Below are 57,671 nucleotides of genomic sequence, written 5' to 3'. Positions count from 1 at the left end.
CGGCCGCTTTTGAGGCTGGCATGGGTTTTTTGAGTATGGAGTGTGCTATGCGCAATCGATTAATGGCTGCGGAGACGGTGAAAGCCATCGATTGGCGAGATGACGCTCTGTATCTACTGGATCAGCGTGTGTTGCCATTCACCCAGACCTGGCTCGCCTATACCCACGTCACTGACGTCGCCGAAGCGATCCGGACCATGGTGGTTCGCGGTGCTCCGGCCATCGGCATCACCGCCGCCTATGGTGTGGTGTTGGCCGCTCGGACCCGAATCGCCGCCGGCGGTGACTGGGTCGCGGCGCTGGAGCAGGACTTCCAGTTGCTGGCCGACTCGCGCCCGACCGCTGTCAATCTGTTCTGGGCCCTGAACCGCATGCGCAAACGCCTGCGCCGCGCAAGACACACCGATCAGCCTCTGGCGGCGCTGGAGGCCGAGGCGGTGGAAATCCATCTCAGTGATCGCGAAGCCAACCTGACCATGGCGCAGCTGGGCGCTGACCTGATTCGCCGCCATCAAGGCAATTTGCAGACGGTATTGACCCATTGCAACGCCGGAGCACTGGCGACCGGTGGCTTCGGCACGGCGCTGGGGGTGATCCGCGCTGCACATATGGAAGGCATGATCGAACGGGTCTATGCCGATGAAACCCGCCCGTGGCTGCAGGGTTCAAGGCTCACGGCCTGGGAACTGGCCAGCGATGGTATCCCGGTGACCATCAATGCTGATTCGGCGGCCGCGCACCTGATGCGCACCAAAGGCATTACCTGGGTCATTGTCGGTGCGGATCGAATCGCGGCCAACGGCGACGTGGCGAACAAGATCGGCACCTATCACCTGGCGGTTGCGGCCATGCATCACGGCGTGCGCTTCATGGTGGTTGCGCCCAGCTCGACCATCGACCTGGACACCGCCAGCGGCGATGACATCTTCATTGAAGAGCGCGATCCACGTGAACTGCTTGAAGTGGGCGGCCAGCGGGTGGGCGCTGAGGTCGATGCGGTCAACCCGGTATTCGACGTGACCCCGGCAGACCTGATCGACGTTATCGTGACTGAAAAAGGCATCGTTGAACGGCCAGATACTGCAAAACTCGCTCAGTTGATGTGTCGTAAACGGTTGCATTGATCCGTTTGACAATCGGGCCAGTTTGTCAGCGGCGCAGGCCCTAAGCGGCCCTGTAAGCGTTTCTCAGGCGTCTTGTGTTCAAGAAGCTCGTTTTCAGGGCTTCCAAAGGATAGGTGCCTAGCGGCGATTGTGGTAACATCCGGCGGTTTCCAGGGATGCTATCCGTAGCCATCCCTACTGCGCAGATCCAGGGCATAACTCGTTGATTTGTCGTAAGTCGTCATCAGGCACATTTGCCGCTGGCGGCGAGCTTCGTTCATCCCGAATGGATGCACGAGGTTTCACCAGAAAAAGGAATCGAGCTTCTCATGGGCGAACTGGCCAAAGAAATCCTCCCGGTCAATATCGAAGACGAGCTGAAGCAGTCCTACCTCGACTATGCAATGAGCGTAATCGTCGGGCGGGCACTGCCCGATGCACGTGATGGCTTGAAGCCCGTGCACCGGCGTGTACTGTTCGCGATGAGCGAACTGGGTAACGACTGGAACAAGCCGTACAAGAAATCCGCCCGTGTGGTCGGTGACGTCATCGGTAAGTATCACCCCCACGGCGACACTGCCGTGTACGACACCATCGTTCGTATGGCGCAGCCCTTCTCGCTGCGTTATCTGCTGGTAGACGGTCAGGGCAACTTCGGTTCGGTCGACGGCGACAACGCTGCGGCCATGCGATACACCGAAGTGCGCATGACCAAGCTGGCCCACGAGCTGCTGGCCGACCTGCATAAAGAAACCGTGGATTGGGTGCCGAACTACGACGGCACCGAAATGATCCCTGCGGTCATGCCGACCCGTATTCCCAACCTGCTGGTCAACGGCTCCAGCGGTATCGCCGTGGGCATGGCGACCAACATTCCGCCGCACAACCTCGGTGAAGTCATCGACGGTTGCCTGGCACTTATCGACAACCCGGAAATCAGCATCGATGAACTGATGCAGTTCATTCCCGGCCCTGACTTTCCGACGGCTGCGATCATCAATGGTCGCGCCGGTATCGTCGAAGCGTACCGCACCGGTCGTGGGCGCATTTACATGCGCGCACGCTCGATCGTTGAAGACATCGACAAGGTCGGTGGTCGTCAACAGATCGTGATCACCGAGCTGCCGTATCAGCTGAACAAAGCCCGTCTGATCGAAAAGATCGCCGAGCTGGTGAAAGAGAAGAAGCTGGAAGGTATTACCGAGCTGCGCGACGAGTCCGACAAGGACGGTATGCGCGTCGTGATCGAGCTGCGTCGTGGCGAAGTCCCAGAGGTGATTCTCAACAACCTCTACGCTCAGACCCAGCTGCAAGCGGTGTTCGGTATCAACATCGTTGCCCTGATCGATGGCCGTCCGCGCATCCTCAACCTGAAGGATTTGCTGGAAGCGTTCGTCCGTCACCGTCGCGAAGTGGTCACCCGCCGTACCGTTTTCGAGCTGCGTAAAGCCCGTGAACGTGGTCATTTGCTTGAAGGCCAGGCCGTTGCCTTGTCGAACATCGACCCGGTTATCGCGCTGATCAAAGCCTCGCCAACGCCTGCAGAAGCCAAGGTAGGGTTGATTTCGACCCCTTGGGAATCCAGTGCGGTGGTGGAAATGGTCGAGCGCGCCGGTGCCGATTCATGCCGTCCGGAAAACCTTGATCCACAGTACGGTCTGCGTGACGGCAAGTATTTCCTGTCGCCGGAACAGGCTCAGGCGATTCTAGAATTGCGTCTGCACCGCCTGACCGGCCTTGAGCACGAAAAACTGCTCACCGAGTATCAGGAAATTCTGTCCCAGATCGGCGAGCTGCTGCGCATCCTCAACAGCGCCACGCGCTTGATGGAAGTGATCCGCGAAGAGCTGGAACTGATCCGCGTTGAATACGGCGACAAGCGCCGCACCGAAATTCTCGATGCCCGTCTTGATCTCACGCTGGGTGACCTGATCACCGAAGAAGAGCGCGTGGTCACGATTTCCCATGGCGGCTATGCCAAGACCCAGCCATTGGCGGTCTACCAGGCGCAGCGTCGCGGCGGTAAAGGCAAATCGGCCACCGGCGTCAAGGATGAGGACTACATCGCTCACCTGCTGGTTGCCAACAGCCACACCACGCTGTTGATGTTCTCCAGCAAGGGCAAGGTTTACTGGCTCAAGACCTACGAAATCCCGGAAGCGTCCCGCGCTGCCCGTGGTCGTCCGCTGGTCAACCTGCTGCCATTGAGCGAAGGCGAATACATCACCACCATGTTGCCGGTGGACCTTGAGGCCATGCGCAAGCGTGCCGACGAGGAAGAAGGCGACGTCATCGAAGGTGAAATCGACGATGAGAACACTAACGAAACCGAAGAAGAGCGCAAGGCGCGTATCAAGGCCGCAGACAAGAAGAAGGCACCGTTCATCTTCATGTCCACCGCCAACGGTACCGTGAAGAAGACTCCGCTGGTGGCATTCAGCCGTCAACGTAGCGTGGGTCTGATCGCGCTTGAGCTGGACGAAGGCGACATCCTGATCTCCGCAGCCATCACTGATGGCGAGCAGGAAATCATGCTGTTCTCCGACGGTGGCAAGGTCACGCGCTTCAAGGAATCCGACGTTCGCGCCATGGGCCGTACCGCTCGCGGTGTTCGCGGCATGCGTCTGCCAGAAGGGCAGAAGCTGATTTCCATGCTGATCCCGGAAGAAGGCAGCCAGATCCTCACCGCTTCCGAACGCGGTTATGGCAAGCGCACGGCGATTTCCGAGTTCCCTGAATACAAACGTGGCGGCCAAGGCGTTATCGCCATGGTCAGCAATGAGCGTAACGGCCGTCTGGTCGGTGCGGTTCAGGTGCTCGACGGCGAGGAGATCATGCTGATTTCCGATCAGGGCACACTGGTTCGTACCCGTGTCGACGAAGTTTCCAGTCTGGGCCGTAACACTCAGGGCGTGACCCTGATCAAGCTGGCCAGCGACGAGAAATTGGTCGGCCTGGAGCGTGTGCAGGAGCCATCGGAAGTTGAAGGCGAAGAGCTTTTAGGTGAAGACGGTGAAGTCATCGAAGGCGAAGCGCTGATCATCGCTGACGAAGATGAGTCCACCGACGAGCTGCAAGCCGATGCTGCCCCGGACGAAGAAGAGCCGCAGGATTAAGCAGGTCCTCCTGTAGGAGCGAGCTTGCTCGCGATAGCGTCGATGCATTCATGCCTGAGAAGACGCCATCGCGAGCAAGCTCGCTCCTACAGGGGTTGTGTTGATTCAACCAATCCTGTGTTGTTTGACAGAAGTAGCCGAAGGCTGCGAACGGTTCACACCGCTTCGCGGCCTTCGACGCTTCGTACTCCAGATGACCCAAGCCTGAGAAAATCAGAGCGTAGTGAGAGTGGATATGAGCAAGCGAGCCTTTAACTTCTGCGCAGGTCCTGCTGCGCTTCCTGAAGCTGTTCTGCTGCGTGCCCAGGCAGAACTTCTGGACTGGCATGGCAAAGGCCTGTCAGTCATGGAAATGAGTCATCGCAGTGATGAATTCACCTCCATTGCCAACAAGGCCGAGCAGGATCTACGGGACCTGCTGAGCATTCCCTCGCACTACAAAGTGTTGTTCCTGCAAGGCGGGGCCAGCCAGCAGTTCGCACAGATCCCACTGAACCTGTTGCCGGAAAGTGGCACTGCCGACTATATCGACACCGGTATCTGGTCGCAGAAAGCCATTGAAGAGGCGTCGCGCTACGGTCACGTCAATGTGGCTGCAACCGCCAAGCCTTACGATTACTTCGCCATCCCTGGTCAGAACGAATGGAAGCTGACCAAGGATGCAGCCTACGTTCACTACGCACCCAACGAAACCATCGGCGGCCTGGAATTCGACTGGATTCCGCAAACCGGTGATGTGCCGCTGGTTGCCGACATGTCTTCGGACATCCTGTCCCGTCCAGTGGATGTCTCCCGGTTCGGCATGATCTACGCTGGCGCCCAGAAAAACATCGGCCCGAGCGGTGTGGTCGTGGTGATCATTCGCGAAGACCTGCTGGGGCGTGCGCGCTCCCTGTGCCCGACCATGCTCAACTATAAGGTCGCGGCGGATAACGGCTCGATGTACAACACGCCGCCGACTCTGGCCTGGTACCTGTCCGGTCTGGTGTTCGAATGGCTGAAAGAGCAGGGTGGTGTTGAAGCCATCGGCAAGCTCAACGAAGTGAAAAAGCGCACGCTCTACGACTTCATTGACGGCAGCGGCCTGTACAGCAACCCGATCAACAAGACTGACCGTTCATGGATGAACGTACCGTTCCGTCTGGCCGATGATCGTCTGGATAAGCCCTTCCTGGCCGGTGCCGACGCTCGTGGTTTGTTGAATCTCAAAGGTCACCGTTCGGTCGGTGGCATGCGTGCCTCTATTTATAATGCCGTCGACATCAATGCGGTCAACGCGCTGGTGGCGTACATGGCAGAGTTCGAGAAGGAACACGGCTAATGTCCGAGCAAGAGCTTAAGGCGCTGCGAGTTCGCATCGACAGCCTGGATGAGAAAGTCCTGGAGTTGATCAGCGAGCGTGCACGCTGCGCGCAGGAAGTGGCGCGAGTCAAAATGTCGACCCTCGCCGAAGGCGAAGTGCCGGTGTTCTACCGTCCTGAGCGCGAAGCTCAGGTGCTCAAGCGGGTCATGGAGCGTAACCGCGGCCCGTTGAGCAACGAAGAGATGGCGCGACTGTTTCGCGAAATCATGTCGTCCTGCCTGGCGTTGGAGCAACCGCTGAAAGTCGCCTACCTGGGGCCGGAAGGCACCTTTACCCAGGCCGCCGCCATCAAACACTTCGGCAACGCCGTGATCAGCCTGCCCATGGCCGCAATTGACGAAGTGTTCCGTGAAGTGGCTGCTGGCGCTGTGAATTTTGGCGTCGTGCCGGTGGAAAACTCCACCGAAGGCGCGGTGAATCACACGCTGGACAGCTTCCTTGAGCACGACATGGTGATCTGTGGCGAAGTCGAGCTGCGTATTCACCATCACCTGTTGGTTGGCGAGAACACCAAGACGGATAGCATCAGCCGCATCTATTCCCATGCCCAGTCTCTGGCCCAGTGCCGCAAATGGCTGGACGCTCATTATCCGAATGTCGAGCGCGTTGCTGTTGCCAGCAATGCCGAAGCCGCCAAGCGGGTCAAGGGCGAGTGGAACTCAGCGGCAATTGCCGGTGAGATGAGCGCCAACCTCTACGGTCTGACGCGCATCGCGGAAAAAATCGAAGACCGTCCTGACAACTCGACGCGGTTCCTGATCATCGGTAACCAGGAAGTGCCGCCGACTGGCGACGACAAGACCTCGATCATTGTGTCCATGAGCAACAAGCCGGGCGCTCTGCATGAGTTGCTGGTGCCGTTCCATGAGAATGGGCTGGACCTGACCCGTATCGAGACACGTCCTTCGCGCAGCGGTAAATGGACCTACGTGTTCTTTATCGATTTCGTCGGGCACCACCGCGATCCGCTGGTCAAGGCTGTGCTGGAGAAAATCAGTCAGGAAGCAGTGGCGCTCAAGGTGCTTGGGTCTTACCCGAAAGCGGTTCTCTGAAAGAGGTTAGCGACACATGACTGGCGACTTCCTCGCCCTGGCTTTGCCAGGCGTGCAAAAACTTTCGCCGTATGTCCCGGGCAAGCCCGTGGATGAGCTGGCGCGCGAGTTAGGCATTGATCCGGCAAAGATCATCAAGCTGGCGAGTAATGAAAACCCTCTGGGCGCCAGTCCCAGAGCGCTGCAGGCCATTCGCGATGAGTTGGCGGAGCTGACCCGCTATCCGGATGGCAATGGCTTCGAGCTGAAAAAGCGCCTGGCTGAACGTTGTGGCGTGCAATCGGATCAAGTGACCCTGGGCAATGGCTCCAATGACATTCTTGAGCTGGTTGCTCGGGCGTACCTGGCTCCGGGGCTGAACGCGGTGTTCAGTGAGTTCGCCTTCGCGGTCTATCCGATCGTGACCCAGGCCACCGGTGCTACTGCTCATGTAGTGCCGGCCAAGGATTGGGGTCACGATTTGCCAGCCATGCTGGCGGCTATCGACAGCAACACTCGGGTGGTCTTCATTGCCAATCCGAACAACCCGACCGGGACCTGGTTCGGTCCGGAGGCGTTGAGCCGGTTTCTGGCTGCCGTGCCCGAGCATGTTCTGGTGGTGCTGGATGAAGCCTATATCGAATATGCCCAGGGCGGCGAACTACCTGACGGTCTGGATTATTTGGCTGAGCACCCCAATCTGCTCGTCTCGCGGACCTTCTCCAAGGCTTATGGCCTGGCATCGTTGCGGGTGGGTTACGGCCTGTCTTCACCTGCGGTGGCGGATGTGCTCAACCGTGTGCGTCAGCCATTCAACGTCAACAGCTTTGCCCTGGCAGCGGCCTGTGCCGCTCTGGACGACGTTGACTATGTGACGAAAAGTCGCCAACTGAACCTGGTCGGCATGGAGCAGCTTGAAGGTGGCCTGCGCTTGCTGGGTCTGACCTGGATTCCATCGCGAGGCAATTTCCTTGCCGTCGATATGGGGCGCGATGCCGCTCCGGTCTATCAGGCGCTGCTGCGTGAGGGCGTCATTGTCCGGCCGGTTGCGGGTTACGGAATGCCTCATCATTTGCGCGTGAGTATTGGTTTGTTGGAAGAGAACACTCGTTTCCTCGAAGCGTTGGCCAGGGTTCTGGCGCGTGATTGATGTCATCTCAATGAAACCCGTCGAGCCTATGATCGGGCGCTTGGTGGTCGTTGGCCTCGGATTGATCGGTGGATCCTTTGCAAAGGGTATTCGCGAAAGCGGCCTGTGTGGCGAAGTGGTGGGCGTGGATCTGGATCCTCAGTCGCGCAAGCTGGCCGTTGAGTTGGGTGTCGTCGATCGCTGTGAAGAGGATCTGGCCACGGCTTGTCGAGGCGCCGATGTCATCCAGCTGGCGGTACCGATTCTGGCCATGGAGCGAGTCCTGGCGTTGCTGGCCACTTTTGATCTTGGCGGTACGGTGCTGACCGATGTCGGCAGTGCCAAGGGCAATGTGGTCAAGGCTGCCAGGTTGGCATTTGGCGCAATGCCGAGGCACTTCGTGCCAGGGCATCCGATTGCTGGCTCTGAACAAAGCGGTGTAGAAGCCTCGAACGCTCAACTGTTCAAACGTCATAAAGTGATTCTCACGCCGTTGCCCGAGACTGATCCAGAGGCTCTGGCCTTGGTCGATCGCCTCTGGTCTGCGCTGGGTGCTGATGTGGAGCACATGGAAGTCGAGCGTCACGATGAAGTGCTGGCAGCGACCAGTCACTTGCCTCATCTGCTGGCCTTCGGGTTGGTGGATTCGCTGGCCAAGCGTAATGAAAATCTAGAAATTTTCAGGTATGCAGCGGGTGGTTTTCGGGATTTCACACGGATTGCGGGCAGCGATCCGGTGATGTGGCACGATATCTTTCTCGCCAATCGCGAGGCTGTTCTGCGCACACTGGACACTTTTCAGACCGATCTGGACGCCTTGCGTGAAGCGATGGTGGCTGGCGATGGTCGGCAGTTGCTGGGCGTATTCACGCGGGCCAGGGTTGCCCGTGAGCATTTCGGCAAGATTCTCGCGCGTCGGGCTTATGTCGAGCCTCAGGAAATCAAGGATCTGGTGTTCATCGCCAATCCGGGCGGTAGCGTGACCGGGCGTATTCGGGTGCCGGGGGACAAGTCCATTTCCCATCGCTCGATCATGCTTGGCTCCCTGGCAGAAGGCACCACAGAAGTTGAAGGCTTCCTCGAAGGCGAGGACGCATTGGCGACCCTGCAGGCCTTTCGCGACATGGGCGTAGTAATTGAAGGGCCACACCACGGGCGATTGACCATCCATGGTGTGGGCTTGCGAGGATTGAAGGCGCCTCCGGGAGCTATCTATCTGGGCAATTCCGGAACCTCGATGCGCTTGCTGTCGGGGCTGTTGGCCGCACAGGATTTTGACAGCATCCTGACGGGCGATGCCTCGCTGTCGCGGCGGCCTATGAATCGGGTGGCCGAACCGCTACGGGCCATGGGCGCGGTGATTGAAACGGCGGCTGAAGGTCGTCCGCCGATCACCATTCGGGGCCGCAAGACGCTCAAGGGCCTGACTTATGAGATGCCCGTGGCCAGTGCGCAGGTCAAATCCTGCCTGCTGTTGGCCGGTCTGTACGCTGAGGGCGTCACCACGGTAATCGAGCCTGCGCCGACCCGTGACCATACCGAGCGCATGTTGCGCCGCTTTGGTCACCCGGTCAGCGTGGACGGTGCGCGTGTTGCATTGGAGTCCGGTCCGGGATTGCAGGCAGCGAAGATCGAAGTGCCGGCGGATATTTCCTCTGCGGCATTTTTCCTGGTGGCAGCGTCTATAGCGCCAGGCTCGGATCTTTTGCTGGAAGGGGTGGGCATCAACCCGACCCGGACTGGAATCATCGACATCCTGCGGTTGATGGGGGGCGATATCACCCTGGAGAATCAGCGGGAAGCCGGGGGCGAGCCGCTAGCCGATTTACGTGTGCGTTCGGCGCCGCTTAAAGGGATCGAAATCCCGGCGGCGCTGGTGCCGCTGGCGATTGATGAGTTTCCGGTTCTATTCATTGCGGCCGCGTGTGCGCAAGGGCGGACGGTGCTGCGGGGTGCTGAGGAATTGCGGGTCAAGGAGTCGGATCGTATTCAAGTCATGGCCGACGGTCTGTTGGCACTCGGCGTCAGTGTCGAGCCAACACCGGACGGCATTATTATTGATGGTAGTCAGATCGGTGGTGGAGTAGTGAATGCCCAGGGTGATCATCGGGTCGCCATGGCTTTCAGCATTGCAGCGTTGCGCGCCAACGCACCGATCCAAATCCATGATTGTGCGAACGTCGCTACGTCGTTCCCAAATTTTCTCGCGCTTTGCGCTCAGGTTGGAATGCGTGTAGCGCAAGAGGGGCAGTTGTGAAAACTCAAGCACCAGTTATTACTATCGATGGTCCAAGCGGTTCTGGCAAAGGCACAGTTGCAGGCTTGCTCGCGCAACGTCTTGGCTGGTGTCTGCTTGACTCTGGCGCGCTTTATCGGCTGCTGGCATTCGCCGCACGCAACCATGGGGTGGACCTGACCAACGAAGAAGCCTTGAAGGTTCTGGCTGCGCATCTTGATGTGCAGTTTGAAGCCGGACCGGGTGGACAGGGGCAGCGGATCATTCTTGAGGGCGAAGATGTTTCCCAGTCGATCCGCAATGAACAGATCGGCAGCGGTGCGTCTCAGGTCGCTTCGCTGCCTGCGGTCCGGGATGCTTTGCTTCAGCGTCAGCGCGCTTTTCAGGAAGAGCCAGGCCTTGTGGCAGACGGTCGCGACATGGGTACCGTGGTCTTTCCAGACGCCCCGCTAAAGATTTTCCTGACCGCCAGTGCCGAGGAGCGTGCTCGTCGACGTTACTTGCAGTTGAAGGCCAAGGGCGATGATGTTAGTCTGTCGAGTCTGCTAGATGAGATATGTGCACGCGACGAGCGTGACACCCAGCGAGCGGTAGCCCCGCTCAAGCCAGCGCATGACGCTATTCAGCTGGATTCCACCGAATTGTCCATCGAGCAGGTGCTGGAACGCATTCTGAGTGAAATCGCGCTTCGCGATATCGCCGGGTGACAAAGAAGCGTGTGGGAGACCAGAAATAGTCCCGCAGGCTTTCTTTTACTTGAACGAAACCCACGTTATCTGGAACGTGGCAGATGGGCGTATTCTTCGCCCTTGATCAACAGGAATTAAAATGAGCGAAAGCTTTGCAGAACTTTTTGAAGAAAGCCTAAAGACCCTCAACCTTCAGGCCGGTTCGATCATCACCGCGATCATCGTTGATATCGACTACCAGGCTGGTTGGGTTACGGTTCACGCCGGTCTGAAATCTGAAGGCCTCATCCCGCTGGAGCAGTTCCACAACGACGCTGGCGAGCTGACCATCAAGATCGGCGACGAAGTTCACGTTGCTCTTGACGCGGTCGAAGACGGCTTTGGCGAAACCAAGCTGTCCCGCGAAAAAGCCAAACGTGCCGAGTGCTGGATCGTTCTGGAAGCGGCTTTCGCAGCTGAAGAAGTGGTCAAGGGCGTTATCAACGGTAAGGTTAAAGGCGGCTTCACTGTCGACGTTAACGGCATCCGTGCGTTCCTGCCAGGTTCTTTGGTTGACGTCCGCCCTGTGCGCGACACAACTCACCTCGAAGGCAAAGAGCTCGAGTTCAAGGTCATCAAGCTGGACCAGAAGCGCAACAACGTTGTCGTTTCCCGTCGCAGCGTCCTGGAAGCCGAGAACAGTGCCGAGCGCGAAGCTCTGCTCGAGTCCCTGCAGGAAGGCCAGCAAGTCAAAGGTATCGTCAAGAACCTCACGGATTACGGCGCATTCGTCGATCTGGGTGGCGTCGATGGCCTGCTGCACATCACCGACATGGCCTGGAAGCGCATCAAGCATCCATCGGAAATCGTCAATGTTGGCGATGAGATCGATGTAAAAGTCCTGAAGTACGATCGCGAGCGCAATCGTGTTTCCCTGGGTCTGAAGCAACTGGGCGAAGACCCATGGGTTGCTATCAAGGCTCGTTACCCGGAAAGCACTCGCGTTACCGCGCGTGTAACCAACCTGACCGACTACGGCTGCTTCGCAGAGCTGGAAGAAGGCGTGGAAGGCCTGGTACACGTTTCCGAAATGGACTGGACCAACAAGAACATCCACCCTTCGAAAGTCGTACAAGTCGGCGACGAAGTGGAAGTTATGGTTCTGGACATCGACGAAGAGCGTCGTCGTATCTCCCTCGGCATCAAACAGTGCAAATCTAACCCATGGGAAGATTTCTCTGGCCAGTTCAACAAGGGCGATAAAATCTCCGGCACCATCAAGTCGATCACCGATTTCGGTATCTTCATTGGTCTGGACGGCGGCATCGACGGCCTGGTTCACCTGTCCGATATCTCCTGGAACGAAGTGGGCGAAGAAGCCGTACGTCGTTTCAAGAAGGGCGACGAGCTGGACACCGTAATCCTGTCTGTTGATCCAGAGCGTGAGCGTATCTCGCTGGGTATCAAGCAACTGGAAAGCGATCCGTTCTCCGAGTACGTCACTGTCAATGACAAAGGCGCTATCGTTCGCGGTATCGTTAAAGAAGTTGACGCCAAAGGCGCCATCATCACTTTGGCCGACGACATCGAAGCTACCCTCAAGGCCTCCGAAATCAGCCGTGACCGCGTTGAAGATGCGCGTAACGTTCTGAAAGAAGGCGAAGAGATCGAAGCCAAGATCATCAGCGTTGACCGCAAGAGCCGCGTAATCAGCTTGTCCATCAAGTCGAAAGACGTTGAAGACGAGAAAGAAGCGATCCAGAGCCTGCGTAGCAAGCCTGAAACCGCTGAAAACACTGGTCCTACCACTCTTGGTGACCTGTTGCGCGCACAAATGGAAAAGCAGAACTAAGTTCTGACTGACCATTAGAAAAAGGGCGACTTCGGTCGCCCTTTTTTGTGGGTGCGATTCTTGGAGAGCGTGTCACGGCGACAGTGTGCTGTTGCTGTAGGAGTTCAGGGGCACCGCGAGGCAGCGATCACGATGTTGTCGACTAACACCGCCATCGCTGCTTCGCGGCGCTTGTGAGCTTCTGCAGGGCGGTTGGGCTACATCGCTGGTAATCCGGGGTCTGGCGCTGACACCCAAATATTGACCAATAGTGACAGTCTCACATAAGTCAATACTTGGGCTGTTCAAATTCATCCGGTCATGCTAAAACCTTCGGAGCGCTTATCTAGCTGCTTGAAAAAGAAGGGAAAAATATGACGAAGTCGGAGTTGATCGAACGAATTGTCACCCATCAAGGGCTGCTTTCATCCAAGGATGTGGAGCTGGCCATCAAGACGATGCTTGAGCAAATGTCTCAGTGCCTGGCGACAGGTGATCGCATCGAAATCCGTGGTTTCGGCAGCTTCTCGTTGCACTATCGTGCGCCGCGCGTAGGCCGCAATCCAAAAACGGGTCAATCCGTCAGCCTCGACGGCAAATTCGTTCCGCACTTCAAGCCGGGCAAAGAGCTGCGTGATCGGGTAAACGAAGATGAAGAAGAGGGGCTCTAGGCCTCCCGAAAGGAGCAACAGATGCGGATTTTTACTCGGGTGATTGCGATTCTCGTCGCATTGCTGCTCGTCGTATCGACGATAGTGTTCATTCTCGAGAACCAGCAAATGGTGTCTCTGGTTTTCTTTGGCTGGTCGTCCCCGCAGTTTTATCTGGCTATCCCGGTCATAGTCGCGCTGTTGGCAGGCATGATCATCGGCCCATTCCTGGGCTGGGCAGTCGGTATGCGCAAAAAGCGTAAACTGGACCGCCGATCCATCTGAGTCCTGGTGGGTCTTCAGTTTCAACCCCACCGTTGGTCGATAAGTTGCCTCAATAATTGGGGTGACGTTGAATGACGTCGAAACTCTGCGCTTCTCTCCATGCTAGTTACTCCATTCTCGATCAAGCTGACTGTCTCTGTAGTGCCGGTCATCCCGCTTGGTAGGAAAATTCTTAAATGTTTGTCAGGCATTTATATATATTCCGTGAGTAATTATTCAATGCGATATCGTGCTCAATGTTTACTGGTTGTTTCTCCATCTCCCTTCCGTATGAGTGCTCTCTTTTAACTAAGTTCTCGCTCACGTCAAGAGTTGAAAAGTATCAGTTTGCAGGCAAAATATGCGGATATATGGCTTTTGAGATCGTGGAATGAGTTATCCAGCAGTTATCCATCATGGTGGGGTTGAAAGCGTTACCGGTTCGTGTCATCAACTAGATGTTGACGAATATAACAGCGTACTTATTGATTGCGGACTTCGTCTCGATAGAGCAGCAGTCGACGAGTCTGACTCGGGCTCTGACATCGATTTTCGCCATGATGCGATTAGGGCGCTGGTGGTCACCCATGTGCATATCGATCACGTGGGCAGAATTCCGCAGCTTTTGGCCGCCGGTTACAGAGGGCCAATAATCTGCAGCGAACCTTCGCTAGAAATGCTGATGCTTGCTCTGGAAGACGCCAGCAAGCACCAGTTCAGTCAGGACAAGACGCAGGTCGAGCGTTACCTTGCTCTGGTGCGGCAGCTTACAGTCAGCCTGCCGTTCAACACTTGGCAGGAGGTCATCAAGACTTCTGATGTGACTGTAAGGATTCGCCTCCAGCGGGCCGGGCATATTCTCGGCTCTGCCTATGTGGAGTGCGACATCCTTTATCCCGGGGGGCAGCCCCCAAAACGTATCGTCTTTTCTGGCGACCTGGGTTCCTCCCATAATCCTTTGCTGACCAGCCCAGCGTCACCTGAGCGCGCTGACATGCTCATTCTGGAAAGCACTTATGGCGATCGACTGCATGAGGATCGCGTCAGCAGGCAAGCGCGTCTTGAGCAGGTCATCGATCGAGCATTGGCTGATCACGGCACGATTCTGATCCCGGCGTTCAGCATTGGTCGTACCCAGGAGCTGTTGTATGAAATTGAGGACATTCTGCGTCGCAAGGCACTGATTGATGATGGCGAGCAAACTTGCGAGGCGGATTCGCTGGTCGATTGGCCTCAATTACCCGTTATTCTTGATTCGCCACTTGCCAGTCGCTTCACCCGTGTCTATCAGAAATTCTACGGTTACTGGAATACCGCTGCGCAAGAGCGTTTGAATCAGGGCAGGGCGCCTCTGAGCTTCAAGCAGTTGATCACCATCGATAGTCATGACAAACATTTAAAGGTGGTTAATTACCTTGCCAGTACCGGGCGGCCAGCAATTGTTATCGCTGGAAACGGGATGTGCTCAGGTGGGCGGATCATCAACTACCTGAAAGCCATGCTCGAAGATGCTCGCCATAATGTTGTGTTTATCGGCTATCAGGCCCCGGGAACGCCGGGTGCTGCTATCCAGAGTTATGGCCCTTTGAACGGTTATGTCGAAATAGATAGGGAACGTTTTAATATAAACGCTGGCATTAGTACCGTTGGTGGATATTCAGCGCATGCTGATCAGCAGGAACTCCTGCGTTTTGTGACCGACATGAATATCTGGCCTGAAGAGATACGGCTGGTTCACGGCGAATCAGATGCTAAGAGGACCCTTGGGGAGTTATTTAAACGTAAATACTCATTGAGGAAGACTCCGTTGAAATTAGTTATTCCTCCTCGCAGCTGACGCGTCGAGTGATGTTAGTCGAAATTTACGTTGAAGATTTTTCTTATCAAAGTAATATTTGCACTGACTTTATTTGAGGCGTTGATTTATGAATGGCCGACCCGCCATGATCGCTGTAACCGGCGCGACAGGTTTCGTCGGGGGCGCTTTGGTTCGACACCTTGCAGAGCAGTCGGCTTACAAGGTGCGGGTTGCTACGCGTACTGCATACGTCCCGCCGGGAGACAGGGTTGAGCACGTTCACATCGGCAACCTGACCCCGGAGTGCGACTGGGCTGCCTTCGTCAATGGCGTGGACGTGATCGTTCATGCTGCGGCGCGGGTGCATTTATTGAATGACTCCGCTGAAAATCCGGACGATGAATACTTTCGGGTAAATGTGGCTTCAACATTGAATCTCGCCAATCAGGCCGTTTTGGCCGGTGTGAAACGTTTCATTTTCATCAGCTCGATAAAAGTGAATGGCGAGTCGACGCTCAAAGGTGCGCCATTCACGGCGGATCAACCAAGCGACCCTTCTGATGCGTATGGGGTTTCCAAATGCAAGGCGGAGCAGCGCTTGCGAGAGCTGGCTGATCGCACCGGTATGGAGGTCGTAATCATTCGACCTGTCCTGGTGTACGGCCCTGGTGTGAAGGCGAACTTCTTCAACATGATGCGCTGGCTGGATAAAGGCATGCCGCTTCCCTTGGGGGCAGTGGATAACCTACGAAGTCTCGTCGCACTGGATAATCTGGTTGATCTGATTGTGAGGTGTACTTGGCATCCAGCAGCGGCCAACCAGACATTTCTGGTCAGCGACGGGGATGATCTGTCCACGACCAGTCTCTTACGCCACGTCGCAAATGCCCTGGGCAAACCAGCACGCTTGATTCCCGTGCCTGTCTGGTTATTGAACACGGGCGCTTCTGCGCTGGGTAAAAAGGCTTTTCTGCAGAGGCTTTGCGGTTCGTTGCAGGTTGATATATCCAAAACCTGTACGATGCTTGATTGGACGCCACCCGTCGGTGTCGAGGTCGCCATGAGCAAGACCGCGCGTTATTTCCTGGAACATAAAGAATGAGTGAGTGGGTTTGGATCGTGTTGGCGGGATGCCTTTCCTTGATGCTAACGGCGGGGCTTCGCAAGTACGCGGTGTCCAAAAGCTTGATAGACATTCCAAACGGCCGCAGCTCTCACTCAGTGCCTACGCCAAGAGGCGGTGGTGTTTCAATCGTTGTGACCTTCCTGCTGGGGATTGCTTTCCTGGCGGCAGAGCAACGCGTGGCGATGTCGTCAGTCCTTGCTTTCGTGGGGGCGGGCGGTCTTATTGCCATTATCGGTTTCATGGACGACCACGGGCATATCGCCGCTCGCTGGCGTTTATTAGGGCATTTTGCTGCTGCAGCCTGGGCGCTGTTCTGGATCGGTGGCCTGGCGCCATTAAGTATCATGGGGACCACCCTCGATCTGGGCTTGATCGGCAATATACTTGCGGCGTTCTATCTGGTCTGGATGCTCAATCTTTATAACTTCATGGATGGCATCGATGGCATCGCCAGCGTGGAAGCGCTTTGCGCCTGTTTCGGTGCATGTCTTATCTATGTGATTTGCGGCTTTAATGAACTCATCGGGTTGCCGCTATTATTAGCTGCGGCAGTGGCGGGTTTCCTGTTTTGGAATTTCCCTCCCGCAAAGATTTTCATGGGGGATGCTGGTAGCGGTTTTCTGGGTTTAGTGTTGGGCCTGCTATCGCTTCAAGCGGCCTGGGTATCTCCCCCCTTGTTATGGGTCTGGCTGATTCTGCTGGGCGTGTTTATTGTCGACGCAACGTACACGCTGGTCCGACGCATGATTCGGGGCGACAAGATCTACGAGGCGCACAGAAGTCATGCTTATCAATTCGCTTCGCGACGTTTTGGTCATCTGCGTGTCACATGGGCGGTAGGCCTTATCAATCTGTTCTGGCTGTTCCCGATAGCGATGTGGATAGCCTTGACCGGCAACGAGGGCTGGCTCGGTATTTGCCTCGCTTACTTGCCTTTGGTAGTCCTGGCCGTCAAGTTCAAGGCCGGTGAGCTGGAACCGGGTTGAATGTGCAACCGGTTGATCTCCAGATAAATGTGAATAACCTCATCCTCGCCTGATGCCCTGTAGGTTGCGTAGATGACCCCCAATGCGGAGCAAGAGGTGCTTGAAGGAATCATGGAAAAGTTACGAGCTTTTTTACTGGCGTTGCCACGCCGTCAAAAGCGAATAATTCAGGTTGCCGCTGACGTATTTCTGGTTTGGGCTGCGCTCTGGATGGCTTTCGTCGTGCGCCTTGGCATTGATGATCTGATCAATCCGTTCGAAACCCATACCTGGCTGTTCATCCTCGCGCCGATTGTTGCCATCCCGCTTTTCATCCGGATGGGGCTGTACCGCGCTGTCATGCGCTATTTCGGCAACGATGCGCTGATAGCCATCATCAAGGCTGTCAGCCTCTCTGCTCTAATTCTGGGCTGTCTGGTTTATTTCTATAGCAACCACAAGCAAATTGTTCCGCGCTCCATCATGTTCAATTACTGGTGGTTGAGCATGGTCATGATCGGCGGTCTGCGTCTCGCCATGCGCCAGTACTTTCTGGGCGACTGGTTCTCGGCGGTTCAGCACATGCCGTTTACCAATCGGGACGACGGTTTGCCAAAAGTTGCGATCTACGGCGCCGGTGCCGCAGGCAATCAATTGGTGGCGGCGTTGCGGATGGGGCGGTTGATGCGACCTGTCGCGTTCATTGACGATGATGAGTCCATCACCAACCGGATGATTTCCGGGCTCCAGGTGTACAAGCCGCGGCACATCCAGCGGATGATGGAAGTGACCGGGGCGCAGGAAATCCTGCTGGCTATCCCGTCTTCCACCCGTGGTCGTCGACGGGAAATCCTTGGTTTCCTCGAAGGCTTTCCTCTGCACGTACGAAGCGTTCCGGGGTTCATGGACCTGGCGGCGGGGCGGGTCAAGGTCGACGACCTTCAGGAAGTCGACATTGCTGACTTGCTGGGCCGAGACTCGGTACCTGCCCAGGCTGAGCTACTGGAGCGTTGCATCAAAGGGCACACCGTCATGGTGACGGGTGCGGGTGGTTCAATTGGTTCGGAGCTGTGCCGGCAAATACTGTTGCTTGGCCCGACAACGCTTTTGCTCTTTGATCACAGCGAGTTCAACCTTTACACCATTGCTTCGGAGCTAGAGGAGCGCGTTGCACGTCTGTCTCTGCCGGTGAGGCTGCTGCCGATACTGGGCTCGATTCGTAATCACGCCCGATTGCTGGACATCATGAAAACCTGGGGGGTGACTACTGTCTATCACGCGGCGGCCTACAAACATGTGCCCATGGTTGAGCACAACATTGCAGAAGGTGTGATGAACAACGTGGTGGGCACATTGAATACTGCCCAGGCAGCGCTGCAGGCTGGGGTGGCCAATTTCGTGCTGATTTCCACGGACAAAGCGGTTCGGCCGACCAATGTCATGGGCAGCACCAAGCGTCTGGCGGAATTGACCCTGCAGGCGCTGAGTCTTGAGGCTGCGCCGGTAATGTTCGGTGACCAGAGCAATGTTTATCAGGTCAATAAAACCCGTTTCGTCATGGTGCGCTTTGGGAATGTATTGGGTTCCTCGGGATCGGTAATTCCGTTATTTCACAAACAGATTCAATCCGGTGGACCGCTGACCGTCACTCACCCGAAAATCACTCGTTACTTCATGACCATCCCGGAAGCCGCACAATTGGTGATTCAGGCGGGTTCCATGGGGCAGGGCGGCGATGTGTTCGTGCTGGATATGGGTGAACCCGTCAAGATCATCGAACTTGCTGAAAAGATGGTGCACTTGTCCGGTCTTAGTATTCGCTCAGAGAAAAATCCTCAAGGTGATATTTCAATCGAGTTCACCGGGTTACGCCCTGGCGAGAAGTTATACGAAGAATTACTGATTGGCGATAACGTGGTCTCCACCGAACACCCCATGATCATGAGTGCTCATGAAGATCATATGTCCTGGGAGGTGCTGAAACGCTGTCTGGCGCGCCTGCTGGATGCGGTGGATGACGATGACTACACCCGTGTCAGGCATATCTTGCGGGAGACAGTCAGCGGGTATGCGCCTGACGGAGAAATCGTTGACTGGCTTTATCAGGAGCGGCGCCAAGATCCTCGTTTGTAAGAGTCAAGGCCTTCTATTTATTTGCTAATAAATAGAAGGTCATTTATCTAATGATTTCAAACTTTTACATGTAATAGAAAGACACGCATGCTTTCTTTCGAAAACCCTCCGGCTGGACTATTTTTTGGACCGCAGCATAAGCAATGTTGCGATCACTTAATGAAGTCACGGAGTTCTTCATGCGTAAATCTATTGTGTACTCACTGATATTTGCTTTGTTGGGAACAGCCTCTGTTGCTGCAACGGCTGCCACGGATATGGCGCCTGCGATGGGTAGCTCAATGAAAGCCACTGCACCAGCGATCAATTCATCCATGGCTGCACCTGCGATGAGCGATATGGCTGCACCTGCAATGCAGGAGCAGATGATGGGCCAGGTCAATATCAATACGGCGGACGCAGAGACGCTTCAGAAGGAGCTGTCAGGCATCGGCAAAGGCAAGGCGTTGGCCATCGTTGCTTATCGCGAGGCCAATGGCGAGTTCACATCGGTGGATGAGCTGATCGAAGTCAAAGGCATCGGCAAGGCCATTCTCGACAAGAACCGTGACAAGATTTCCATCCAGTGATGCTTTAACCCCTGCTGCACAGGCCGGTCTTTGACCGGCCACTTCCCTGGAATGCTTTCATTGTGGGAGCTCGCGATGCTCGTGAGCTCCCACAGGTTCTGCGTTTTTTCGACAGCTCCTACACAACCTGCTTTTGCAGAAAGCCCTTCAATCATTCCTCCTGATTGAGCGTCCTATTGACACATGGAATGTCGGTCGACATACAATCAATAAAATTATGGTCGTAATACTTAAACGATTGTCATGTGGAGATTTCCAATGAGCGGTATCCATCAAAACGCCACTGCGCTTATCAGACGGGAGTGCCATCTATGAGCGCTCGACGCATCGTGGTAACCGGTATGGGGCTGGTGACGCCCTTGGGTAGCGGCGTCGAAACGGTCTGGCAGCGATTGTTAGCGGGACGTTCGGGCATTGTCAGGTTGGCAGAGGAATTCGTGGCGGATTTGCCAGGCAAGATCGGCGGCCGGGTGCCGTTGCTGGCTGAGGACACCGAAGCCGGCTTTGATGCTGACAGCGCAGTGCCCGCCAAAGAGCAAAAGAAAATGGATCGCTTCATTCTGTTCGCCCTTGGCGCAGCGAAGCAGGCGATTGATCAGGCTGGCTGGGTCGCCCACAGTGAGCAGGACAAGGAGCGAACCGCCACGATCATCGGCTCCGGCATTGGCGGATTCGGGACCATCGCGGATGCCGTGCGCACCACTGACACTCGCGGCCCGCGACGTTTGTCGCCGTTCACTATCCCGTCTTTTCTGGTCAATCTCGCGGCAGGGCATGTCTCCATTCAGCACGGCTTCAAAGGTCCATTGGGCGCACCGGTTACCGCTTGTGCTGCGGGCGTGCAGGCGATCGGTGATGCTGCGCGAATGATCAGGTGTGGCGAAGCCGACATTGCTATTTGCGGCGGAGCTGAAGCGGCCATTGATCGTGTCAGTCTTGCCGGGTTCGCGGCGGCTCGGGCCTTGTCCAGCGGCTTCAACGAAACCCCCGAAAGGGCTTCACGGCCGTTTGACCGAGACCGTGATGGTTTCGTCATGGGTGAAGGGGCCGGGATTCTGGTGATCGAGTCTCTGGAGCATGCACTTGCTCGGGGCGCCAAGCCGATTGTCGAGCTGGTCGGGTACGGCACCAGCGCCGACGCTTATCACCTGACGGCCGGTCCAGAGGATGGCAGTGGCGCTCAGCGGGCGATGCGCACAGCCATTGGGCAGGCTGGAATCGATGCGTCGCAGATCCAGCACCTCAACGCCCATGCGACCTCGACCCAGGTAGGCGATAAAGGCGAGATGGCCGCGATCAAAGCGATTTTCGGTGATCAGCAGTCCATCGCGGTGACGTCAACCAAATCCGCGACCGGGCATCTGCTGGGCGCGGCGGGGGGGATCGAGGCGATTTTCACGGCCCTGGCGATTCGCGACCAGATCGCCCCGGCGACCCTCAATTACGAGAACCCCGATGAAGCTGCTGAGGGGCTGGATATCGTCCACGGCACTGCGCGAGCCATGCATATTGAATACGCCTTGTCCAATGGCTTTGGGTTTGGCGGGGTCAATGCGAGCCTGTTATTGCGCCGCTGGCACGGTTGATCAAGCGTCGCTGGTTTGTTGTTTGAGCCACTCGCGGGCGGTGTCCAGGATTCGGGTGGAAAGAGCCGGGTCCTGAGTGCTCCGTGACAGCAACAACGCGCCCACCATCGTTGACAGCATCACCACACTGTTCACGTCCGAGCCAGTGCCACGCAGCGCATTTTCCAGAGAGGCCAGTCGCGCCTGCAAAAGCTCATCGGTGATTGCGCTGGGTTGGCTGCGCTGGCCCAGCTCTGCCGCCATGGTCGGTAACGGGCAGCCTTTTTCCGGGGTGTCGCGGTGGATTTCGCTCAGGTACAAATCAACGAACGCGGTGAGTGCGTGCTCCTGTGAAAACGCTTTGCTGGTGTATTCGCTCGCCTCGTCGGCGGCGCACCGCAGGGCCTCCTCTACCAACTCGTCCTTGGATTTGAAGTGCGCGTAAAACCCGCCATGGGTCAGGCCCAGCGCCTTCATTAATGGCTGCAGCCCGGTTGCGCCGATCCCGTCACGGCGAAAACGCGCCGAAGCTTCCTGAAGAATACGTTCACGGGTTTGTGCTTTGTGATCTTGCGTGTACCGCATACGGCGAGCCTCCCAGGCGCTCATAGAATGTCGGTCGACATTTTCACATGGAAGTGGAAGACCCTGGCTAGTAAGTTTTTAACCTGGGCTCGGACGCAGAAGCGTCGCCAAGGCTAAATTCTACTCGCCGGTTGTCGTTCCAAGAGGTAATGACCTCAATTCGTGAGCCCAAAGCATGCCCCAGTCATTACTACTAGCCGCCCGCCTTTTGCCACGTCCACCCAAGCCGGATGGCGAAGTCTACCGCCGTTATGACGCCAGGCTGGACGCTTGGGTTTCCCTGCGAACTCTGGATGTCGGTCATGACCTGGAGCGATTTCACCGCTGGCAAAACAATCCGCGCGTGGCGCAGTTCTGGCAGGAGCAGGGCACGCTGGAACAACATCGCGACTATTTGCTCAAGCTCGCCAACGATCCCCACACATTGACCCTGATCGGCTGTTTCGACGATCAGCCGTTCGCCTACTTTGAAGCCTATTGGGCCATGGAAGATCGCATCGGGCCGTTCTGCGATGCGCAGGATTATGATCGGGGAATTCACATGCTGGTGGGCGAGGAAACTCATCGCGGACCACACAAGGTTGCCAGTTGGTTATCGACACTGGTGCACTACCTGTTCACCGACGATGAGCGCACCCGGCGGCTCGTCAGCGAGCCGCGAGCTGACAATGCAAAGATGATCGCTTACCTGCAGGGCCAGGGTTTTGTGCGGGAGAAGGAGTTCGATTTTCCGCATAAGCGTGCGGCGCTGATGACCCTGGATCGGCAGCGGTTTTATGAGCAGTGTGAGTGGGTTTGATTGGCCGTGATGTACCTGTTGCGGGAGCGAATTTATTCGCGAAGGGGTCAGGAGCCTGAATATGAACTGACTGACGCGCCGCCTCGCGAATGAATTCGCTCCCACGCAGGAACGTTCGGTTCACAGGAATATTTGTATTGCGAAAGCCCCGCGCGGGCAGGGTCACCTGCCCGATGCTGTTCAGCGGCGTACGGCCCGGGCTTCCTGTAGCGAAACCTTGCGGCAGTGCACCAAGGCATCACGAATCATAAAGTTGACCAGCGTCGGGGAGACGCCCAGTTCCTTGGCAATGTCCTTCTGCGGGACTCCGTGCAGCCTGTACATCTCGAAGGCATAGCGTGTGCGGCTAGGCAATTCGGTCAGGGCGTCGGCGATGGTTTCAAGGGTGGTGAAGTTGATGTGCGAGGTTTCAGGGGAGGCGCCGTGGATCACCACATTCAAGCCCTCTTCTTCGCTACCCGAATACTTCTGCTCCAGTGCCTGTTTGCGGTAGTGATCGATCGCCAGGTTGCGCACGATCTGAAACAGGTAACTGAGCTGGGCCTTGATAGAGGAGGTGATCTGTGGCGCGGACTGCAACCTGAAGAATGCGTCCTGCACGACGTCTTCGGCTCTTGATCGGCACCCCGTGATGCGAGCGGCGATCTTGACCAGAATCAGACGGTTTTCAACGAACGCCTGGAGTAACGGTGAATCGCACGTACTTGTGGATAATTGTTCCGGCATGGAAATCACCTTGCAGCAATGGGCAGCTGAAGCTCAGTAGGGAAGCTCCCTACACACCGGGCAACAAATTAGGCTGGATGATAATTATTGTCAATTGAGAAATATATCTATCACCGGGTTTTGTTGCCTGCGCCATGCCTCACCGCTTGCTCTGCCTGAGCTTCAGCAATTTTTGCGTTACTAATTATTTTTCAACCCCATCCGTTCTCCTTGGTGACAGCCCCGACTCCCCGCACGGGCCTCTACTGAGCAGGAACACGACATGGTATTTGATCGCGAAGACCTCACGTTTCAGGTGGTCTGCAACCACGAAGAGCAGTACTCCATCTGGCCGGATTACAAGGCTATCCCTATGGGCTGGCGTGCGGTTGGCGTCAAGGGCTTGAAGAAGGAATGCCTGGAATACATCGAACAGCACTGGACTGACATGCGTCCACTGAGCCTGCGACAGAAGATGGATCAGGACAAAGTGGTGGCCTGAAGTGAGCGCCTTCAACAGCCTTCGTCTGTTCTGCCTCCCATATTCCGGCGCCAGTGCCATGGTCTACAGCCGCTGGCGGCGTACCTTGCCGCAGTGGCTTGAAGTCCATCCGCTCGAGCTGCCCGGGCGCGGTATGCGCATGAACGAGCCGCTGCACACCGATATCCGGCAGCTGGCGACGCAACTGGCCCTTGAGATTCGCCGCCAGCTGCTACTGACCCCGGACCAGCCTTACGCATTGTTCGGTCACAGCCTGGGCGGTCTGCTCGCCTATGAGCTGGCTCATGCGCTGCTGGAACTGCATGCCGCGCCGCCGCTGTGTCTGTTCGTCTCGGCCACTGCCGGACCTGCGCACCGGGATGTCAGCGAATACCGCCAGGCCAAGACCGACGCCGAATTGATCGAGCGCCTGCGCAGTCTGCAAGGCACCACCGAAGAGGCACTCGCCGACCGCGAACTGATGGCGCTGATGCTGCCCATTCTGCGGGCAGATTTCCTGCTCTGCGGTAGCTTCCGCTATCAGCCTCGCGAGCCATTGCCGATGCCGCTGCACGTGTTCGGTGGCAGGCAGGACAGTGTGCGTGTCGAGGAACTTTTGCACTGGCAGGACGAAACCCTGGTGGGTTTCTCGCTGGACATGTTCGAAGGCCACCACTTTTTTCTCCATGACCAGCAAGCCCCGCTGCTGCGCTGCGTGCGGCGCTACGCCGAGCAACATCTGGCGCGGGCCAGTCGGCAACGCTCACCGGCCGCGGCGGCCAGCTGACTTAGCCGCGACGTCTTGAACTGCGACATCGGGTGCGCCCAATGCTGCGCCCCTTTTTTGTGAATTTCCGATTGCAAGCCGGACTCAGGCAGGAACAACCATGAACGACGCGTTCGAACTCCCCAAGACACTGGTGCAGGCCCTGCAACAACGCGCAGCTGGCCAGCCTGATCGTATTGCCCTGCGATTTCTGGCAGAAGATGCCCGCGAAGGTGCAGTGCTCAGTTATCGCCAGCTGGACCTGAGAGCGCGAACCATTGCTGCCGCCTTGCAGGCACAGGTCGCCCCCGGTGAACGCGCGGTGTTGTTGTTCCCCAGCGGTCCGGACTATGTAGCGGCGTTCTTCGGTTGCCTGTATGCCGGCGTGATTGCCGTGCCAGCGTATCCTCCCGAGTCGGCGCGTCAGCATCATCAGGAGCGCTTGCTGTCGATCATCGCCGATGCCGAGCCGCGCTTGATTCTGACCCGCAGCAGCCTGCGTGAGCCGTTGCTGCAAATGAGTGAACAGTTGAATGCCGTGGATGCGCCGCAACTGCTGTGCGTTGATGGCCTCGACAGCGAGCAGGCCGACGGCTGGCGCGAACCGGATTTGCAGCCCGATGACATCGCCTTCCTGCAATACACCTCCGGCTCCACTGCGCTGCCCAAAGGCGTGCAAGTGACCCACGGCAATCTGGTCGCTAATGAATTGCTGATCCGCCGTGGCTTCGGCATTGATCTCAACCCGGACGATGTGATCGTCAGTTGGTTGCCGCTGTATCACGACATGGGTCTGATCGGGGGCTTGCTGCAACCGATTTTCAGCGGTGTGCCCTGCGTGTTGATGTCTCCGGGGTCTTTCCTCGCCCGACCACTGCGCTGGCTCGAAGCGATCAGCGAATATGGCGGCACCGTCAGTGGCGGCCCGGACTTCGCGTACCGGCTGTGCAGCGAGCGGGTCAGCGAGGCGGCTCTTGAGCGCCTGGACCTGAGCCAGTGGCGGGTGGCGTTCTCGGGTTCCGAGCCGATTCGGCAAGACAGTCTGGACCTGTTCAGCAATAAGTTCGCCGCCAGTGGTTTCACGGCGGACAGCTTTTTTGCCTGCTACGGTCTGGCCGAAGCCACCTTGTTCGTGACCGGCGGCCAGCGTGGGCGCGGCATTGCCAACCTTGAAGTCAGCGACACGGCGCTGGCGCAAAACCGCGCCGAACCTGGAGCTGGCAGCGTCTTGATGAACTGTGGTGCCAGCCAGTCGGAACACGCGGTGCGGATCGTCGATACAGTTTCCAGCGAGTCGTTGAACGAAAATCAGATCGGTGAAATCTGGGCAGCAGGACCGAGTATCGCTCGCGGGTACTGGCGCAACCCTGAGGCCAGCAGCCAAACCTTCGTCGAGCGTGACGGGCATACCTGGTTGCGCACCGGCGATCTGGGCTTTTTGCGTCACGGCGAACTGTTCGTCACCGGACGTCTGAAAGACATGCTGATCGTGCGCGGTCACAACCTTTACCCGCAGGACATCGAACAAGCCATCGAGCGCGAAGTGGATGTGGTGCGCAAGGGCCGGGTAGCCGTGTTCGCCGTGACTGAAAACGGCGTTGATGGCATCGGCATTGCGGCAGAAATCAGCCGCAGCGTGCAGAAAATCCTCAAGCCGGATGCCTTGATCAACGCCATCCGGCAAACCGTCGCGGAAGCGTTTCAGGAAGCTCCCGCCGTGGTGGCGTTGCTCAACCCCGGCGCGCTACCCAAGACCTCCAGCGGCAAACTGCAACGCACAGCCTGCCGCACACGTCTGGCCGACGGCAGTCTGGACAGCTACGCGCAATTCCCCGGCAAACAAAGCGTCGAGCCCGTTGGCGTCAATGTCTCTGAAGGCTTGCAGGCACAGATCGCGGCCATCTGGTGTGAGCAACTGAAAGTCGAGCAGGTGGGCGCTGGAGACAACTTCTTCCTGCTGGGCGGCAACTCCATCGCCGCCGCCCAGGTCATGGCGCGTCTGCGGGAAGTACTGGGCCTGGAATTGAACCTGCGGTTGCTGTTCGAGGCCCCGTCTCTGGGGCAGTTCGCGGCTGAGATCGATCGCCAGCGCAGCGCAGGTGCAAGCACTCAAGACATCATTGCACTACTGCCACGGGGCGGCGACTTGCCGCAATCCCTGGCCCAGAACCGTCTGTGGATTGTCTGGCAGCTGGACCCGGCGAGCGCCGCTTACAACATTCCCGCTGCCTTGCGCCTGCGCGGCGAGCTGGATACCCAGGCCTTGATCAGCAGCTTCGAACAGCTGATCCAGCGCCACGAATCCCTGCGCACCCGTTTCCTTGAGCGCGAAGGAGTGGCATTGCAGCGTATCGACCCCACGTCGGCGTTCACCTTGCATCAGTCAGACTTCACCCATCTGCCCGCCAGCGAGCGCGAGGCGCACGTTGCTCAGGCGCGGGAACACGACGCGCAAAGCGCTTTTGATCTGGAGCGAGGACCGTTGCTGCGGGTGACCCTGGTGCGTCTTGACGATCAGGAACATCAGCTGTGGGTCACCCTGCACCACATCATCGCTGACGGTTGGTCGCTGAACGTGCTGATCGACGAGTTCTCTCGCCTATACGCCGCTGCCAGCCAGGGTCAGACCCTTGCTCTCGCGCCGCTGCCGTTGCACTACGCCGACTACGCACAGTGGCAGCGCGACTGGCTGGCAGCAGGCGAAGCGCAACGCCAACTGGCGTACTGGACGCAGCAGCTAAGCCATGAGCAATCGGACGATGAGCATCCGGCTCTGAGCTTGACCACTGATCATCCGCGTAGGGCGTTGCGCACCCATCAAGCGGCGCGCTACAGCCTGTTGCTCGATGAAGGGCTGAGCACCGCGCTGCGCTACACCGCGCAGGAACACGACGCGACACTGTTCATGATCCTGCTGGCAGCGTTCCAGACGCTGCTGCATCGCTATACCGGCCAGGTCGATATCCGCATCGGTGTGCCGGGTGCCAACCGTCCGCGCCTTGAAACCCAAGGGCTGGTCGGTTTCTTCATCAACACCCTGGTGCTGCGCGGCAAGCCTGATCCACGTAAACCCTTTGCTCAATTACTGGGTGAAGCGCGACTGACAGCGCTGGACGCCCAGGCCCACCAGGACCTGCCGTTCGAGCAACTGCTTGAGGCCTTCCCGCAGGCGCGTGAGCAGGGCCTGTTCCAGGTGATGTTCAACCACCAGCAACGTGATTTGAGTGCCTTGCGGCGTTTGCCCGGCTTGCTGGCGGATGAATTGCCGTGGCACAGCCGCGAAGCCAAGTTCGATCTGCAACTGCACAGCGAGGAAGATCATCGCGGCCGTGTGGTGTTGCACTTCGATTACGCCGCCGAGTTGTTCGACGTGCAGACCGTGCGACGCATGGCCGAGCACTTCAACAGCCTGTTGCAGCAGGTCAGTGATCAGCCTTTGCAATGCATCGGCGACATCGCCTTGCTCAGCCCGATGGAGCGGGCGCAGCAACTGGATTGGGGGCAGGCGCCCTGTGTTGCCGCCGCTCGTTGGCTGCCGCAGCTATTAACCGAACAGGCGGCGCTGACCCCGGAGCGGGTTGCGCTGGTGTGGGACGGCGGGCAACTGAGTTACGCAAGCCTCGATACCCAATCCAACCGTCTGGCCCATTACCTGCGGGATAAAGGCGTGGGCCCGGATGTCTGTGTCGGCATCTGCGCCGAACGCTCGCCTCAACTGTTAATCGGCCTGCTGGCAATCATCAAGGCCGGTGGTGCCTATGTGCCGCTGGACCCGGATTATCCCGGCGAACGCCTGAGCTACATGTTGCGGGACAGCAACGTCCAGTTGCTACTGACCCAAAGTCACCTGATGCCAGGCCTGCCCCTCGGTGACGATGTCATCGCGATCACCCTGGATAACCTGCAGCTGGACAGTTGGCCCTGCGGCGCGCCGGGTCTGCATTTGCTCGGCGACAATCTGGCTTACGTAATCTACACCTCAGGCTCCACCGGCCAGCCCAAAGGCGTTGGCAACACCCACGCCGCGCTGGCCGAGCGCCTGCAATGGATGCAGGCCACCTATCAGCTGGGCGCCGATGATGTACTGATGCAAAAGGCCCCGGTCAGCTTTGATGTGTCGGTGTGGGAGTGCTTCTGGCCGCTGATCACCGGTTGCCAATTGCTGATTGCCGCACCGGGTGAGCACCGCGATCCGCGACGTATCGTCGAGTTGGTCCAGCAGTTTCAGGTGACAACCCTGCACTTCGTGCCACCGCTGTTGCAGCTGTTTATCGAAGACGCTGGCGTGGCCCAGTGCAGCAGCCTTAAACAGCTGTTCTCAGGAGGGGAAGCCTTGCCTGCGGAGCTGCGCAATCGGGTTCTGGAAACCTTACCGAGCGTGCAACTGCACAACCGCTACGGCCCCACCGAGACCGCAATCAACGTCACTCACTGGCATTGTCGCGCCGAAGACGGCGAGCGCTCGCCTATTGGTCGGCCGCTGGGCAATGTGCTGTGCCGGATTCTCGATGCCGAGCTCAATCCACTGCCCGCTGGCGTGCCGGGGGAATTGTGCATTGGCGGCGTGGGCCTGGCCCGTGGTTATCTGCGGCGGCCGGGTCTGACCGCCGAGCGCTTTGTGCCGGATCCACTGGGCGAGGAGGGTGCACGCCTGTATCGCACCGGTGATCGGGCGCGTTGGTCGGCGGACGGCGTTATCGAGTATCTGGGCCGTCTTGATCAGCAGATCAAACTGCGTGGGTTCCGGGTCGAGCCGGAGGAAATCGAAGCACGCCTGCTGGCTCAAACCGGGGTTCGCCAGGCAGTGGTGCTGCTGCGCGAAACCCACAGCGGTACGCAACTGATCGGCTGGTACACCGCTGACAGCGAGGTGACGCCCGAGCAACTGCGAAATGCCTTGGCCGCCGAGCTGCCGGACTACATGGTGCCCGCGCAACTGATGCGTCTGGACAGCCTGCCGCTTGGCCCCAGCGGCAAACTGGACCGTCGCGCGTTGCCTGAGCCCCAATGGCAGCAGCGTGAATTTGTCGAGCCGCGCAGCGAGTTGGAACAGCAGATCGCCGCCATCTGGCGTGAAGTACTGGGTCTGCAGCGCGTCGGCCTGACCGATGATTTCTTCACGCTGGGCGGCCATTCATTACTGGCGACGCAGATTGTTTCCCGGACTCGTCAGGCCTGTGATGTGGAACTGCCGTTGCGGGTGCTGTTCGAGGCCAGCGAGCTGCAAGCCTTCGCCGAGCAGGTGCGGTTGATTCAACTGGCGGGTGACAGCAATCGCCAATTGCCTATCGAGTCGGTGGATCGCAGTCAGCCGGTGCCGCTGTCCTATTCCCAGCAGCGTATGTGGTTCCTCTGGCAGCTGGAGCCGGACAGCCCGGCGTATAACGTCGGCGGCATGGCGCGGCTGCGCGGTGTGCTGGATGTGAGTCGTTTCGAAGCGGCCTTGCAGGCCCTGATCGCTCGCCATGAAACCCTGCGTACTACCTTCCCGAGCGTCAATGGCGTGGCGTTCCAGCAGGTGCACGTCGAATCCGCTTTGCAGATGCAGTGGCAGGATTTTTCTGCACTGAATGAAGGTGATCGCCAGCACCGCCTGCAGGCGTTTGCCGATGCCCAGGCTCACCAGCCGTTCGATCTGGAACGCGGGCCTCTGTTGCGCGCCTGCCTGGTCAAGGCGGGGGAGCAGGAGCACTTCTTTGTACTGACTTTGCACCATATCGTCACCGAAGGCTGGGCGATGGACATCTTCGCCCGGGAACTCAGTGCGCTTTACGAAGCGTTCATCGATGACCGTGAATCGCCACTTGCACCGTTGCCTGTGCAGTACCTGGATTACAGCGTCTGGCAGCGGCAGTGGCTGGAGTCCGGAGAGCGCCAGCGCCAGCTGGATTACTGGACTCAGAAACTGGGCAACGAACACCCGCTGCTGGAACTGCCAGGTGATCGGCCGAGACCTGCCGTTCAAAGCCATCGCGGCGGGCTTTATCGCTTCGAGCTAGGGGATGAGCTGGCGGCACAGGTGCGTGGTTTCAATGCCGAGCATGGCCTGACGCTATTCATGACCATGACCGCCGCATTGGCGGTGCTGCTGTATCGCTACAGCGGCCAGCAAGATTTGCGCATTGGTGCGCCGGTCGCCAACCGTATTCGCCCGGAAAGCGAAGGGCTGATTGGCGCGTTCCTTAACACTCAGGTGCTGCGCTGCCAGCTCAACGGGCAGATGAGCGTCGCGGACCTTATCGATCAGGTCCGGCATACGGTGATCGAAGGCCAGTCCAATCAGGACTTGCCGTTCGATCATCTGGTCGAAGCCCTGCAACCACCTCGCAGTGCGGCCTATAACCCGCTGTTTCAGGTGATGTGCAACGTGCAGCGCTGGGAATTCCAGCAAAGCCGGAGCCTGGCGGGCATGACCGTGGATTATCTGGTCAATGATGCCCAGGCGACCAAGTTTGACCTCAATCTGGAAGTCACCGACCTTAACCAGCGTCTGGATTGCTGCCTGACCTACAGCTGTGATTTGTTCGACGAGCCGCGCATCGCGCGCATGGCCGAGCATTGGCGCAATCTGCTGCGCGGTTTGCTGGCGGATCCGCAGCAGCGCTTGAGCGAGCTGCCGTTGTTTGCCGCTGTCGAGCGCGATCAGTTGCTCCATAGCCTGGCTGCGGAGCCGGGTGAGCACGACCTGGCGCACTGCATTCATCTGCTGTTTGCCGAGCAGGCCGGAAAAACACCGGATGCCGGGGCGCTGACCTTTGCCGGGCAAACCTTGACTTATGCCCAGCTCAACCGCCGCGCCAATCAACTCGCCCGAGCGCTGCGCGAGCAAGGCGTTGGTCCGCAAGTGCGCGTTGGTCTGGCCCTTGAGCGCTCTCATGAGATGGTCATCGGCCTGCTGGCGATCCTCAAGGCGGGCGGCGCCTACGTGCCGCTGGACCCGGAATACCCGCTGGAACGCTTGCATTACATGATCCAGGACAGCGGCATTGGTTTGTTGCTGGGTGACGAGGCGCTGTTCGAGGCGTTGGGGCAATTGCCGCAAAATGTCATCCGTTTTCCTGTGACCGGTAGGAGCGCGCTTGCCCGCGAAGAGGTCGGTACATCCGACACAAATGCAACGTCTGAAAGTCCGTCATCGCGGGCACGCGCGCTCCTACAGGAGAGTGGTGCATCCGCTGCATCGTCTGCGTCTGAAAGTCTGTCATCGCGAGCAAGCTCGCTCCTACAAGGGAGCGGTGGAAAGCAGGCATCAGGTCACGCTGATATCTGTAGGAGCAAGCTTGCTCGCGATGAGGCCAGTGCATCCGCCACATATTCAGCGTCTGAAATTCCGTCATCGCGGGCAAGCGCGCTCCTACCAGAGGATGTGTTTACCAGTTACGACGACTCCGACCTGCCCAACCTCACTCAACCGCACCATCAGGCCTATCTGATTTACACCTCCGGCTCTACCGGTCAGCCCAAGGGCGTGGTGGTCAGCCACGGGGAAATCGCCATGCATTGCCGCGCGGTGATTCAGCGCTTTGGCATGCGGGTCGACGATTGCGAGCTGCATTTCTATTCAATCAATTTCGACGCCGCCACCGAGCGTCTGTTGGTGCCGTTGCTCTGTGGTGCGCGGGTGGTATTGCGTGCGCAAGGCCAGTGGGATGCGCAAGACATCTGCGCGCTGATCCGCCAGCAACAAATCAATGTCCTGGGCTTTACCCCTAGCTACGGCAGCCAGTTGGCGCAATGGCTGGCCAGCCAAAATGAAACCTTGCCAGTGCGCATGTGCATCACCGGTGGCGAAGCGCTGACCGGCGAACACTTGCAGCGCATCCGCGCGACGTTCCAGCCGCGGCAGTTCTTCAACGCCTACGGCCCCACCGAAACCGTGGTCATGCCGCTGGCCTCTCTGGCACCAGATGTTCTGGAAGAGGGGACTGCGACCGTGCCGATTGGCCACATGGTCGGGGCTCGCAATGGCTATATCCTTGACGCCGATCTGACCCTCGTCCCGCAAGGCGCGACTGGCGAACTCTACATAGGCGGCGCGGGTCTGGCGCTGGGTTATCACCAACGGCCGGGGCTGACGGCCGAACGCTTCGTGGTCGACCCGTTCTCGGCGGATGGCGGGCGCATGTATCGCACTGGTGATCTGGTCCGCCAGCGGGCTGATGGCCAGGTTGAGTACCTGGGGCGCATCGATCATCAGGTGAAAATCCGTGGCTTCCGTATCGAACTGGGGGAAATCGAAAGCCGTCTGCTGGAGCACCCGTCCGTCCGCGAAGCCGTAGTGCTGGCGCTGGATGCGCCGAGCGGCAAACAACTGGTGGGCTATGTGGCCGGTGAAGGTGATGCCGCGCGATTACGCGACGCCCTCAAAGCCCATTTACTCAGCCAGCTACCTGAATACATGGTGCCCGCGCAATTGATTGTGCTGGACAGCATGCCCCTGACCGCCAATGGCAAACTCGACCGCCGCGCCTTGCCCGCGCCGGACCCTGAGCACAATCGCCTGCAATTCGTCGCCCCGCAAAATGAGCTGCAACTGGTTCTGGCGGGTATCTGGCGCGAGGTGCTGAATATCGAGCGGGTGGGGCTGCTCGACAACTTCTTCGAACTGGGCGGTGACTCGATCCTGTCGATTCAGGTGGTCAGCCGGGCGCGACAGGCCGGGATTCATTTCAGTCCTCGGGATATGTTCCAACACCAGACCGTGCAGACCCTGGCCAGCGTTGCCACGCGCAGTGCACAGATTCAATCCGAGCAAGGGCCGGTGCTGGGCGCGGCGCAGCTGACGCCAATCCAACACTGGTTCTTCGACGCTGAAATCCCTCAGCGTCAGCACTGGAACCAGGCCGTCCTGTTGCAACCGACTGAACAACTCGACCCCGTGCGACTGGAGCAGGCCTTGCGGACGCTGCTAGTGCAGCACGACGCTCTGCGCCTGCGTTTCACGCTGAGTGGCGGCGCATGGCAAGCCGGACACGCGCCGCTGGAGCAATGCGCGGTGCTCTGGCGAGCAGAGGCGGCTTCGGCTGAATTGTTCGCCGATGCCCAGCGCAGCCTGAATCTCGAACGCGGTCCACTGTTGCGTGCCGTACTGGTCAGCGATGGCAGCGCGCCGCAGCAACTGTTGCTGGCGATCCATCACCTGGTGGTGGATGGCGTGTCCTGGCGGATTCTGCTGGATGATCTGCAATCGGCTTATCGCGACCAACCCTTGCCCGTCAAGACCAGCGCGTTCCGTGACTGGACCCAGCGCCTGCAGGTCTACGCCAGCAGCGAGCCGTTGCGCGAAGAGCTGAACTGGTGGCAGACGCAATTGGCTGGCAGCGGTGATTTACCGTTCGATAATCCTCAAGGTCGACAGCAACAGGCTCAGGCCCATACGGTCAGCGTGCGCCTCGAAGCGCAACGGACACGGCAGTTGCTGCAGCAAGCGCCAGCGGCGTATCGCACTCAGGTCAACGACCTGCTGCTGACTGCGTTGGCAAGGGTGGTGTGCCGCTGGACAGGTGCAGAGTCTGCGCTGATCCAGCTGGAAGGTCACGGCCGGGAAACCCTGTTCGATGACATTGACCTGACCCGCAGCGTGGGCTGGTTCACCAGCGCCTATCCATTGCGCCTGACGCCGTTGGACGTGGCAAATGACGCCGGTCGTGCCGATTCCATCAAAACCATCAAGGAGCAATTGCGCCAAGTACCCCACAAAGGCCTGGGCTACGGCGTGCTGCGCTATCTGGCCGACGAATCATGTCGGCACTGCATGGCCGCGCTGCCCGAGGCGTTGATCACCTTCAACTATCTTGGGCAGTTCGATCAGAGCTTTGCCGACGATGCCTTGTTCAAACCTTTGGACGCTTCGGTAGGCCCGACCCATGACGACCATGCGCCATTGCCCAATGCCTTGAGCATCGACGGCCAGGTTTACGGCGGCGAACTGGTACTGCGCTGGACCTTCAGCAGCGAACGCTTTGAACCGCGCAGCATCGAGACACTGGCCAACGCTTACCTTCAGGAGCTTGCAGGCCTGATCGCGCATTGCCTGAGCGACGAAGCCGGTGGCCTCACGCCTTCGGACTTCCCATTGGCGAACCTGACCCAGCCACAGCTGGATGCGCTGCCGATTCCCGTGGCCGACATCGAGGATGTCTACCCGCTGACGCCGATGCAGGAGGGGCTACTGCTGCACACTTTGCTGGAACCCGGCACTGGCATTTATTACATGCAGGACCGTTATCGCATCAACAGCGACATCGACCCGCAACGTTTCGCCCAGGCCTGGCAGGCTGTGGTGGCCCGGCATGAAGCCTTGCGTGCTTCGTTCTGCTGGGACAGTAGCGAGCAGATGCTGCAAATCATTCACAAGCCGGGTGGCACGCGTATCGATTTCGTCGACTGGAGCGCCGAGCCGGAAGCGGAGCACGAAACCCGGTTGCAAACCTTGCTCAAGAACGAGCGCGAAGCCGGTTTCGATTTGCTCCGAGAAGCGCCGTTCCACCTGCGTTTGATTCGGGTCGGCGAGGGCCGTTACTGGTTCATGATGAGCAATCACCACATCCTCATCGATGCCTGGTGCCGTGGCCTGTTGATGAGCGATTTCTTCGAGATCTATACCGCGCTCGGTGAACAGCGCGAAGCGCAATTGGCATTGGCGCCACGATATCGGGATTACATCGGCTGGTTGCAACGCCAGGATATCGCGCAGTCCAGGCAATGGTGGCGTGCAAACTTGCAGGGCTTTGAGCGCACCACTTACATCCCCACTGACCGACCGTTGTTGCGCGAGCATGCTGGACAAAGTGGCGGCATGCTCGTCAGTGATCGCTACACCCGTCTGGACGAGCACGATGGTCTGCGTTTGAAGGAACTGGCCCAGCGTCATCAACTGACCGTCAACACCTTTGCTCAGGCCGCGTGGGCGTTGGTATTGCGGCGTTTGAGCGGCGAGCGCGATGTCGTGTTTGGCGTCACCGTCGCCGGCCGTCCGGTCGACATGCCGCAGATGCAGCGCACTGTGGGGCTGTTCATCAACAGCATTGCGCTGCGGGTCAGCCTGCCCGCCGACCACGAGCGCTGCACCGTACTGGACTGGTTGCAAACTCTGCTGGATCGCAACCTGCAACTGCGCGAACACGAATACGTGCCGCTGGTGCAGATTCAAGAGTGCAGCGAACTGCCGAAGGGTCAGCCGCTGTTTGACAGTCTGTTCGTGTTCGAAAACGCCCCGGTGGAAGTCTCGGTGCTGGATCGCGCCCAAAGCCTGAGCGCGAGTTCCGATTCCGGTCGTACCCACACCAACTTCCCGCTGACGGCGGTGTGTTATCCGGGAGATGAGCTGGGCCTGCACCTGTCGTTCGACCAGCGCTATTTCGATGGCGAAACCGTGGAGCGTCTGCTGGGTGAGTTCAAGCGCTTGCTGCTGGCCCTTGCGGACGGTATCGAAGGTGACATGTCCGCGCTGCCATTGCTGGCCGCACGGGAGCGTCAAGTGCTCATCCATGGCTGCAATCAGAGCGAGCGTGAGTATCCGCTGGAAGCAGGCTACGTGCGCTTGTTCGAAGCTCAAGTCGCCGCCCATCCACAGCGCATCGTCGCGACCTGTCTGGAACAGCAATGGAGCTATCAGGACCTCAATCGTCACGCTAACCAACTGGGTCATGCCTTGCTGGAGGCTGGCGTGCAGTTAGATCAGCCGGTGGCGCTGCTGGCAGAACGCGGGCTCGATCTGCTGGGCATGATCATCGGCAGCTTCAAGGCCGGGGCGGGCTATTTGCCGCTGGATCCGGGCCTGCCCGGGCAACGCCTGAGTGGCATCATCGAGCAGAGCCGCACGCCATTGCTGGTGTGTACTGCGGCTTATCAGGAACAGGCAATGAGTCTGCTGGAAGGCTGCTCGTGCGCAGGCAAACCTCGATTGCTGGTCTGGGAAGACGTCCAGCAGGGCGCTGGCCCTATGGATAACCTCGGTGTGTATGCCGGGCCGGATAACCTGGCCTACGTGATTTTCACGTCCGGCTCCACCGGGCAGCCCAAGGGCGTGATGGTCGAGCAGCGGGGCATGCTCAACAACCAGTTGAGCAAGGCGCCGTATCTGGATCTGGATCAGTTTGACGTGATCGCCCAGACCGCCTCGCAAAGCTTCGACATTTCGGTCTGGCAGTTCCTGGCTGCGCCGTTATTCGGAGCGCGAGTCGATATCGTCCCCAACACCGTTGCCCAAGATCCCGAGGCGCTGCTCCGGCACGTCGAAGACAGCGGCATTACCGTGCTGGAGAGCGTGCCGTCGTTGATTCAAGGCATGTTTACCGAAGATCGTCCGCCACTGGACCGTCTGCGCTGGATGTTACCCACAGGTGAGGCGATGCCGCCGGAACTGGCTCACCAGTGGTTGCAGACTTATCCACAGGTCGGGCTGGTGAACGCTTACGGGCCAGCGGAATGCTCCGATGACGTGGCGTTCTTCCGGGTCGATCAGGCTTCGACTCAAGGCAGCTATCTGCCCATTGGCACGCCGACCGATAACAACCGTTTGTACCTGCTGGATGAAGCGCTGGAGCTGGTGCCGTCAGGCGCGGTGGGTGAATTGTGCATCGCCGGTATCGGCGTCGGTCGTGGCTATGTGCACGATCCGTTGCGTACTGCGCAGGTCTTCGTGCCACATCCATTTGGTGCGCCAGGGGAGCGGCTGTATCGCAGCGGCGATTTGGCCCGGCGCAGGGCTGATGGGGTGCTGGAGTATGTCGGGCGTATCGACCATCAGGTGAAGATTCGCGGTTTCCGTATCGAACTGGGGGAAATCGAAGCGCGCCTGCATGAACAGCCGCAAATCCGCGAGGCGGCGGTGGCGGTGCAGGAAGGGCCGAACGGCAAGTATCTGGTGGGTTATCTGGTGCCGGTTGAGCAGCAGGCTGGAGAGCTGCCGGAAATCATCAAGGCACGGTTGCGCGCCTCGCTGCCGGATTACATGGTGCCGCTGCATTGGCTGATTCTTGATCAGTTGCCGCGCAATGCCAATGGCAAGCTGGATCGCAAAGCCTTGCCGGATCTGGACATCGGTCAGTTGCAAAGCCAAGGCTATGTCGCACCGCGCAACGAGCTTGAACAGACCCTGGCTGATATCTGGGCTCAGGTGCTGAAAGTCGAACAGGTGGGCGTAAGGGATAACTTTTTCGAACTGGGCGGCCATTCACTGCTGGCAACGCAGATTGCTTCCCGCGTGCAGAACGCCCTGCAACGCAATGTACCGCTGCGAGCGATGTTCGAGTGCAGCACGGTGCAAGCGCTGGCCGCTTATATCGAGGGGCTGGAATCCAGTGTGATCACCGAAGAAAAAGTCGACCGCCTGAGTGACCTGATGGCGCAGCTGGAGGCGTTGGATTAGCCGCTCGGCCGGTGATCTGTAGGAGCTGCCGCAGGCTGTCAGGCGCATCGCTTTGGTCGCAGTCATAACCTCCGGCAACTCCTGCAGAGCAAGCTTCGCTCACACAGTTGTGATCTCAATATTGGCGCGACGACGTGGGACCGGCTTTAGCCGGGAAGAGGCCAGTACATCCACACCATATCCGTCGTCTGAAATGCCGCCTTCCCGGCTAAAGCCGGTCCCACGTCGCACTTTAGCTTGCAGGCAAGCATAGAACCTCAGACTTTGCCTGTTAGCCTTCAACCCTTGATCCATCTCAAGAGCCAGCATGCGGATCTACCCCATGATGGCCACCCCGCAGGATCAAGGTCTCGTAATGAATAGCTTTTCGGCCATACCCGAACAACCGCCCGCCAAGGTCAAGGTGCCCATCGGGCTGTTGTTCGGCATTGTTGTCATGGTCGGCGTGCTGCTGCTGCCATTCCCGGCGGATTTGCCCATTGCCGGGCAACGTATGCTGGCGATTCTGGCGTTTGCCGTGGTGGTGTGGATCACCGAAGCGGTGTCCTACGAAGCCAGTGCAATCATGATCACTTCGCTGATGGCGTTCTTGATCGGCACTGCGCCGACCCTCAAGGATCCATCAGTTATCTATGGCTCTTCCGCCGCCATCACCATGGCCCTGACCGGGTTTTCCAACTCGGCACTGGCGCTGGTCGCGGGCGCGTTGTTCATCGCCGCCGCCATGACCCATACCGGGTTGGACCGACGTATCGCACTGGTGACTTTGTCGCGCATCGGTACCAGCACCCGGCGGATCATGCTCGGCGCCATCGTGGTCACCATTCTGCTTAGCCTGGTGGTGCCCAGCGCCACGGCGCGCAGTGCCTGTGTGGTGCCGATCATGATGGGGGTGATCGCTGCATTCGGCATGGAGAAACGCTCGAATGTCGCGGCCGCGATCATGATCATCGTTGCCCAGGGCACCAGTATCTGGAACGTCGGCATCCAGACCGCCGCAGCGCAAAACCTGCTGACAGCGGGCTTCATGGAGAAAATGCTCGGCGCACGAGTGTCCTGGCTCGACTGGCTGATCGCCGGTGCGCCGTGGGCGATCATCATGTCCGGGGTGCTGATCGTGCTGGTGCTCAAACTCTTGCCTCCGGAGAGCGACAACATCCCCGGTGGCAAGGAAGCGGTGGCGCAATCACTGGCCGAACTCGGCCCTATGAGCGGCGCGCAGAAGCGCCTGATGGCGGTGTCCATTGGCCTGCTGTTGTTGTGGGCCACTGAAGGCAAGCTGCACAGCTTCGATACCACCTCCACAACCTATGCGGGGTTGGTCCTGCTGTTGTTGCCACGTTGGGGCGTGATGACCTGGAAGGACGTGCAATCGCGGATTCCCTGGGGCACGGTGATTGTGTTCGGCGTCGGCATCAGCCTGGGTACCGCCTTGCTCACCACCCAGGCTGGCCAATGGCTGGGCGTGCAGGTGGTCAGCCATACCGGGCTGGATCAGGTCGGTGCCTTGGGCGTATTCGCGATCCTCGCCGGGTTCCTGATTTTGATTCACCTGGGCTTCGCCAGCGCCACCGCGTTGACCTCGGCGATGCTGCCAATCCTCATCGCGGTGCTGCAAACCCTGCCCGGAGATTTCAACCGGCTGGGCATGACCATGCTGCTGGGTTTTGCCGTCAGCTACGGTTTCATTCTGCCCATCAATGCGCCGCAGAACATGGTTTGCCTGGGCACGGAAACCTTCACCGCCCGGCAGTTTGCCCGGGTCGGTATTCCTGTCACCGTGATCGGCTACCTGCTGATGCTGCTGTTTGGCGCCACCTACTGGAAATGGCTGGGCTGGATGTAAGGCATCGCAAGACACAAACAGTAAATCCTCGCTGCGCTGGTGCGTTTCCTTAACAGGAATCTACCAAGGCTGGATGGCTCGGCAGATGTCCACTTCCGTGCATCTAGCGCATGCTTTTGAGGGTTTGAAGGATGTCAGTCGCCATCAGTCGTGATGAAAGTTCGTCGGCGCGGTTCAGCAGCGAACCGCAGGAAACGCTCTATCACTTCGAAGAGTCACCCCTGCTGGAGCGCCAGAAACAGCAGGAATCCAACGCTCGCAGTTACCCGCGGCGAATCCCGCTGGCCCTCAAGCGTGCGCAAGGCATTTACGTCGAGGACGTCGAAGGTCGGACTTTTATCGACTGCCTGGCGGGGGCGGGCACCCTTGCTCTGGGGCACAACCATCCGGTGGTGATCGCTGCGATTCGCAAGGTGCTGGATGACGGTCTGCCGTTGCACACTCTTGACCTCACCACACCGGTCAAGGACCAGTTCGTGCAGGACCTGTTTGACCTGCTGCCTGAAGAGTTTGCCCGCGACGCGAAAATCCAGTTCTGCGGGCCCACCGGCACCGATGCGGTAGAGGCCGCCTTGAAACTGGTCCGCACGGCCACCGGGCGCAGCACCGTGTTGTCATTTCAGGGCGGTTATCACGGCATGAGCATGGGCGCGCTGAGCCTGATGGGCAGTCTTGGGCCGAAGAAACCCATGGCCGCGCTGCTCAACAGCGGCGTGCAGTTTCTGCCATACCCCTATGACTACCGATGCCCCTTCGGCCTGGGTGGCGCGGATGGCATAAAGGTCAATCTGCGTTATTTGGAAAACCTGCTCAACGACCCTGAAGCCGGGGTACAGTTACCCGCAGCAGTGATTGTCGAGGTGGTGCAGGGCGAGGGCGGGGTGATTCCTGCGGATCTGGACTGGTTGCGTGGTGTGCGGCGGATCACTGAAAAGGCGGGTGTGGCGCTGATCGTCGATGAAATCCAGAGCGGCTTTGCGCGCACCGGCAAGATGTTTGCCTTTGAACACGCCGGCATCGTCCCTGATGTCGTGGTGCTGTCCAAAGCCATTGGTGGCAGCCTGCCGCTGGCGGTGGTGGTCTATCGCGAGTGGCTGGATAAATGGCTGCCGGGCGCCCATGCCGGGACGTTCCGTGGCAATCAGATGGCCATGGCGGCGGGTTCGGCGGTGATGGCGTATCTGAAACAGCACGACATCGCCGGGCATGCCATCGCCATGGGCGCTCGGCTCACCGAGCATTTGAGAGTCTTGCAGCGGGACTTCCCGCAGATGGGCGATATTCGCGGGCGCGGGCTGATGCTGGGTGTCGAGCTGGTCGACCCTACTGGCGCTGTTGATGGCCTCGGTCATCCTCCGGCGTTCGGCAAGCTCGCTCCGCTGGTGCAGAACGAATGCCTCAAGCGTGGACTGATTCTGGAGCTGGGCGGACGGCATGGCAGCGTCGTGCGCTTCCTGCCGCCTCTGATCATCAGTGCCGAACAGATTGATGAAGTCGCAGGCAGGTTTGCCAAGGCACTGGCTGCGGCGGTGCTGAGAGCATAGGCCCTTAGCTTAGAACTTGATCCGTGGGAGCGAGCTTGCTCGCGAAGGCTATGTTTCAGGCTTTGGAGTTCTATCAGATGCTCGGCCGCCTTCGCGAGCAAGCTCGCTCCCACAGAGTTTGTGGTGTGGTGAGGATCCCCATCACCCCAACACCACATGCCGACTCAACAACGCCCGTAGCGCCGCAGGTTTTACAGGCTTGGGCAGGAAGTCCAGGCCTGCGGCATGTATCTGGGCGATCAGCTCGGGACGGCCGTCGGCGCTGATGACCACGCCTGGCATCGGCATGCCCAGCCGAGTGCGCAGCCAGGCCATGAGTTCGGTGCCGGTTTCGCCGTCGTCCAAGTGATAATCCACCAGCGCCACTTGCGGGCGCACACCCTCATCCAGCAGCGCCTGGCACTCTTCACGATTACGCGCGGTCCACACCTGGCAACCCCAGCGCGTCAACAGGCTGTTCATGCCGATCAGAATGCTGTCTTCGTTATCGATACACAGCACCTGGGTGCCGGTCAGCGCCGTGCGTTGGGTTTCCGGAGTAAGGACGGCCGGTGCGGTCTGATGCTGCGCAAGCGGTACGCAAACGCTGAACACGCTGCCTTTACCCGGCCATGAACGCACTTGCAGGGTATGGCCCAATACGCGACACAAACCGTCAGCAATCGCCAGACCCAGGCCAAGGCCTTTCTCGGCGCGTGTCTGGTGACTGTCCAGGCGTTTGAACTCCTCGAAAATCACCCGTTGCTTGTCCTCAGGAATGCCCGGTCCGCGATCCCAGACCTCCAGACTCAAAGAGGTGCCGCGCCGACGAACCCCTAACAGGATCGGACCCTTGCCGTAACGGAAGGCGTTGGTCAGGAAATTCTGCAGGATGCGCCGCAGCAGCTTTGCATCGCTGTCGACCCGCAAGGCTGTACCGCGCACTCGGAATGTCAGGCCTTGTTCATGGGCCAGGGCTTTGAACTCTGCGCCGAGCGTATCGAACAAGGTGTTCAGGGCGAACGGCTGGCGATCGGGGGTGATCTTGCCGTTTTCCAGCCGGGATATGTCCAGCAGGTCGCTGATCAGGTCTTCAGCCGAGCGCAGCGAACTGTCCAGATGTTGCACCAGTTGCTGGGCTTCGGCGGACATACCGTCGTCCTGATGGGACAGCGCCGCAGAGAACAGACGGGCGGCATTCAGCGGCTGCATGAGGTCGTGACTGACCGCCGCCAGAAAGCGCGTCTTGGACTGGTTGGCGGTTTCCGCCGTGCCCTTGGCCTCGGTCAGCGCGAGGTTGAGCTGCGACAGTTCGTAGGTGCGCTCGGCTACCCGCTGTTCCAGGCTCTCATTGGCGCCTTTAAGGGCATGTTCGGCGTCACGGAACGCGGTGATGTCGGTAAAACTCATCACGAAGCCGCCACCGGGCATCGGGTTACCGATCAGCTCGATCACTCGGCCGTTGGGGAACATCCGCTCGGAAGTGTGGGCACGACCTTGACGCATCCAGTGAAGACGCCGGGCTATGTGGACTTCCGCTTCGCCCGGGCCGAGCAATCCGCGTTCGGCGTTGTAGCGGATAATGTCGGCGATGGGACGGCCAATGCTGATCAGGCCTTCGGGATAGTTGAACAGCTCCAGGTAGCGATGATTCCAGGCCACCAGCTTCAGGGACTGATCCACCACGCTGATGCCTTGAGTGATGTTCTCGATGGCGCCTTGCAGCAGGGCGCGGTTGAACTGCAGCACTTCGGAGGCTTCGTCGGCGATGCGCACCACGTCTTCGAGCTGCATTTCCCGGCCTTCGATGGCCGCCTTGACCACCGCGCGGGTCGACGATGCCCCCAGCACACCCGCCAGCAGGCGCTCGGTGTGAGCGATCCAGTCGCCATTGGCGTTCTGGTTCGGGTTGAAGCCTTTGCCTTGACGATAAGCAAAACGGATGAAGCTCTGCCGGGCACGGTCCTCGCCTACGAAACGCGCCGACAGGGTCAGCAAATCCTCGACCTGCACCGCCAGCAGCGGGCGATTGCCGGTGTTGACGCTGGCGTCCTGGCCAATAAAGCGCCCGGCTTGCCAGTGCTCGGAAACCCGTGTCTTGGAGATCACCGACACCCAGCCGAACAGGATGAAATTGCCCGCCAGGGACAGCACCACGCCTTGAGTCAGCGGCGTGATCGGCAGCCCCAACGGGTTGCCATGCAGCCACGCCAGCAGCGGGAAACTGTCCAGCGACCAGCCCAGGCTTTCAGCGGAAATAGGCAACACCAGGGTGTAAAACCAGAGGAAAATCCCTGCCCCCAGCCCGGCAAATACGCCTCGACGGTTGGCCTGTTTCCACCACAACGCGCCGAACATCGCCGGGGAGAGTTGGGTGATGGCGGCGAAAGCGATCTGGCCGATGGTCGCCAGGCTGGCAGTCGAACCCAGCAGCCGATAGCAGACATAGGCCAGCAGCAGGATCACCACGATGCTGACCCGACGCACCGACAGCATCCAGTGGCGGAACGCTTCAAACGGCCGCTCTGCGGTTTTGCGGCTCAGCAGCCACGGCAACAGCATGTCGTTGGAAATCATGGTCGACAGCGCCACGCTGGCGACAATCACCATGCCGGTGGCGGCTGAAGCACCGCCGATGAAGGCCAGCAACGCAAGGGAAGGGTGAGCGGTGGCGAGCGGCAGGCTGATCACGAACGAGTCCGGCAGCACCGAATCGGGCAGCAGCATCTGCCCGGCCAGGGCGATAGGCACCACGAACAGCGCGGCCAGCACCAGATAGGCCGGAAAGACCCACTTGGCCAGACGCAAATCCTGAGGGTCGATGTTCTCCACCACCGTGACGTGAAACTGTCGGGGCAGGCAGACAATCGCCATCATCGCCACGCCGGTCTGCACCACCATGGAGGGCCAGTTGATGGTCTCCTTCCAGTACTCCTCAAGGCGTGGCGCAATCAGGGCCTCATCGAACAGATCGTCGAAACCGTCGTACAGGCCATAGGTCACGAACGCCCCCACGGCCATGAAAGCAAAGAGTTTCACCAGGGCTTCAAAGGCAATCGCCATGACCATGCCACGGTGGTGCTCGGTGACGTCGAGGTTGCGCGTACCGAAGACAATGGTGAACAGCGCCAGCACCAGCGACACGATCAGCGCCGTATCCTGCGCGCGGGTGCCGGTAGCATCGGCAACCGCGCCGATCAGAATATTCACCCCCAGCACGATGCCTTTGAGCTGCAAGGCGATATACGGCAGCACACCCACCAGACAGATCAGCGCCACCACCACCGCCAGGGACTGGGATTTGCCGTAGCGGGCGGCGATAAAGTCGGCAATGGAGGTGATGTTTTCCTGCTTGCTGATCAGCACCATCTTCTGCAAGACCCAGGGCGCCAAAAGCATCAGCACCACTGGCCCAAGGTAAATCGGCAGGAACGACCATAACTGCTCGGCAGCCTGACCCACCGCGCCAAAGAACGTCCAACTGGTGCAGTAAACCGCCAGCGACAGGCTGTAAACCCAGGCTCGGATTCTCGGAGACAGCGAGGTACTGCGCCGATCACCGTAAAAGGCGATGGCGAACATGATGGCCATATAAGCCAGGGCGACGGCTGCGATCAGCCCGCTGGACAGCGACATAGACATTCAGAGCCCCAGGAACAAGCTCGCTAGTCTCGCATGAAGGCCTGAGGTTGTAGGAGCGACTTTAGTCGTGAAGAGAGCTGTAGACCCCGCAGGTATATAAACACGAAGCAGGTTCATGGGGTTCGCTCACTACGACAGCTGCCTTTCTCTCGTAAGTGGAAAAGAGTTATCTGTAAAATCGATAACTTATACATATATTACCCATTTAGCAGATATTCGCGGCAGCCTTACTATGGGCTCACCTCACCCGAGGACTGGAGAGCCCCCGATGAACAGCCTGACTTTTACGCTCCACAAACCCTTTGGACAATTGCAGCACCCCCGTGAGGTGATTCGTCAGTTCACTCCCAACTGGTTCGCCGCGACTATGGGCACCGGGGTTCTCGCCGTGGCGTTGCCCATGGCGAATCCCGGCCTGGTCCGGCTTGGAGAAGCCTTGTGGCTGTTCAACATCGGGTTGTTTCTGTTGTTTAGCCTGCTCTATGCGGCACGCTGGCTAATGTTTTTCAATGAAGCGCGACGGGTGTTCGGCCATTCAACGGTGTCGATGTTCTTCGGCACTATCCCTATGGGGCTGGCGACCATCATCAATGGATTTTTGTTGTTTGGCATAGCGCGTTGGGGTCTGGCGCTGGTGCCGTTTGTTGAGGTTCTGTGGTGGCTGGATGTCGCCATGGCGCTGGCTTGCGGCGTATTGATCCCGTTCATGATGTTCACTCGTCAAGAACACAGCATCGACCAGATGACCGCAGTCTGGTTGCTGCCTGTGGTTGCAGCGGAAGTGGCGGCCGTGAGCGGTGGGCAACTGGCGGCGCACTTGCCGGATGTGCATGATCAGTTCGCGGTGATGGTGACCAGCTACGTGTTATGGGCGTTCTCTGTGCCGGTCGCGTTCGGCATCCTGACTATCCTCCTGCTGCGTATGGCGTTGCACAAGTTGCCCCACGAAAACATGGCCGCCTCCAGCTGGCTGGCCCTGGGGCCGATCAGCACGGCCGCGCTGGGTATGTTGTTGCTTGGCGGCGAGGCCCAGGAGATATTCGCGGCGAATGGGATGTCGACCCTCGGCGAAGTCTCTGCCGGGATGGGCATGATCTCAGGCATCACCTTGTGGGGCTTCGGTTTGTGGTGGCTGCTGTTGGCAGTGCTGATCACCTTGCGCTACCTGCGTGACGGTATCCCGTTCAACCTTGGCTGGTGGGGTTTCACCTTTCCCCTGGGTGTCTATGCGTTGACTACCTTGAAGCTGGGGGCAGTGTTGAACCTGGGCTTTTTCAACGTGGCCGGGGTCGTGCTGGTCGCCGCCCTGGCGGTGCTGTGGTTGATCATCATGAGTAAAACCGTGCGGGGCGCTTATCGGGGGGAGCTTTTTGTCTCGCCCTGCATCAACGCTCCGGCGGGCCGGTGTGCGCTGCGCAAACGTTAGACAATGGACATTCGCAGGTCAAACGTCTTCAATGTGCCGCGGATTGGATATACGCGAATTTCAAAGCCATTCAGGACCACGGACGATGAGCCAGCAGTCACAATTCAATTTGCTCGGGAAGCGCCGCTTTCTGCCGTTTTTCATTACCCAGGCCCTTGGGGCGTTCAATGACAATGTGCTCAAGCAGTCGCTGATTCTGGCGATTCTCTACAAGCTGAGCATCGATGGTGATCGCTCGATCTGGGTCAATCTGTGCGCGCTGCTGTTCATCCTGCCGTTTTTCCTGTTCTCGGCACTGGCTGGGCAGTTCGGTGAGAAGTACGCCAAGGATGCGCTGATTCGCCTGATCAAGCTGGGCGAGATCGGCATCATGCTGGTCGGTGCTGCTGGGTTTATCTTCGGGCACTTGTGGTTGATGCTGCTGGCGCTGTTCGCCATGGGCACCCACTCGGCGCTGTTCGGCCCGGTCAAGTACTCGATCCTGCCCCAGCATCTGCGCGAAGACGAACTGGTCGGCGGCAACGGGCTGGTGGAAATGGGCACCTTTCTGGCGATTCTCGCCGGCACCATCAGCGCCGGGGTGATGATGTCCTCGGCGCACTACTCGATCATCGTCGCCAGCGTCATGGTGCTGGTGGCGTGTCTGGGCTTTCTCGCCAGCTACGGCATCCCCCGTGCCGCCGCCGTTGCGCCGCAAATGAAGCTTGAATGGAATATTTTCACCCAGACCTGGGCCACCTTACGCCTGGGCCTTGGCCAGACCCCGGCGGTATCCCGTTCGATTGTCGGTAATTCGTGGTTCTGGTTTGTCGGCGCGATCTATCTCACGCAAATCCCGTCCTACGCCAAGGAATGGCTGTACGGCGACGAAACCGTGGTCACCCTGATTCTCACCGTGTTCTCAATTGGTATCGCCACCGGCTCCATGCTCTGCGAGCGGCTGTCCGGGCGTAAGGTGGAAATCGGTCTGGTGCCGTTCGGCTCCATGGGGCTGACCGTGTTTGGCCTGCTGCTGTGGTGGCATTCCGGGCAAATGCCGCAGAATGTCATGGCCAACGACTGGCTGGCGGTGCTTGGTTTCAGTCAGGCCTGGTGGGTAATGCTGGATATTCTCGGCATCGGTATTTTTGGTGGCTTCTACATCGTGCCGCTGTACGCCTTGATTCAGTCCCGCACCCTGGAAAGCGAGCGCTCCCGGGTCATCGCCTCCAACAATATTCTCAATGCGCTGTTCATGGTGGTCTCGGCGATTGTCTCGATCCTGCTGCTCAGTGTGGCGAAGTTGTCGATTCCGCAGCTGTTTCTGGTCATCTCGCTGATGAACATTGCGGTCAACGTTTACATCTTCAAAGTTGTCCCTGAATTCACCATGCGTTTCCTGATCTGGCTGCTCAGCCACACGATGTATCGCGTCGAGCACCGTAACCTCGACCTGATCCCGGATGAGGGCGCTGCGTTGCTGGTCTGCAACCATGTGTCGTTTGTTGATGCGCTGTTGATCGGCGGTGCGGTACGACGGCCGATCCGGTTTGTCATGTACTACAAAATCTACAACCTGCCGGTGCTCAACTTCATTTTCCGCACTGCCGGGACCATCCCGATTGCCGGGCGTGGCGAGGATCTGCAGATCTACGAGCAGGCGTTCAAGAAGATCGCTCAATACCTGGCCGAAGGCGAGCTGGTGTGCATCTTTCCGGAAGGCAAACTGACCGGTGATGGCGAGATCGACGAGTTCAAAGGCGGCATGACCCGCATCATCGAGCAGACCTCGGTGCCGGTGATTCCACTGGCGCTGCAGGGGTTGTGGGGCAGCTTTTTCAGTCGTGATCCGGGCAAGAAATTGTTCCGCCGCTTCTGGTCACGGGTGACGGTGGTGGCCGGCCCGGCATTGGCGGCTGATGCGTCCGGCCCGGCCGAGGCGCGGGAGCAAGTGGCGTTGTTGCGTGGGATGGTGCGCTAGACCCAACCAACTTCAGCGGACGCCTAATCTGTGGGAGCAAGCTTGCTTGCGAAGGCAATGTTGCAGCCGGTCAAATGCAGCGCATGTACCGGCCCCTTCGCGAGCAAGCTCGCTCCCACGGGTCCTGCGCCAACTCAAGGCTCGGTAAGTCCGGAAGTACGCAAAACCTTTGGGAGCAAGCTTGCTTGCGAAGGCAATGTTGCAGCCGGTCAAATGCAGCGCATGTACCGGCCCCTTCGCGAGCAAGCTCGCTCCCACGGGTCCTGCGCCAACTCAAGGCTCGGTAAGTCCGGAAGTACGCAAAACCTGTGGGAGCAAGCTTGCTTGCGAAGGCAATGTTGCAGCCGATGAACATGCTTTGGATGTACTGGCCTCTTCGCGAATGAATTCGCTCCCACGGGTGACCGCATTTCAATAACAACTCAGGCTTTGCTTAAGCCTTTCAACCACTCATCAACCGCTGCATAAATCCCCGGTATCGCCTCACTAATCCCGCTCATGCGCAAAAAGTCATGGGTCAAACCGTGCTGAATGTCGAGGGTAACGGCGGTGCCGGTGGCGCTTAGCCGCTCGGCATAAGCCAACCCTTCATCAAACAGCGGGTCGTATTCGGCCAGGCTGATATAGGCCGGGGCCAGCGCTTGCAGGTCCGGCGTTAAAAGCGGCGAAATTCGCCAGTCACTGAGTTGCCCGGCATCCGCGCTGTAGTGCCGGTAGAACCACTGCAAGGTGTCGCTTTCCAGCAGAAAGCCTTCGCCGTAGCGCTGATGGGACGGCCGTTGCCGGGACGCATCGGTCACCGGGTAAAACAGCAACTGAGCCTGGGGCCGTAGCTGGATGGTATGAGGTTGCTGAACGGCGCTGATCGCCAACACCGTCGCCAGCGTCGCTCCAGCGCTGTCCCCGGCAACACTGACCTTGCGGTTGTCGATGTTCAATTGCCCAGCGTGCTCGGCCAGCCAGTTGGCAGCGTCCAGGGCATCATCAACGGCAGTGGGGAAGGGCGCTTGCGGCGCCAGCCTGTAAGCCGGTGCCAGTACCGCCTGTTGACCGCTGGCGGCCAGCCGACGACAGATCGAGTCATGGGAATCCAGACTGCCCACCACATAACCACCGCCATGAAAGTAAAGGACGGCTGGTTGCAGCCCGGACTGTTGTTGGGGGCTGCGATACAACCGCGCAGGCATTTGCTGGCCGTCCCGGATCGGGATCGACAGTTCAGTGACGTCGATGGCCCCTGGCGGGCAAGGGTCGAGCACTTGCGAGGTCTGTTCGAATTCGTCTCGTGCCTGCTGAACACTTAAAGCATGCATCGGCCGGCTTTTACCGGTCAGACGGCCGAGTTCAGCCAGTTCGAGAAAACCTTCCAGATCGGGATCAAGAGGCATTGTGAGGTCCTTGTCGATTCATTGAGGCACCGCTTCAACATCGCGCAGCAATTGCGCCAGGTGGGTCAGTAGCAGCGGATGATTGAGCATCTGGTAATGGCCTGCCGGAATGCGGATGTTGGTCGCAGCGCCCGGGACTGTTGGATAACTTGCGCTCGCCGCCCACCAGCAATGGGCGGCACTAGAGGTGCGCGGCAGCGCGTTGATTTGCCGTGACAGACGCTTGAGATGCATGGCGACACAGAAGGTGTGCGCCAGCTCATCACTGCCAATGCTGGCGTAGGCCGAGACAGTGGGCAGTTGGATCTTGATCTGTTCAATCAATGCTTCCAGCTCGTCCACAGGCTGGTTCGCGCTCAACGTCAAGGGGGCGAGCTGCTCGACCGGGAGGGCAAAAATCACCGCCAGGAAGCTGCGCAAGTCATCGCTCCAGTCCTCTTGTTCAACGGCTTGTTCAGTGTCTGGTCCGGAACCGGGCATAAAGCTGTCTACCAGCCCGAGAAAGTCCACCTGCTGACCCTGGCTTTCCAGTTCCTGGGCGACCAGTACCGCCAGGGTGCCACCCAGAGACCAGCCCAGCAGGTGATAAGGCCCGTCGGCCTGCTTCTGGCGAATGTATTGCGCATAGTCGATGGCCATGGCGGCCAGGGATTCATCCTCCCAGTCGCGGTCCAGCAACATGCGGCATTGCAGGCCGTACACACTGCGCTGGCCTTCGAAGCAGCGCGCCACCGGCTCGTAGTCGAACACCGTGCCAAACCCGGCGTGCAGGCAAAATAGCGGAGGCGCGGCAATGCTGCGGCTATTGAGCAACAGCAGTGGATCGAGATTCTGCAGGTCCTGAATGGCAAAACCCGACAGCTCGGCGATGGTCGGTTTGCTGATCATGTCTCGCAGTTTCAGCTCGATATTCAGGTCGTCGCTGGCACGGACTTTGGACAGCACCTTGAGAATCCGCAGCGAATCGCCACCCAGCTCGAAGAAGTTATCGGTAACGCCAACCTGCTCGACTTGCAGCACCTCTTGCCAGATCGCCGCCAACGCCCGCTCCAGCCCATTACGTGGGGCGATGAACTCACGGCCCTTGAACTCAGGCTCCGGCAGCGCGTTGCGATCCAGCTTGCCGTTGGCATTGAGGGGGAATTCACTCAGCACCAGGATTTGCGCCGGGACCATGTAATCCGGCAGGTCGCGTTGCAGTTCGCTGCGCAGCGCTGAGCCAAACCCGTCGCCGCCACGGGCCACCACATAACCGATCAACTGTTTGCCGTTCACCGTTTCCCGGGCCACCACCACCGCATCTTGCACGCCGGACATGGCCCGCAAGCGGGATTCGATCTCCCCCAACTCGATGCGGAAGCCGCGAATTTTTACCTGATTGTCGAGCCTGCCCAAGTAGTCGATGACCCCATCGGCGCGCTGACGAACCCGGTCGCCGGTGCGATACAAACGCCCGCCATGGGTATCGAACGGGTCGGCGACGAAGCGCTCGGCGGTCAGCGCGGCCCGTTGGTGATAACCACGTGCCACGCCTTGACCGCCGATGTACAACTCGCCAGCCACGCCAATCGGCAGAGGGTTGAGCATCTCATCCAGCACATACAGGGTCCGCTCGCCGACCCGGGTGCCAATCGGTGCATACACCGCGCCGCAATGGGCCTGGGCATCGACTTTCCACAGCAACGGCGTGACCACGGTTTCGGTGGGGCCGTAGCCGTTGGTGAGAAATTGCGGACGCAGAGCGCGTTTGACCCGCTCGAAGTTGGCCTCGGCGACGGCATCACCGCCGAAGCAATAAATGCGCACCGGTGGCGGGGCTTGAGTCTGGCTGTCGGCGTATTCGGCCAGTTGTTGCAGGTAGGCGGGCGGGAAACAGGCGATGCTGATCCGCTCGGCGTGCAGGGCATGCCAGGTTTCTTCCGGGGTCCACAGGCGGTTGTCACGCACCACCAGGCAGCCGCCGCTGAGCAGGCTCGACAACCAGCGCTCCTGTGCACCGTCGAAGGCGAACGACATGAACAGCAGCTCACGGGTATCAGCGTCCATTTCATAACGCTGGGCGATGGCCAGACAATGCATGCGGATCTGTTCGTGACTGACCGCCACCCCTTTGGGTTGCCCGGTGGAACCCGAGGTGTAGATCAGATAGGCGAGGTTTTCGGGGTGGATGGTCAGTGTGCGATGCAGACCTGTGGGAGCGGTGCTTGGTCTGGGCGGCAATCCGACGATGAGGTTGGACGCGATTGACCTGATATCTTCGGTGCCCTTATCGCGGGCAAGCACCGCTCCCACAGGGAGGCCATCCAGCGCAACCAGAGGAACGCCTGTCGACGCAAATCTCTCCAGCAAACTCTCCTGCGTAAGCAGCACGTTCATCGCCGAATCGCCGACGATCCACTCGATACGCTCTTTGGGGTAGTCGATATCCAGCGGCACATAGGCTGCACCGGTTTTCATCACCGCGTAGAACGCCACAACCACTTCAACCGAACGCTCCAGCGCGACGCCGACAAAATTCTCCGGGCCAATCCCTTGGCTGATGAGGTACTGGGCCAGGTGGTTGGCGCGGCGTTCCAGTTCGGCGTACGTCAATGTCACACCGGCGCAGCTCACGGCAATCGCAGCGGGTCGCTGGCTGGCGTGCTGTTCGATGACCTCTGCCAGCAACGGGGCGGATTGCGGCGGCTCGGCCATGCGGTTGCTCTCCTGGAGCACCAGTCGTTCATCAACGCTGAGCATATCCAGGCTACCCAGGGTCGACTGGGGATTGCTCAGCAGGGCCAGCAACAACGCTTCGTAACTGCGGCGAATCTGTTCGGTCGCCTCGGCGGTGAACTGGTTGCGCAGGACCATGAACTCGATGCTCAGGGTGTCGTTGAGCATGACTGCCAAGTCCATGGCAAAGTCGGTTACCCCATGAGCCTTGACCTCGCCAAAGTGCAGGTCATGGCGCGACGTTTGTTCCAGGCGTTCATCCAGCGGATGGTTTTCGAACACGATGATGCTGTCGAACAGCGCCTGACCGCTGTGGCCGGACCAGCGCTGAATATCCGCCAGCGAGGCATGCTCATGATCGCGAATGCTCAGGTTGCAGCTTTGCAGTTGCGCCAGCCAATCGCAGACCCGCTCAGTTGGATGCGGGCTCTGCACCACCGGCAAAGTGTTGATGAACAGACCGAGCATTTCATCGGCGTTATCCAGACTGGCCGGACGCCCGGCTACCGTCGCGCCGAAACACACCGTCTGCTGGCCGGTAAAGCGCTGCAACAGCAGCAGCCACGCCGCCTGGATCAGGGTGTTGGGCGTGACCCGCAGTTTCTGGGCCTGTTCGCGCAGCAATGTGGTTTGCTCTGCGTCCCATCGCAGGTACAGCGGCTCATGCCCGGTCAGGCCAGGGTCCGGACGCGGCGCGATGGCGCTGGCCAGCAGCGTGGGGCCGTTTACCTCTCGCAACTGATCTTTCCAGAACCGTTCCAGACGGGGTTGCGATTGAGCCTTGAGCCAGCCGATGTAGTCCCGATAGCGGCCCTTTTTAGAGGGCGCAGGCTGGCCGCTGTAATGCTCCAGCACTTCGCCCAGCAGCTGCGAACTGCTCCAGCCGTCCATGAGAATGTGATGGCTGGTCCAGATCAGGTAGTGGCTGTTTTCGGCGAGGCGTATCAGGGTCAGGCGCATCAGTGGCGCGTGCAGCAGGTCAAAGCCTTGGGCTGCGTCGTGAGCCACCTGGTTGTGCAAATCCTCGGCTTGCACTGAACGGCCTTGCCAGTCCAGTTGCCGCACGGCAATGGCAGCCTGCTTGTAGACCAGTTGCAGCGGCTCGGCCAGATGGCTGGCCGACCAGAAACCGGTACGCAGAATCTCGTGGCGCTGGATGGTCGCGTTCCACGCCGCCAAGAAACGCTCGACGTTCAAGCCTTCCACCGACACCGCCATCTGATTCAGATACAGCGCCGCTTCGTTGGCCTCCAGGGTGTAAAACAACATGCCCTGCTGCATGGGCGACAGCGGATAAATATCCTCGATCAACGCCAGTGGCACCGGTAACGCCGCCAGTTGCGGGGTGGTCAGTCCGGAGAGCGCGAAGGCTTGGTCATCCTGAGCGGGTTGCTTGTCCGTCTCAGGCGTCGTGATCCGGGCGACACTGGCCAATTGCTCAATGGTTTGATGCTGGAACAGGTCTTTGGGCGAGAACTCGATGCCCTGTTGCCGGGCGCGGCTGACCAGTTGAATGGAGATGATCGAATCGCCACCCAGGTCAAAGAAGTTGGCGCTGATGCCGACCTGCTCCAGCTTGAGCACGTCTTGCCAGATAGTGGCGATGCGCCGTTGCACGTCAGTTTGCGGTGCGACGTATATCCCTTGGCTTTGACTCGCGTCCGGCAAGGGCAGGGCCTTGCGGTCCAGCTTGCCGTTGGGCGTCAGCGGCAGTTGATCGAGGAATATCAACTGTGCGGGCACCATGTAGTCCGGCAGGTCTTTGCGCAAGGCGCTGCGAATCTGTTCGCGTAGAGCGGTTTGCCCAGCGGCGTCTCCCACGGGTACAACCAGCACGATATACGCCACCAGTTGCTCGCCGCTGGCAGCGGGTTGCACCAGCACCGCAGCCGCTCGGATCAGTGGCTGAGCGTGCAGACGGCTTTCGATTTCCCCCGGTTCGATACGGAAACCGCGAATCTTCACCTGATGATCAAGCCGCCCCAGGTATTCGATAATCCCGTCGCGCCGATAGCGGCAGCGGTCGCCGGTGCGATACAACCTGGCACCGGGCGGGCCGAACGGGTCCGGCACGAAGCGTTCGGCGCTCAGGTCCGGGCGTTGCAAGTAGCCACGAGCCAGGCCGTTGCCGCCAATCAGCAGTTCACCGGCCACGCCAAGAGGGGCCGGTTGCAGGTCCGCGTCGAGGATATAGAACGTCGTGTTGTCGATGGCCCGGCCGAGCCAGGGCTTGGGGTGCTGCCGGTCGAGACGATGGATCGCTGACCAGATGGTGGTTTCGGTCGGCCCATATAGATTCCACAGCTGATCGCTGATGGCGAGCATCCGCGAAGCCAGTTCATCGCTCAGGGCTTCGCCGCCGCACAACAGTTTGCAGCCTTGCAGGCCGTTGCGCTGTGGATGGTCCAGCAACATGCGCCAGGTCGAGGGCGTGGCTTGCAGTGCGCTGATGCCCTGGCGTGCAATGAGATCCAGAAGCGCGGCAGGGTCGAGGTTGACGCCGGTTTCCGCCAGGATCAGCCGCGCGCCGACACTCAGGGGCAGATAGATTTCCAGTCCGAAAATATCGAAGCAGAAGGTGGTGAGTGACAGCAACCGGTCATCCGCTCCCAGCCCCGGCGCGCGGGACATGCTGCTGATGAAGTTGACCAGCGCACCATGGGCCACCATCACGCCCTTGGGCTTGCCGGTGGAGCCTGAGGTGTAAATCGTATAAGCCAGATGCTCGGCAGTTGTCGCGATGACGGGATTTGTCTCGGCCCAGCGTTCCAGCCAGTGGGTCTGCGCATCCAGGGTCAGTGCTTCAACTCCGGCCGGGATCGGTAATCGCGACTGCACGGCGGCTTGGGTCAACAGCAGTTCAATGCCGCTGTCGTCGATCATGTAGGCCAGGCGGTCTTCGGGATAGCCAGGGTCCAGCGGCAGATAAGCGCCGCCTGCCTTGAGGATCCCCAGCAGCGCGACGATCATGTCCACGCTGCGTTCCACTGCCACACCCACCAGCACTTCCGGACCGACCCCCCGTTCGATCAAGGCATGGGCCAGTTGGTTGGCGCGGCCGTTGAGCTGCTGGTAAGTCAGTTGCTGCTCGCCGACGATCAGGGCAACCGCCTCCGGGTGGCTGTGCACTTGCTGTTCGAACAGGCTGATGACGGTCAGTGGATTCGGATTGTGGCTGACGGGCGTATTCCAGCCGTCGACTATTTGGCTGCGCTCGCGGGCGTCCAGCAAAGGCAGGTGGGCAACCGGTTGCTCGGCGTCGATGACCACGGCACGCAGCAAGGCCAACCAATGGCGGGACAGTTGCTCGATGCTGGCAGCATCGAACAGATCGGTGGCGTAACTGATGGACGCCGAAAATGCCTGTTCGGACAGCGAGGTATTGAGGGTCAGGTCAAACTGCGCGCTGGGGGTGTTCCAGGGCAGATGATCCACCGACAGTTGGGGCAGTGAATGTGCGCTCCGGCCTTCGATGGTGCCCTGATGATTGAACAGCACCTGAAACAACGGGCTGTGACTCAGGCTGCGTTCCGGTTGCAACGCGCTGACCAGTTGCTCGAACGGCAAGTCCTGATGGGCCTGGGCGTCCAGCGCTGCTTGCCGGACTTGTTGCAGCACTTCACTGAAGCGGATGTGTTCGTTGAACGCTGCCTTGAGCACTTGGGTGTTGACGAAAAAGCCAATAAGCCGCTCGGTTTCCGGTCGGTTGCGGTTGGCGCTGGGCACGCCGATGCGGATGTCGTTCTGTTGGCTGTAGCGGTGCAGCAAGGTCTGAAAAGAGGCCAGCAACAGCATGAAAGGCGTGACGTTGTGTTGCTGGGCCATCTGCAGCAATGCCGCGCCGAGTAGTTGGTCGGTTTCTACCGTGAACTGCGCGCCCTGATAGCTTTGCTCGGCAGGGCGTGGCCGGTCAGCGGGCAGCGCCAGCACGGGTTGCTCCCCGCCCAGTTGCGCGGTCCAGTACGCCAACTGCCGCTCGCGCTCGCCGGCTTCCATCCAGTGCCGTTGCCAGATGGCGTAGTCGGCGTACTGGATCGGCAACTCCGGCAGCTCGGGCTGGCGACCCTGACTGAACGCCGCATAGCACTCGACCAACTCGTTGACCATGACCTGCATGGACGCGCCATCGGAGACGATGTGGTGCTGGGTCATGACCAGCACATGTTCTTCAGCGTCGATGCGCAGCAATTCCACTCGCAGCAGCGGGCCGTGTTCCAGGTCGAACAGTTTGCCGCTGGACTGGCTGATGAATGCCTCAATGGCGGCTTCGCGCTCGACGATATCCGCATCCAGCGTCTGGATGTCCAGGTGAATGACCTGCTGATCGGCGATCACTTGGGCTGGCTGCTCATCAATCAGGCAGAAGGTGGTGCGCAGACTTTGGTGGCGGTTGATCAGCACATCGAAGCTGTTTTGCAGCGCCGCGATATCCAGCACGCCCTTGAGGTGCAGCATCATCGGCACGTGATAGGCGCTGCTGTCAGGGTCCATTTGCCAGAGAAACCACTGGCGCTCCTGGGCGTAAGACAGTGGCAGATGCTGGTAGGCGGATTGCACCTCCGGGATCGGCAGGTTGGCTGGGGAGACGCCTTCTTCGAGCATTTTTTGCAGGTACAGCCTGCGTTTTTCCAGAGGCAGGGTGATGAACCGGCGAGCGATTCTGGTGGCAACCGAGCGGTCCATCAAACTTCCTCCATGTCGTCGAACAGGGCTTCGAGTCTGTCCATTTTCGAGCTGTCGAATTGCCCGGCGGATTGCTCCAGCCCGGCGGCGAAATCGCCGAGGATCGGTGCCTGAAAAAGTTGTTGTGGCGTGAGTTGCAAGCCGAGCTCCAGTTGCAGACGCGACACCACCTTGATCACCAGCAACGAATGCCCGCCCAGCTCGAAGAAGTTATCGGTCAGGCCCACGCGTTC

The 57,671-nt window shown here is 59.1% G+C and carries 30 protein-coding genes and 1 pseudogene; 24 read left to right on the top strand and 7 right to left on the bottom strand.

The window, feature by feature from the left end:
- The first annotated feature begins 47 nt into the window (after positions 1–47).
- The 14 genes from mtnA to IV01_RS15240 all read left to right on the top strand — a co-directional run bounded on the left by mtnA (position 48) and on the right by IV01_RS15240 (position 19,413).
- A complete protein-coding gene (gene mtnA, locus IV01_RS15175; protein ID WP_032627910.1) occupies positions 48–1,124 on the top strand; it encodes an S-methyl-5-thioribose-1-phosphate isomerase in 1,077 nt (358 codons plus the stop codon).
- Between the two features lie 308 nt (positions 1,125–1,432).
- Positions 1,433–4,219 carry a DNA gyrase subunit A gene (gene gyrA / locus IV01_RS15180; protein ID WP_032627909.1) on the top strand — a complete coding sequence of 929 codons (2,787 nt, stop codon included), beginning with the start codon at positions 1,433–1,435 and terminating at the stop codon, positions 4,217–4,219.
- A gap of 235 nt (positions 4,220–4,454) precedes the next feature.
- Complete coding sequence (gene serC, locus IV01_RS15185; protein ID WP_032627908.1) at positions 4,455–5,540, top strand: 3-phosphoserine/phosphohydroxythreonine transaminase; 1,086 nt, start codon at positions 4,455–4,457, stop codon at positions 5,538–5,540.
- The gene (gene pheA / locus IV01_RS15190; protein ID WP_032627907.1) at positions 5,540–6,634 is read left to right on the top strand and encodes a prephenate dehydratase; all 1,095 of its coding nucleotides are present in this window, start codon (positions 5,540–5,542) and stop codon (positions 6,632–6,634) included. The genes serC and pheA overlap by 1 nt, the downstream gene beginning before the upstream one ends.
- Before the next feature lie 16 nt (positions 6,635–6,650).
- Positions 6,651–7,763, top strand: coding sequence for a histidinol-phosphate transaminase (gene hisC, locus IV01_RS15195; protein WP_032627906.1), 1,113 nt, complete (start codon positions 6,651–6,653; stop codon positions 7,761–7,763).
- Positions 7,764–7,791: 28 nt separating this feature from the next.
- On the top strand, positions 7,792–9,999 hold the full coding sequence (locus tag IV01_RS15200; protein WP_032627959.1) for a bifunctional prephenate dehydrogenase/3-phosphoshikimate 1-carboxyvinyltransferase: 2,208 nt from the start codon (positions 7,792–7,794) through the stop codon (positions 9,997–9,999).
- Positions 9,996–10,685 (top strand): (d)CMP kinase, encoded by a 690-nt coding sequence (gene cmk / locus IV01_RS15205; protein WP_032627905.1) that lies wholly within the window; start codon positions 9,996–9,998, stop codon positions 10,683–10,685. The genes IV01_RS15200 and cmk overlap by 4 nt, the downstream gene beginning before the upstream one ends.
- Before the next feature lie 121 nt (positions 10,686–10,806).
- Complete coding sequence (gene rpsA, locus IV01_RS15210) at positions 10,807–12,498, top strand: 30S ribosomal protein S1 (protein ID WP_032627904.1); 1,692 nt, start codon at positions 10,807–10,809, stop codon at positions 12,496–12,498.
- Positions 12,499–12,851: 353 nt separating this feature from the next.
- Positions 12,852–13,148: an integration host factor subunit beta gene (gene ihfB / locus IV01_RS15215; RefSeq protein ID WP_003369729.1), complete on the top strand. Its 297-nt coding sequence runs from the start codon at positions 12,852–12,854 to the stop codon at positions 13,146–13,148.
- Positions 13,149–13,169: 21 nt separating this feature from the next.
- The gene (locus IV01_RS15220; RefSeq protein ID WP_032627903.1) at positions 13,170–13,412 is read left to right on the top strand and encodes a lipopolysaccharide assembly protein LapA domain-containing protein; all 243 of its coding nucleotides are present in this window, start codon (positions 13,170–13,172) and stop codon (positions 13,410–13,412) included.
- Positions 13,413–13,782: 370 nt separating this feature from the next.
- A complete protein-coding gene (locus IV01_RS15225; protein ID WP_032627902.1) occupies positions 13,783–15,228 on the top strand; it encodes an MBL fold metallo-hydrolase RNA specificity domain-containing protein in 1,446 nt (481 codons plus the stop codon).
- Between the two features lie 88 nt (positions 15,229–15,316).
- Positions 15,317–16,291 carry a UDP-glucose 4-epimerase family protein gene (locus IV01_RS15230; protein ID WP_032627900.1) on the top strand — a complete coding sequence of 325 codons (975 nt, stop codon included), beginning with the start codon at positions 15,317–15,319 and terminating at the stop codon, positions 16,289–16,291.
- Positions 16,288–17,301: an MraY family glycosyltransferase gene (locus IV01_RS15235; RefSeq protein ID WP_032627899.1), complete on the top strand. Its 1,014-nt coding sequence runs from the start codon at positions 16,288–16,290 to the stop codon at positions 17,299–17,301. Before IV01_RS15230 ends, IV01_RS15235 begins: the two co-directional genes overlap by 4 nt.
- 111 nt (positions 17,302–17,412) lie before the next feature.
- Positions 17,413–19,413 (top strand): polysaccharide biosynthesis protein, encoded by a 2,001-nt coding sequence (locus IV01_RS15240; RefSeq protein WP_032627898.1) that lies wholly within the window; start codon positions 17,413–17,415, stop codon positions 19,411–19,413.
- A gap of 64 nt (positions 19,414–19,477) precedes the next feature.
- On the opposite strand, the gene IV01_RS27040 is transcribed toward IV01_RS15240, so the two are convergent.
- Positions 19,478–19,729 (bottom strand): hypothetical protein, encoded by a 252-nt coding sequence (locus tag IV01_RS27040; RefSeq protein WP_229636112.1) that lies wholly within the window; start codon positions 19,727–19,729, stop codon positions 19,478–19,480.
- Here IV01_RS27040 and IV01_RS15245 point away from each other — a divergent pair.
- Both IV01_RS15245 and fabF read left to right on the top strand, forming a co-directional pair.
- A complete protein-coding gene (locus IV01_RS15245; RefSeq protein WP_418903523.1) occupies positions 19,695–19,982 on the top strand; it encodes a ComEA family DNA-binding protein in 288 nt (95 codons plus the stop codon). The two genes, IV01_RS27040 and IV01_RS15245, sit on opposite strands and share 35 nt — an antisense overlap.
- A gap of 311 nt (positions 19,983–20,293) precedes the next feature.
- Complete coding sequence (gene fabF / locus IV01_RS15250) at positions 20,294–21,568, top strand: beta-ketoacyl-ACP synthase II (protein ID WP_032627896.1); 1,275 nt, start codon at positions 20,294–20,296, stop codon at positions 21,566–21,568.
- Here fabF and IV01_RS15255 read toward each other — a convergent pair whose 3' ends face one another.
- Complete coding sequence (locus IV01_RS15255) at positions 21,569–22,132, bottom strand: TetR/AcrR family transcriptional regulator (RefSeq protein WP_032627895.1); 564 nt, start codon at positions 22,130–22,132, stop codon at positions 21,569–21,571.
- Between the two features lie 208 nt (positions 22,133–22,340).
- Here IV01_RS15255 and IV01_RS0124950 point away from each other — a divergent pair.
- Positions 22,341–22,931 (top strand): annotated as a pseudogene (locus tag IV01_RS0124950) (GNAT family N-acetyltransferase); the annotation flags it as partial.
- Positions 22,932–23,111: 180 nt separating this feature from the next.
- Here the strand turns inward: IV01_RS0124950 and IV01_RS15260 are convergent.
- A complete protein-coding gene (locus IV01_RS15260) occupies positions 23,112–23,657 on the bottom strand; it encodes an RNA polymerase factor sigma-70 (RefSeq protein ID WP_032627894.1) in 546 nt (181 codons plus the stop codon).
- Between the two features lie 262 nt (positions 23,658–23,919).
- Between IV01_RS15260 and IV01_RS15265 the strand changes: the two genes are divergently transcribed.
- The 5 genes from IV01_RS15265 (at position 23,920) to IV01_RS15285 (ending at position 41,645) form a co-directional block, all read left to right on the top strand.
- Complete coding sequence (locus tag IV01_RS15265; RefSeq protein ID WP_032627893.1) at positions 23,920–24,138, top strand: MbtH family protein; 219 nt, start codon at positions 23,920–23,922, stop codon at positions 24,136–24,138.
- A gap of 1 nt (position 24,139) precedes the next feature.
- On the top strand, positions 24,140–24,904 hold the full coding sequence (locus tag IV01_RS15270; protein ID WP_032627892.1) for a thioesterase II family protein: 765 nt from the start codon (positions 24,140–24,142) through the stop codon (positions 24,902–24,904).
- Positions 24,905–25,004: 100 nt separating this feature from the next.
- Entirely contained in the window at positions 25,005–38,255 is a 13,251-nt protein-coding gene (locus IV01_RS15275; RefSeq protein ID WP_032627891.1) for a non-ribosomal peptide synthetase, read from the top strand.
- Between the two features lie 355 nt (positions 38,256–38,610).
- Positions 38,611–40,101, top strand: coding sequence for a DASS family sodium-coupled anion symporter (locus IV01_RS15280; RefSeq protein WP_032627956.1), 1,491 nt, complete (start codon positions 38,611–38,613; stop codon positions 40,099–40,101).
- 131 nt (positions 40,102–40,232) lie between these two features.
- Positions 40,233–41,645, top strand: a complete 1,413-nt coding sequence (locus tag IV01_RS15285; protein WP_032627890.1) for an aspartate aminotransferase family protein — start codon at positions 40,233–40,235, stop codon at positions 41,643–41,645.
- A 141-nt stretch (positions 41,646–41,786) separates the two neighbouring features.
- On the opposite strand, the gene IV01_RS15290 is transcribed toward IV01_RS15285, so the two are convergent.
- The gene (locus IV01_RS15290; RefSeq protein WP_032627889.1) at positions 41,787–45,260 is read right to left on the bottom strand and encodes a PAS domain-containing hybrid sensor histidine kinase/response regulator; all 3,474 of its coding nucleotides are present in this window, start codon (positions 45,258–45,260) and stop codon (positions 41,787–41,789) included.
- A 274-nt stretch (positions 45,261–45,534) separates the two neighbouring features.
- On the opposite strand from IV01_RS15290, the gene IV01_RS15295 reads away from it, so the two are divergent.
- A complete protein-coding gene (locus tag IV01_RS15295; protein ID WP_032627888.1) occupies positions 45,535–46,692 on the top strand; it encodes a TDT family transporter in 1,158 nt (385 codons plus the stop codon).
- An 85-nt stretch (positions 46,693–46,777) separates the two neighbouring features.
- The gene (locus IV01_RS15300) at positions 46,778–48,652 is read left to right on the top strand and encodes an MFS transporter (RefSeq protein WP_032627887.1); all 1,875 of its coding nucleotides are present in this window, start codon (positions 46,778–46,780) and stop codon (positions 48,650–48,652) included.
- A 422-nt stretch (positions 48,653–49,074) separates the two neighbouring features.
- Here the strand turns inward: IV01_RS15300 and IV01_RS15305 are convergent, their stop codons facing one another.
- From IV01_RS15305 to IV01_RS0124940, 3 genes are all read right to left on the bottom strand, one after another.
- Complete coding sequence (locus IV01_RS15305) at positions 49,075–50,040, bottom strand: alpha/beta hydrolase (protein WP_032627886.1); 966 nt, start codon at positions 50,038–50,040, stop codon at positions 49,075–49,077.
- An 18-nt stretch (positions 50,041–50,058) separates the two neighbouring features.
- A complete protein-coding gene (locus IV01_RS0124945) occupies positions 50,059–57,438 on the bottom strand; it encodes a non-ribosomal peptide synthetase (protein ID WP_050507433.1) in 7,380 nt (2,459 codons plus the stop codon).
- Positions 57,438–57,671 (bottom strand): phosphopantetheine-binding protein (locus IV01_RS0124940; protein ID WP_032627885.1); only part of this gene is annotated, 234 nt, incomplete at its 5' end. The genes IV01_RS0124945 and IV01_RS0124940, both read right to left, overlap by 1 nt.

Origin of the sequence: Pseudomonas syringae, from assembly GCF_000737245.1 — a bacterium.
Taxonomy (GTDB): domain Bacteria; phylum Pseudomonadota; class Gammaproteobacteria; order Pseudomonadales; family Pseudomonadaceae; genus Aquipseudomonas; species Aquipseudomonas syringae_J.
This window is presented reverse-complemented; position numbering and strand designations above follow the sequence as displayed.

Coding starts and splice junctions, on each gene's coding strand:
- mtnA (WP_032627910.1), top strand. CDS start 48: ATGCGCAATCGATTAATGGCTGCGGAGACGGTGAAAGCCATCGATTGG.
- gyrA (WP_032627909.1), top strand. CDS start 1,433: ATGGGCGAACTGGCCAAAGAAATCCTCCCGGTCAATATCGAAGACGAG.
- serC (WP_032627908.1), top strand. CDS start 4,455: ATGAGCAAGCGAGCCTTTAACTTCTGCGCAGGTCCTGCTGCGCTTCCT.
- pheA (WP_032627907.1), top strand. CDS start 5,540: ATGTCCGAGCAAGAGCTTAAGGCGCTGCGAGTTCGCATCGACAGCCTG.
- hisC (WP_032627906.1), top strand. CDS start 6,651: ATGACTGGCGACTTCCTCGCCCTGGCTTTGCCAGGCGTGCAAAAACTT.
- IV01_RS15200 (WP_032627959.1), top strand. CDS start 7,792: ATGATCGGGCGCTTGGTGGTCGTTGGCCTCGGATTGATCGGTGGATCC.
- rpsA (WP_032627904.1), top strand. CDS start 10,807: ATGAGCGAAAGCTTTGCAGAACTTTTTGAAGAAAGCCTAAAGACCCTC.
- ihfB (WP_003369729.1), top strand. CDS start 12,852: ATGACGAAGTCGGAGTTGATCGAACGAATTGTCACCCATCAAGGGCTG.
- IV01_RS15220 (WP_032627903.1), top strand. CDS start 13,170: ATGCGGATTTTTACTCGGGTGATTGCGATTCTCGTCGCATTGCTGCTC.
- IV01_RS15225 (WP_032627902.1), top strand. CDS start 13,783: ATGAGTTATCCAGCAGTTATCCATCATGGTGGGGTTGAAAGCGTTACC.
- IV01_RS15230 (WP_032627900.1), top strand. CDS start 15,317: ATGAATGGCCGACCCGCCATGATCGCTGTAACCGGCGCGACAGGTTTC.
- IV01_RS15235 (WP_032627899.1), top strand. CDS start 16,288: ATGAGTGAGTGGGTTTGGATCGTGTTGGCGGGATGCCTTTCCTTGATG.
- IV01_RS15240 (WP_032627898.1), top strand. CDS start 17,413: ATGGAAAAGTTACGAGCTTTTTTACTGGCGTTGCCACGCCGTCAAAAG.
- IV01_RS15245 (WP_418903523.1), top strand. CDS start 19,695: ATGAAAGCCACTGCACCAGCGATCAATTCATCCATGGCTGCACCTGCG.
- IV01_RS27040 (WP_229636112.1), bottom strand. CDS start 19,729: ATGGATGAATTGATCGCTGGTGCAGTGGCTTTCATTGAGCTACCCATC.
- fabF (WP_032627896.1), top strand. CDS start 20,294: ATGAGCGCTCGACGCATCGTGGTAACCGGTATGGGGCTGGTGACGCCC.
- IV01_RS15255 (WP_032627895.1), bottom strand. CDS start 22,132: ATGCGGTACACGCAAGATCACAAAGCACAAACCCGTGAACGTATTCTT.
- IV01_RS15260 (WP_032627894.1), bottom strand. CDS start 23,657: ATGCCGGAACAATTATCCACAAGTACGTGCGATTCACCGTTACTCCAG.
- IV01_RS15265 (WP_032627893.1), top strand. CDS start 23,920: ATGGTATTTGATCGCGAAGACCTCACGTTTCAGGTGGTCTGCAACCAC.
- IV01_RS15275 (WP_032627891.1), top strand. CDS start 25,005: ATGAACGACGCGTTCGAACTCCCCAAGACACTGGTGCAGGCCCTGCAA.
- IV01_RS15280 (WP_032627956.1), top strand. CDS start 38,611: ATGAATAGCTTTTCGGCCATACCCGAACAACCGCCCGCCAAGGTCAAG.
- IV01_RS15285 (WP_032627890.1), top strand. CDS start 40,233: ATGTCAGTCGCCATCAGTCGTGATGAAAGTTCGTCGGCGCGGTTCAGC.
- IV01_RS15290 (WP_032627889.1), bottom strand. CDS start 45,260: ATGTCGCTGTCCAGCGGGCTGATCGCAGCCGTCGCCCTGGCTTATATG.
- IV01_RS15295 (WP_032627888.1), top strand. CDS start 45,535: ATGAACAGCCTGACTTTTACGCTCCACAAACCCTTTGGACAATTGCAG.
- IV01_RS15300 (WP_032627887.1), top strand. CDS start 46,778: ATGAGCCAGCAGTCACAATTCAATTTGCTCGGGAAGCGCCGCTTTCTG.
- IV01_RS15305 (WP_032627886.1), bottom strand. CDS start 50,040: ATGCCTCTTGATCCCGATCTGGAAGGTTTTCTCGAACTGGCTGAACTC.
- IV01_RS0124945 (WP_050507433.1), bottom strand. CDS start 57,438: ATGGACCGCTCGGTTGCCACCAGAATCGCTCGCCGGTTCATCACCCTG.